The 57,671-nt window shown below is 36.7% G+C and carries 43 protein-coding genes, 1 tRNA gene and 1 pseudogene (2 of these 45 cut by a window edge); 14 read left to right on the forward strand and 31 right to left on the reverse strand.

Annotation, left to right across the window (positions count from 1 at the left end; genetic code table 11):
• Positions 1-957: the 3' portion of a TerC family protein gene (locus ACFIJS_RS03740; protein ID WP_375650084.1), read on the forward strand. Its footprint begins 612 nt before the window's first position; 957 of the gene's 1,569 nt are visible here — the last part of the coding sequence; its start codon lies beyond the left edge, outside the window; the stop codon is at positions 955-957.
• Positions 958-1,484: 527 nt separating this feature from the next.
• On the opposite strand, the gene ACFIJS_RS03745 is transcribed toward ACFIJS_RS03740, so the two are convergent.
• The 4 genes and pseudogenes from ACFIJS_RS03745 to ACFIJS_RS03760 form a co-directional block, all read right to left on the reverse strand.
• Positions 1,485-1,823 (reverse strand): DUF6990 domain-containing protein, encoded by a 339-nt coding sequence (locus ACFIJS_RS03745; protein ID WP_375650086.1) that lies wholly within the window; start codon positions 1,821-1,823, stop codon positions 1,485-1,487.
• A gap of 98 nt (positions 1,824-1,921) precedes the next feature.
• Positions 1,922-2,167, reverse strand: coding sequence for a hypothetical protein (locus ACFIJS_RS03750; protein ID WP_375650089.1), 246 nt, complete (start codon positions 2,165-2,167; stop codon positions 1,922-1,924).
• A gap of 1,899 nt (positions 2,168-4,066) precedes the next feature.
• A pseudogene (locus ACFIJS_RS03755) lies at positions 4,067-4,550 on the reverse strand (YbfB/YjiJ family MFS transporter).
• Between the two features lie 480 nt (positions 4,551-5,030).
• Positions 5,031-5,107, reverse strand: a tRNA-Arg gene (locus ACFIJS_RS03760).
• Positions 5,108-5,369: 262 nt separating this feature from the next.
• On the opposite strand from ACFIJS_RS03760, the gene ACFIJS_RS03765 reads away from it, so the two are divergent.
• Positions 5,370-6,143, forward strand: coding sequence for an NAD kinase (locus ACFIJS_RS03765; protein WP_375650091.1), 774 nt, complete (start codon positions 5,370-5,372; stop codon positions 6,141-6,143).
• 146 nt (positions 6,144-6,289) lie between these two features.
• Positions 6,290-7,693 carry a DEAD/DEAH box helicase gene (locus ACFIJS_RS03770; protein WP_375650094.1) on the forward strand — a complete coding sequence of 468 codons (1,404 nt, stop codon included), beginning with the start codon at positions 6,290-6,292 and terminating at the stop codon, positions 7,691-7,693.
• Positions 7,694-7,752: 59 nt separating this feature from the next.
• Here the strand turns inward: ACFIJS_RS03770 and gltX (ACFIJS_RS03775) are convergent, their stop codons facing one another.
• The 7 genes from gltX (ACFIJS_RS03775) to ACFIJS_RS03805 all read right to left on the reverse strand — a co-directional run bounded on the left by gltX (ACFIJS_RS03775) (position 7,753) and on the right by ACFIJS_RS03805 (position 18,093).
• Positions 7,753-9,126 (reverse strand): glutamate--tRNA ligase, encoded by a 1,374-nt coding sequence (gene gltX / locus ACFIJS_RS03775; protein WP_375650097.1) that lies wholly within the window; start codon positions 9,124-9,126, stop codon positions 7,753-7,755.
• A 10-nt stretch (positions 9,127-9,136) separates the two neighbouring features.
• On the reverse strand, positions 9,137-10,798 hold the full coding sequence (locus ACFIJS_RS03780; protein ID WP_375650099.1) for an NAD+ synthase: 1,662 nt from the start codon (positions 10,796-10,798) through the stop codon (positions 9,137-9,139).
• Positions 10,799-10,921: 123 nt separating this feature from the next.
• A complete protein-coding gene (locus ACFIJS_RS03785) occupies positions 10,922-12,301 on the reverse strand; it encodes a class II 3-deoxy-7-phosphoheptulonate synthase (RefSeq protein ID WP_375622691.1) in 1,380 nt (459 codons plus the stop codon).
• Positions 12,302-12,369: 68 nt separating this feature from the next.
• Positions 12,370-13,761, reverse strand: a complete 1,392-nt coding sequence (gene gor, locus ACFIJS_RS03790; protein WP_375650102.1) for a glutathione-disulfide reductase — start codon at positions 13,759-13,761, stop codon at positions 12,370-12,372.
• A gap of 205 nt (positions 13,762-13,966) precedes the next feature.
• A complete protein-coding gene (locus ACFIJS_RS03795) occupies positions 13,967-14,536 on the reverse strand; it encodes a DUF2059 domain-containing protein (RefSeq protein ID WP_375650104.1) in 570 nt (189 codons plus the stop codon).
• 110 nt (positions 14,537-14,646) lie between these two features.
• Positions 14,647-15,351, reverse strand: a complete 705-nt coding sequence (rpiA, locus tag ACFIJS_RS03800; RefSeq protein WP_375650107.1) for a ribose-5-phosphate isomerase RpiA — start codon at positions 15,349-15,351, stop codon at positions 14,647-14,649.
• A 477-nt stretch (positions 15,352-15,828) separates the two neighbouring features.
• The gene (locus ACFIJS_RS03805) at positions 15,829-18,093 is read right to left on the reverse strand and encodes a ComEC/Rec2 family competence protein (RefSeq protein ID WP_375650109.1); all 2,265 of its coding nucleotides are present in this window, start codon (positions 18,091-18,093) and stop codon (positions 15,829-15,831) included.
• A gap of 112 nt (positions 18,094-18,205) precedes the next feature.
• Here ACFIJS_RS03805 and gltX (ACFIJS_RS03810) point away from each other — a divergent pair, with 112 nt between their 5' ends.
• From gltX (ACFIJS_RS03810) to ACFIJS_RS03840, 7 genes are all read left to right on the forward strand, one after another.
• Positions 18,206-19,636: a glutamate--tRNA ligase gene (gene gltX, locus ACFIJS_RS03810; protein ID WP_375650111.1), complete on the forward strand. Its 1,431-nt coding sequence runs from the start codon at positions 18,206-18,208 to the stop codon at positions 19,634-19,636.
• Between the two features lie 262 nt (positions 19,637-19,898).
• The gene (gltA, locus tag ACFIJS_RS03815; protein ID WP_375650113.1) at positions 19,899-21,194 is read left to right on the forward strand and encodes a citrate synthase; all 1,296 of its coding nucleotides are present in this window, start codon (positions 19,899-19,901) and stop codon (positions 21,192-21,194) included.
• Positions 21,195-21,930: 736 nt separating this feature from the next.
• Positions 21,931-22,683, forward strand: coding sequence for a transporter substrate-binding domain-containing protein (locus ACFIJS_RS03820; protein ID WP_375650115.1), 753 nt, complete (start codon positions 21,931-21,933; stop codon positions 22,681-22,683).
• Positions 22,684-23,164: 481 nt separating this feature from the next.
• Positions 23,165-23,917 (forward strand): transporter substrate-binding domain-containing protein, encoded by a 753-nt coding sequence (locus ACFIJS_RS03825; protein WP_375650118.1) that lies wholly within the window; start codon positions 23,165-23,167, stop codon positions 23,915-23,917.
• Positions 23,918-23,996: 79 nt separating this feature from the next.
• Positions 23,997-24,719 carry an ABC transporter permease gene (locus tag ACFIJS_RS03830; RefSeq protein WP_375650120.1) on the forward strand — a complete coding sequence of 241 codons (723 nt, stop codon included), beginning with the start codon at positions 23,997-23,999 and terminating at the stop codon, positions 24,717-24,719.
• Complete coding sequence (locus tag ACFIJS_RS03835; RefSeq protein ID WP_375622711.1) at positions 24,716-25,423, forward strand: ABC transporter permease; 708 nt, start codon at positions 24,716-24,718, stop codon at positions 25,421-25,423. The genes ACFIJS_RS03830 and ACFIJS_RS03835 overlap by 4 nt, the downstream gene beginning before the upstream one ends.
• A gap of 79 nt (positions 25,424-25,502) precedes the next feature.
• Positions 25,503-26,276, forward strand: a complete 774-nt coding sequence (locus tag ACFIJS_RS03840; protein WP_375650122.1) for an amino acid ABC transporter ATP-binding protein — start codon at positions 25,503-25,505, stop codon at positions 26,274-26,276.
• Between the two features lie 20 nt (positions 26,277-26,296).
• Here ACFIJS_RS03840 and lpxB read toward each other — a convergent pair whose 3' ends face one another.
• The 13 genes from lpxB to ACFIJS_RS03905 form a co-directional block, all read right to left on the reverse strand.
• On the reverse strand, positions 26,297-27,475 hold the full coding sequence (lpxB, locus tag ACFIJS_RS03845; protein WP_375650125.1) for a lipid-A-disaccharide synthase: 1,179 nt from the start codon (positions 27,473-27,475) through the stop codon (positions 26,297-26,299).
• Entirely contained in the window at positions 27,468-28,340 is an 873-nt protein-coding gene (locus tag ACFIJS_RS03850) for an LpxI family protein (RefSeq protein WP_375650127.1), read from the reverse strand. The genes lpxB and ACFIJS_RS03850 overlap by 8 nt, the downstream gene beginning before the upstream one ends.
• A gap of 2 nt (positions 28,341-28,342) precedes the next feature.
• Positions 28,343-29,167, reverse strand: coding sequence for an acyl-ACP--UDP-N-acetylglucosamine O-acyltransferase (gene lpxA / locus ACFIJS_RS03855; RefSeq protein WP_375650129.1), 825 nt, complete (start codon positions 29,165-29,167; stop codon positions 28,343-28,345).
• A 24-nt stretch (positions 29,168-29,191) separates the two neighbouring features.
• Positions 29,192-29,659 carry a 3-hydroxyacyl-ACP dehydratase FabZ gene (fabZ, locus tag ACFIJS_RS03860; protein WP_375650132.1) on the reverse strand — a complete coding sequence of 156 codons (468 nt, stop codon included), beginning with the start codon at positions 29,657-29,659 and terminating at the stop codon, positions 29,192-29,194.
• A 1-nt stretch (position 29,660) separates the two neighbouring features.
• Positions 29,661-30,707, reverse strand: coding sequence for a UDP-3-O-(3-hydroxymyristoyl)glucosamine N-acyltransferase (gene lpxD / locus ACFIJS_RS03865; protein ID WP_375650134.1), 1,047 nt, complete (start codon positions 30,705-30,707; stop codon positions 29,661-29,663).
• A gap of 65 nt (positions 30,708-30,772) precedes the next feature.
• Positions 30,773-33,169: an outer membrane protein assembly factor BamA gene (gene bamA, locus ACFIJS_RS03870; RefSeq protein WP_375650137.1), complete on the reverse strand. Its 2,397-nt coding sequence runs from the start codon at positions 33,167-33,169 to the stop codon at positions 30,773-30,775.
• Between the two features lie 202 nt (positions 33,170-33,371).
• Entirely contained in the window at positions 33,372-34,520 is a 1,149-nt protein-coding gene (locus ACFIJS_RS03875) for an RIP metalloprotease (protein ID WP_375650139.1), read from the reverse strand.
• Positions 34,521-34,535: 15 nt separating this feature from the next.
• Positions 34,536-35,363: a phosphatidate cytidylyltransferase gene (locus tag ACFIJS_RS03880; protein ID WP_375650141.1), complete on the reverse strand. Its 828-nt coding sequence runs from the start codon at positions 35,361-35,363 to the stop codon at positions 34,536-34,538.
• Between the two features lie 746 nt (positions 35,364-36,109).
• Entirely contained in the window at positions 36,110-36,670 is a 561-nt protein-coding gene (gene frr, locus ACFIJS_RS03885; RefSeq protein ID WP_375650144.1) for a ribosome recycling factor, read from the reverse strand.
• Between the two features lie 37 nt (positions 36,671-36,707).
• Positions 36,708-37,427: a UMP kinase gene (gene pyrH, locus ACFIJS_RS03890; protein ID WP_375650146.1), complete on the reverse strand. Its 720-nt coding sequence runs from the start codon at positions 37,425-37,427 to the stop codon at positions 36,708-36,710.
• A gap of 157 nt (positions 37,428-37,584) precedes the next feature.
• Positions 37,585-38,508, reverse strand: coding sequence for a translation elongation factor Ts (gene tsf / locus ACFIJS_RS03895; protein WP_375650149.1), 924 nt, complete (start codon positions 38,506-38,508; stop codon positions 37,585-37,587).
• Positions 38,509-38,632: 124 nt separating this feature from the next.
• The gene (gene rpsB, locus ACFIJS_RS03900; RefSeq protein ID WP_375650152.1) at positions 38,633-39,412 is read right to left on the reverse strand and encodes a 30S ribosomal protein S2; all 780 of its coding nucleotides are present in this window, start codon (positions 39,410-39,412) and stop codon (positions 38,633-38,635) included.
• 163 nt (positions 39,413-39,575) lie between these two features.
• On the reverse strand, positions 39,576-40,415 hold the full coding sequence (locus ACFIJS_RS03905; protein WP_375650154.1) for a cell envelope integrity EipB family protein: 840 nt from the start codon (positions 40,413-40,415) through the stop codon (positions 39,576-39,578).
• A 145-nt stretch (positions 40,416-40,560) separates the two neighbouring features.
• Here ACFIJS_RS03905 and ACFIJS_RS03910 point away from each other — a divergent pair, with 145 nt between their 5' ends.
• Entirely contained in the window at positions 40,561-41,022 is a 462-nt protein-coding gene (locus ACFIJS_RS03910) for a RidA family protein (RefSeq protein WP_375650157.1), read from the forward strand.
• A gap of 134 nt (positions 41,023-41,156) precedes the next feature.
• Positions 41,157-41,579: an HIT family protein gene (locus ACFIJS_RS03915; RefSeq protein ID WP_375650160.1), complete on the forward strand. Its 423-nt coding sequence runs from the start codon at positions 41,157-41,159 to the stop codon at positions 41,577-41,579.
• A 7-nt stretch (positions 41,580-41,586) separates the two neighbouring features.
• Here the strand turns inward: ACFIJS_RS03915 and clpA are convergent, their stop codons facing one another.
• Both clpA and clpS read right to left on the reverse strand, forming a co-directional pair.
• A complete protein-coding gene (gene clpA, locus ACFIJS_RS03920) occupies positions 41,587-43,938 on the reverse strand; it encodes an ATP-dependent Clp protease ATP-binding subunit ClpA (RefSeq protein WP_375650162.1) in 2,352 nt (783 codons plus the stop codon).
• 6 nt (positions 43,939-43,944) lie between these two features.
• Positions 43,945-44,316 (reverse strand): ATP-dependent Clp protease adapter ClpS, encoded by a 372-nt coding sequence (gene clpS / locus ACFIJS_RS03925; protein WP_375650165.1) that lies wholly within the window; start codon positions 44,314-44,316, stop codon positions 43,945-43,947.
• Between the two features lie 231 nt (positions 44,317-44,547).
• Here clpS and ACFIJS_RS03930 point away from each other — a divergent pair, with 231 nt between their 5' ends.
• Positions 44,548-45,897 carry a D-alanyl-D-alanine carboxypeptidase gene (locus ACFIJS_RS03930; RefSeq protein WP_375650167.1) on the forward strand — a complete coding sequence of 450 codons (1,350 nt, stop codon included), beginning with the start codon at positions 44,548-44,550 and terminating at the stop codon, positions 45,895-45,897.
• Positions 45,898-45,929: 32 nt separating this feature from the next.
• Positions 45,930-46,208, forward strand: a complete 279-nt coding sequence (locus tag ACFIJS_RS03935; protein WP_375650169.1) for a hypothetical protein — start codon at positions 45,930-45,932, stop codon at positions 46,206-46,208.
• Between the two features lie 1,825 nt (positions 46,209-48,033).
• Here ACFIJS_RS03935 and ACFIJS_RS03940 read toward each other — a convergent pair.
• From ACFIJS_RS03940 to rpoB, 5 genes are all read right to left on the reverse strand, one after another.
• Positions 48,034-49,425 carry an L-serine ammonia-lyase gene (locus ACFIJS_RS03940; RefSeq protein WP_375650171.1) on the reverse strand — a complete coding sequence of 464 codons (1,392 nt, stop codon included), beginning with the start codon at positions 49,423-49,425 and terminating at the stop codon, positions 48,034-48,036.
• A 344-nt stretch (positions 49,426-49,769) separates the two neighbouring features.
• Positions 49,770-50,459: a nitroreductase gene (locus ACFIJS_RS03945; RefSeq protein ID WP_375650173.1), complete on the reverse strand. Its 690-nt coding sequence runs from the start codon at positions 50,457-50,459 to the stop codon at positions 49,770-49,772.
• Positions 50,460-50,668: 209 nt separating this feature from the next.
• Complete coding sequence (locus ACFIJS_RS03950; protein WP_012755031.1) at positions 50,669-51,055, reverse strand: MerR family DNA-binding transcriptional regulator; 387 nt, start codon at positions 51,053-51,055, stop codon at positions 50,669-50,671.
• 554 nt (positions 51,056-51,609) lie between these two features.
• Complete coding sequence (gene rpoC, locus ACFIJS_RS03955; protein ID WP_375650176.1) at positions 51,610-55,821, reverse strand: DNA-directed RNA polymerase subunit beta'; 4,212 nt, start codon at positions 55,819-55,821, stop codon at positions 51,610-51,612.
• A gap of 172 nt (positions 55,822-55,993) precedes the next feature.
• Positions 55,994-57,671: the final stretch of a DNA-directed RNA polymerase subunit beta gene (gene rpoB / locus ACFIJS_RS03960; protein WP_375622756.1), read on the reverse strand. 2,471 nt of this gene lie beyond the right edge of the window; only the last 1,678 of its 4,149 coding nucleotides appear in the window; the start codon falls outside the window, past its right edge — the gene reads right to left on this strand; the stop codon is at positions 55,994-55,996.

A 57,671-nucleotide genomic window follows, 5' to 3' on the forward strand; every position in this document is an offset into this window, starting at 1 on the left:
GTTGAAGGATTTGGTTTTCATATCCCAAAAGGGTATTTGTATGCTGCTATTGGTTTTTCTGTTCTCATCGAAGCTTTTAATCAAATTGGACGTCGTAACCGTGAAAAAATGATTAAAACGAATGATCTACGCAGTAGAACAGCTGATGCTGTTTTGAGGCTCTTAGGAGGAGGAAGCAAAGATAGTCACCTTGCTGAGACTGTAGATGTTATTGCTGAACAGGCCGCAGCCTCTGAGTTGTTTAGACCAGAAGAAAAGGAGATGATTCGTGGTGTTCTCGATTTAGCTGATCGCCCTGTTCGCTCTATCATGTCGCCCCGTAATGAGATTGAGTGGTTAGATTTAAATGCTGATGAAAATGAAATGCGTGAAGAATTACAAAAGGTTAAACATAGCCGCTTAATTCTTGCGCGTGAAAAAGTGGATGAATTTGTTGGCGTTGCGTTGACAAAAGATCTTCTTTTGAATTTGGCTGAAGGAAAAAAGATTAATTGGAAAAAAGCTATGCGAGAACCCCTCGTTGTTCATGAAAACACAAGTGTTTTACGATTGATGGAGCAATTACGCCATTCTTCGATTCAGCTTGCAATTATTGTTGATGAGCATGGATCTTTTGAAGGAATTGCAACACCAACCGATATTCTTGAAGCTATTGCAGGAGACTTTCCTGATGACGATGAAGAACTCATGATCGCAGAACAACTTGAAAATGGCAGTCTTCTTGTTGAGGGATATGCTGATATCCGCCGTTTAAGTGGTTATCTTGGGCGTAACCTTGTGGATGAAGCAGATCGTTATACGACTCTGGCAGGCTTTATGCTTTGGCAGTTTGGTCATTTACCAAATGAGGGAGAAAGTTTTGAAACTGATGGTTTACACTTTAAAGTGATTGAAATGGAACGTCGAAACATATCTAAAATCCTTATTTCTCCACTTATATTACCAGAAAAAAGCTAATTTTTTTTATAAGCAAGATGAATAAAAAGATTTTTTATGATTAAAAATTGAAAAGAACAAGAAGTTAATAACTTAATTGCATTTCATTATTTTTATATTTTTTAAGCATAAATAATGAACATGCAAAAGTTATGTTATCAACGAACTTTCCATTACAAAAAGTTTTCATTGATGATTTACGAAAAGCTGTAAAAGAGAACATGATGCAAAATTATTTGTCAATGATCATTAATCTCAAAAAATAATGAATATATACAACATATTGATTTATAATAATTATTTATTGCAATATTACCTTCATACCAAGAAACCCTCTTTTAAACATCAGATTTCCGCCAATGGATAGAACTCCACCATTGTTGGGTTTACTTAACTGATGATGGCAGCATTAAACTACACTCTGGCTCCTATAATCTTTTGAGATCTTCTTGATATTTCTTAAGGAGCTATTTCTTATCTTTTGTTTCAATAAATTTAGCTGTTTTTTCCTTCCAAGAATGAGACTCCACCTCTCTGGAAAACCCTTATTAAAAACTTTGTTTTTCTTCCAGATGGCTCATATTTTTTGCTACTTTTGCAATTAAAGCGTAGCTGAACTGCTTAGATTTCACCACTTCTTTGGCTAAAGCCAATGCACGTTCAAGATGAAGCTGTTGGGTATTTTCATCAAAACCTAAATGATCCCTTGCACTGAAACTGTGACAATAAGATTGTAAGGTTGCAACATCACCCAATAAAGCCAGTGCACCAATATGAAGTAAGCTATAATCTGCATCATCTACTTTGATAACCTTTATGTGCCTCAAATTCACTATTTTGCCAAGGTGGTGCTCCATATCTGGAATAAAAGCATTTATGAAGATCAATTTTTTCCATCGCTCATTTCAAGACATAATCAAGCTTTAATTCCAACAAATCCGCATATATTTCTTCTTCACAAACTCTTACCGCTTTTTTATCAAAATCAAGTCGTAGATCTTGTAAGTGCTAAGAATTGATAGGGATTAATTACCATGCAGGCAGCAGCTAAAATACCAGTACGAATCGAAACTCCAACATCAAATTGCGGATAACCTTTGATAATTGCATCATTATATAGAATTTGTACTTCACGATCTGGTAGTTGATAACGTGCTGAATAATTGTCTACCTCTTTAATTTTCTCAACAAACCAATCAAGATTTTTGAAGAGTGCTGTTGCACTCTCCATAGTTAAAAAATTCTTTGCTCTACCTGAAAATAGTTTGTATCCATATCAAAAGTCACAAGCGAAGCAGATTTTTGCAAACAAAATCGATAACGCCGTGTAAGAGAAGCATCTTATCAATAAGATCTTTGGTGATTTCTTTTGCAACGTCTAAACGAGATGGAATCTTATCACAAAAAATACAACAAAATAAATAGGTTGTGTACAATTATTTTATATGAATCTCATTTAAAATCGAAATTTTTATACATGATTCAATTGACTATTTTTATAAACAATTGCCATGTATAAATAAACCATAAAAAATCATGATGCAAATGTTATAACGCATGTAAACATTCAAATGAAGTGACAAGCAACTATCATTCATAACAATTCATAAATTTTATAATACGTTTTTATCACGCACAAATTGCATTGTTAAAAACGTAATTGTTTGAAATTATCGATAACATAAATTACATGCGTTTAAAGAATGGTATGGGGTTTACCCTTTTTTTGAGCTAAACCTTAAAAGAAATAATCATTTGAAACTATCATACGATAGGTTTTAGTTCATTAAGGACACATAAAATGATTTAAAGACAAGTCGATTTTAAAGCACCGCTTACTAAAAGTTAGTAAATGATAGGCAGGCATTATATAAATACTATCATCATAACAGGTAATAAAATTGATAATGTTATGTCTTATGAAATCAAAAGCCTTTTAATGATATAACGCAAGCAAAAAACGTTTTAAAAGTTACAGTTTAAAAATACGAAACCAAAGGAGGTCCCCTCAAATTTGAGGGCACCTCCTTTGTAAGATAAGCAGGTAAATGTTAAAAGAATTGTAATCATATTACAAAGGCATGGGGTTTTACTCAATTTTGAGTCAAAAGCGACAAAGTTTAAAGAAAGCTCTATTCTAAAGTTAACGAGCTCGATTTTGAGCTTAATATTTTGAAACGTTTTAAAAGAAGCATTTTGATAATGTGCTTTTTTCAAATGACCACCTCAAAAATGAGGGTGTTATTCTTAATACGTTTTATAGCCATAAAAAAGTGTTTATAGGTTCTGTAATTCAAATGAGTGATTAAAGATCATACCTGTTTATTTACGTTCCTTTTGATAAGTTTTAATCAATAGAATAGAGCGATTGAAATATGATACGTTTTGTATACATGCATTATTGATTTCTTTTGTATGATCTGTAGCACCTCTATTTAAAAGCCGCGTCATATCAATTGGCACGGCTTTCTTTTATGCATTCTCTCTTTTATGATGGATTTATAGCCATAAAAAAGGCGCCCACACACACCTATCATTTATTCTGTTTATCAATCTTGAAAACGTTATCGCTTTCATAAAGCTTACAATTTATGGAAACCGAATATAAATCGCTATGTCTTTTTATTCTTGTATTGCCATATATATTACCTCTAATCACGAAATAACCAGAGATCTTGGCATTGCCATAAATATTAACAATAGCATAATGATAAACTCAAACGTTTGAGCATTGTCATAAACATGAGCACCAAAATACATGCAGGTTTTATCACATATAAGGGCATTGCCATACATATAGCCACCAATGGGAGCATTGCCATAGCCCCTTGCATTTTCATAAACACGACCAGATTTTACAACACAGGCATTATGAGCAACTCAGCAATTACCATCATGAGAAAGGTTGCTTTCATTTTCAATAGAACCACCTAGATCGCCTTTTTTATATCACAAAAATCTTTTAAAGTACGAATGCTATACAATATATGATCAGTCACGAAATCCGTTTGATTGGTTAATTCATATTTTGGGATGATTTTTTCTTATTAACAGGGTTGGTGTCATTTGCAATGGAAGAAATAACGGGGGTGTTTTTTGATATAGTTGTCATAATTAAATCTATATGTTTTTAAAAGTTTTTAACAGACATTAAGCCGATTCCAAACCAAATGTTTGTCGCATCAAGCGCCCTGTTCAAACTAATAATAACATATTCATTACCTAATAGAATACCAACTCCTACACCTGCATAAAGCGAAGCAATAATCCACCCATTATGGCTATGCTGCATGACCATAATAGAATCCAAAACCATCATTGCTGCACTCGCAACACCAGCAGCAAAACGGATCAAAAGGACTAACTGTTAACGCCATGGAAATAATAAGTGCAATCATTACTATAGCCGCACAAAATAGCATACGAGGAGCAAGAGATATATTCCCAATTCTGCCAAACGTAAAGACTATACTCTCAACTAAATAACCACAATAATTAGCGCTAGCTATATAAGAAAGTTGATTAAAGGTAAACAATCCCTCATCCAACATAACTGGCAATATTGGTGTATAGAGAAATCGCCCGATACTCATTCTCAAAACCACAATAACCATACCGAATACAGCGTTTTTAAACAATTCAAATTTTGACGATTATTTTTTCCCCATTATTATTCCTTTAACTGGTGATATTCCTCATCCACGTTCCATCTCACCATAACAGCCTTTAGCTCCAAAAATAGAATAAAAGCAAATTTAGCGATCTATTTTAATGCTCCGAACAATATATTTAGCGATTTAGTGTCAACATCGCCAGATCAATTATACAATAACATATTGAATTATATGTATTTTTATGTTATAAATATTTATAATGAAATTGAAAGCATATTTAGATAATCTTGCTTTTTTATCTCGATATACAAAATAACTAACCGAAAAATTATATAAGCAAATGATTTTACTTCTCTTAAAATCATTTCCTTATTCGCTACAAAACTTAATAAACAACTCAAATGACCATTTTCATAAAAGAAGAAAGTGGCTTCTTTTTAGGTAATATTGTTATTTAGGATGATATAAAGTTGAAGAATTTGGTGCACCCGACAGAATTCGAATCTGTGACCTCTGCCTTCGGAGGGCAGCGCTCTATCCAGCTGAGCTACGGGTGCTTCAAACTGATCATTACAATCAGTTATGGTCTTTTAACTAATCATACTCTTAGCTTCAATGCTAAATTATCATTCTAATAAAAAATTACTTGTTTGTAACTTATCTAATGACACGCTCTTCTTACTTTTCAATAATACTTTACCTTGAAATAACTTCTCTTTATTCAATGCTCTTTTTATTATAAAAAGAGCTTTTATTACAACTTCAAAACTCTCAAAAATAAGTTACAACATAAATTATAAGTATCAGGATAATTTTTAAATGACTACATTACCAAGTCGCTTTCATTTTATTTCCGCAGAAACTGAGGACGCTATCAAAGCTACCCATAAATTAATTTCCGTTTATGGTCATTCTTCTCTGGAAGAAACTGATATTGTTGTTGCAATCGGTGGTGATGGGACAATGTTACAAACCGTACGAGACGTCATGAACACAGGCAAGCCTATTTATGGCATGAATCAAGGTTCTGTAGGATTTCTTATGAATGAATTTCATGAAAAAAAATTACCCAATCGTATTGCTATCGCACATAAAAAAGAAATCCATCCCCTGCGCATGATTGCAAAATCTGAATGTCAAGATTCTATCGAAGCGCTTGCAATTAATGAAGTATCCCTCTTTCGGCAATCTTATCAAGCCGCAAAAATTCGCATCACCATTGATAACAATGTACGCATGGAACAATTAAGTTGTGATGGTGTCCTCGTCGCTACACCAGCTGGATCGACTGCCTATAATTTATCAGCACAAGGACCTATCTTACCTCTTATGGCCCCCCTTATGGCCCTCACTCCCGTTAGCCCTTTTCGCCCTCGGCGTTGGCATGGAGCTTTGCTGCCCAATACAGTAACAGTGCGTTTTGATATGCTTGAACCTGACAAACGCCCTGTCAACGCTGCAGCAGATAATATTGAAGTTAAATCTGTCCATTCAGTTACTATTTCAATGGCAACAGAAGTAACAGCTTCAATCCTTTTTGACTCAAATCATTCATGGGATGAGCGCATTTTATCAGAACAATTTCGCTATTAATGATTGTATTATGCGTTTTATGTGTATATGATTGTTATAGTTAGTTTTTTTGTGAAAACATCTTAACACTTTTTAAGAGTCTAGAATATTGGTTATAATCATCATTTAGATAGCGCAGTTAAAATCACAGAGCAATTGATAAAAAAATGATACCATCTTTAAACAGTTTTGATGATTTAGGTCTTTCCGCAAAAGTTATTAATGCGGTGAAATCAGCGGGATATACAACTCCAACGCCTATTCAAAGTGAAACAATTCCGCATGTCCTTCAAAGAAAAGACGTGTTAGGAATCGCCCAAACGGGAACAGGTAAAACCGCCTCTTTCGTATTGCCTATGCTCACTCTCCTTGAAAAAGGTCGTGCAAGAGCACGAATGCCCCGTACGCTCATCTTAGAACCAACACGGGAAATTGCAGCTCAAGTTGAAGAAAATTTCGATAAATACGGAATAAATCATCGTTTAAATGTCGCTCTTTTGATTGGTGGAGTTTCTTTTGAACTCCAAGATCGCAAACTTGAACGGGGAGCTGATGTTCTTATAGCGACTCCAGGGCGCCTTCTTGATCATTGCGAGCGCGGTAAACTGCTCCTAATGGGCGTTGAAATCCTTGTGATTGATGAAGCTGATCGCATGTTGGATATGGGCTTTATTCCTGATATTGAACGTATCTGTAAGCTAACCCCTTTTACGCGTCAAACTTTATTCTTTTCTGCAACAATGGCGCCAGAAATTACAAAACTAACGAAACAATTTTTACATTCCCCCGTATCTGTTGAAGTTACAAAAGCTTCCTCAACAGCTACCACAATTACACAACGGCTTGTCAAATCTAGAAATAAATCATGGGATAAAAGAGCAGTTTTACGAGAGCTGATCCAAAATGAAGGTGCAGAACTTCAAAATGCAATCATTTTCTGTAATCGAAAGAGAGATATCTCTGAACTTTTTAGATCGCTCATCAAACATAACTTTAATGTAGGAGCACTTCATGGAGATATGGACCAATATTCGCGCATGAACACCCTAGCTGATTTTAAAAATAATAAACTTACACTTCTTGTTGCTTCTGATGTTGCTGCCCGTGGACTCGATATTCCAGCTGTAAGTCATGTATTTAACTATGATGTTCCTACACATGCTGAAGACTATATCCATCGAATTGGTCGTACAGGGCGTGCAAATCGTAGCGGAAAAGCTTTCACAATTGTCACAAAAGCTGATCAAAAATATATCAATGCCATTGAGGAAATGAGTAATGAAAAAATTGAATGGCTCAACGGGGATCTCTCGACTTTAATAGCCGATGATCAAACAGAAGATATTGTTGTAAAGAAAAAATCTTCAAAATCATCAAAAAAAACTGCTCCCAAAAAACCTGTTGCTCACACTAAAAAATCTGTAGAAGAGAATAAAACAGAATATATCAAAAATGCAAATAATAAAGAGAAGCCATCTGAACAACAACGCCCACGAAAAAATAAGAATTACACGCCCCTTGGATTTGGTGATGATATTCCTGCTTTCATGCTTATAAAAACGTGTAAATAAACCCGTTCTTTACTCTCTTTAAGAGTGAAATGAGCGAAATGCTTTTTGAAAAGCCGCTCTCATTTCTTAGAGAGTCTTTCTTCTACCTTTTCACGCCCTAAAAGCTGCAAAATTTTCCCCATTTCAGGTCCATGATCCATGCCTGTAAGTGCCTGACGTAATGGCATAAATAAAGCTTTTCCTTTTCGACCTGTTTTTTCCTTTAATGCTGTCGTCCAAATTTTCCAACTTTCCTCATTCAAAGCACCTTCAGGTAAGAAATCGAGTGATTGACGCACGAAAGCACGATCCTCAAGCGCTACTGTATCAAAGCTCTGTTTATCATGAATAATTTTCCACCACAAAACAGCATCATTTACTTTATCAATATTGCTTCTTATTGCGTTCCAAAAACACCCCGCCTTTTCTCCATCAATAGAAAGACTTTTAAGTCGTATTTGAACTTCTTCATAAGATAACTCATGGACTAGATAACTATTCAAAGCAAGAAGATCAGCAATATCAAATTTTGCAACAGATCTTGACGTATCTTGGAGATCAAAATGCTCTAAAAGCGCTGCTTGATTTGGATAGGGATGCACATTTTGCGATGTCCCAATCAAAACGGCAAGGCATTGAACAGCTATAGATTCAAATCCTTCTTCTCGTAGAGAGCGAATAGAAAGATCATTATTACGTTTTGAAAATCCTTTTCCTAAAACTGTCGCCAATAAATTGATATGACCAAAAACCGGTAATTCTGCATTAAGAGCTTTAAAAAGAGCAAGTTGAGCACCTGTATTTGTAATATGATCATCCCCACGAATAATATGCGTAATAGCCATATCTACATCATCAACAACAGACGGCAATGTATAAAGATAGCTTCCATCTTCACGAATAAGAACAGGATCTGAAAGAGAAGCCAAATCAATCGTCTGCTTTCCCTTTACTGCATCATTCCAGCAAACTTCTGTTCGCTTTGTTTGTAGAGGATCATTTTTAAAATTAGGAAGAAGAAAACGCCAATGGGGTTTACGACCTTGTGATTCAAAGTTTTTTTTCTCTTCTGCTGTCAATTTTAATGCTGCACGGTTATAAATAGGAGGCAATTTGCGTGAAAGCTGGATTTTACGACGCCGCTCTAATTCCTCTGCAGTTTCATAACAGGGATAAAGAAACCCGCGTTGTTTAAGAATTTCCGCAACTTCATCATATCGATTAAACCGCTTAGATTGGTAATAAATTGCATCTGGTTGAATACCAAGCCATTCAAGGTCAACAGCAATAGCATCGATATATTCTTGTTTAGAACGTTCAACATCTGTATCATCATAGCGTAAAATAAATTCTCCCTTATACGCTTGCGCATAAAGCCAATTGAAAAGCGCAATACGGATATTGCCAATATGAATATAACCTGTCGGAGAGGGAGCAAAACGAACTTTAACCATAAAATAATACTCAATTTTTATCGCGAAAATGATTGACTATGGGATAGCGACGATCGCGTCCGAAATTCTTGTAACTAATTTTTACACCGGGTGCAGATTGTCGTCTTTTATATTCGGCACCATAAAGAAGCTGTTCAACTTTCTCAACAGTTTCCCGTGAATACCCACGTTTAATAATATCACAAATACTCATGTCATTTTCTACAAGAGACTGCAAGATATCATCTAGAATAGGATAAGGTAGAAGAGAATCTTCATCTTTTTGATTTTCCCGCAGCTCTGCAGAAGGTGCTTTTTCTATAATATTGGATGGAATGACAATTCCTTTTGGTCCTCTCAAATTGTGCAAGTGATTTTTATTACGCCACTCAGCTAATGCATAAATCTGCATTTTATAAATATCTTTAAGAGGATTAAACCCGCCATTCATATCACCATACAGTGTCGCATATCCCACAGCCATTTCTGATTTATTGCCTGTCGTTACCACCATTGAACCGAATTTATTTGAAAGAGCCATTAAAAGTGTACCGCGTATACGACTTTGAAGATTTTCTTCTGTTATATCAGAGGGTAACCCTAAAAAAATAGGTGCCATTGTCTTTAAAAAAACTTTAACAGCTTGCTCAATCGATATGATTTCATAACGACATCCTAGAAGTTGTGCACATTTTTTAGCATCTTTTAATGATTCTTGCGAAGTATAATGATAGGGCATCATAATGGTGCGAACCCTCTCAGCACCAAGAGCATCCACCGCCATTGCCGTACACAGGGCTGAATCAATTCCTCCTGAAAGACCAAGAATAACATCCTTAAAGCGATTTTTATTGACGTAATCTCTCAAACCTAAAACACAAGCTTGATAATCGGCCGCTAATCCATTGAGAAGACTTTCATTAGGACCTGAAATACAGTGCCATCCCATCGTTGTTTTTTGCCAATGGCTTAAAGCAATATGGCTATCAAAGTGTTTCATTTGAAATATCCTTTTCCCTTGTCCATTCAAGGCAAAAGACCCACCATCAAAAACGAGTTCATCTTGACCACCAACTTGATTAGCATAAATAATTGGTATCCCAGATCGTAAAGCTTGCGTATGAACAACGTCTATACGTTTTAAAGTTTTATTCCGATAGTAGGGAGATCCGTTAAGGACAAGAATAATTTCCGCTCCTTTATCTTTAAGCTCTGTACTAAGAGAGAAATCATTCCAAAGATCCTCACAAATGACTATTCCTAATTTGATCTCATGATAAACAATAGGCTCAGGACGTGGACCTGAAGAAAATAAACGCTTTTCATCAAATTCAGCATAATTAGGTAAATCAAACTTCAAACTTTCAGCAATGACTCTCCCTTCATCAAGAAGCATGACACCGTTATAAATATTGCCATTGCGTCTTAATGGAAGACCAATGACAATTCCTGGTCCGCCTACGGTTATCTTTGCTAATTTCTCAACAGTCTCTTCACATGTTTTTGTAAAAGCAGGTTTTAGAACAAGATCTTCCGGCGGATAAGCGCTTATAAAAAGTTCTGTGAATAAAACAAGATCAGCGCCCTCTTCTTTTGCCTTTTGATGTGCCATGACAGCTAAAGAAAAATTTCCCTCAATATCACCGACAATAGGATTTAATTGGGCAATTGATATCCGAAAATCATTTTTCATAAGCCTTTGTATCATTTCATCCGTTTAACAACCACAACTTTATTCTTCATCATCGGAAATATCACTTTTTTAAAAATTCTCTTCTACCATGATGACCTAAAAATATATTAGGCAAATGTTTGCCTACCCACCAGCAGCAACTGCTAACGAGTCAGTCACACGATTTTTTTTAAGGAGTTCAGCAACAAGAAAAGCCAATTCTAACGCTTGATCTGCATTTAACCGTGGATCACATTGCGTATGATAACGATCAGATAAATCGTCTACAGAAATGGCATGCGCCCCTCCTGTACATTCAGTAACATCACGACCTGTCATCTCAATATGAATGCCTCCCGGATAAGTTCCCTCTCCACGATGCACTGCAAAAAAATTCTCTACTTCTTTTAAAACATAATCAAAGGGACGCGTCTTATAACCATTGGCAGTAATTGTATTGCCATGCATTGGATCACATGACCATATAACCGCACGCTTCTCGCGTTCAACGGCACGGATGAGTTTAGGCAGATAACTTTCAACTTTATCATAACCAAAGCGCGTAATGAGAGTAAGTCGCCCCAGCTCGTTTTCAGGATTTAAAATATCAATTAATTTTAAAAGCTCATCAGATGCAATGGAAGGACCACATTTTAATCCTATAGGATTTTTAATGCCGCGACAATATTCAACGTGAGCATGATCAATCTGACGTGTACGATCACCAATCCATAACATATGACCGGATGTTGCATACCAATTTCCTGAAGTTGAATCAATCCGAGTCAAAGCCTCTTCATAACCAAGCAAAAGTGCTTCATGACTGGTATAAAAAGATGTTTCACGCAATGAAGAATGTGTTTTGGATGTAATCCCTATAGAACGCATAAAATCAATTGCTTCAGAAATACGCTCTGCCAATAATTCATAACGTTCCCCCTGCGGACTGTTAGAAACAAAACTCAACATCCATGTGTGTACATTTTCTAAATTAGCATAGCCACCTTGTGAAAAAGCACGCAATAGATTAAGTGTTGCGGCAGATTGGCGATAAGCCATAGACATCCGTTGCGGATCTGGAATACGAGAATCAGCTTCAAACTCAATGCCATTAATAATATCTCCCCGATAAGCAGGAAATTCAACTCCCTCTTTGCTTTCGATATCAGAAGAGCGGGGCTTAGCAAATTGACCAGCAATACGACCAATTTTAACAACCGGTTTAGAACTACCAAAGGTTAAAACAATCGCCATTTGCAAAAATACACGAAAAAAATCACGGATATTATCAGCTTCATGTTCTGCAAAACTTTCGGCACAATCACCACCTTGCAATAAAAAAGCCTGTCCCTGTGCAACGGCTGCTAATTCATTTTTTAAATCACGTGCTTCACCGGCAAAAACTAAAGGAGGATAGCTTCTCAGTTTTCGTTCAACATCTTCTAACATAGACTTATCCGGATAAGTCGGAACTTGTTTAATTGGCCTTGTTCTCCAAGAGTCAGGCGCCCATTCTTTTATCATTACACTCTCTCTAAAGATTAATCTTACAGATTGGTATATCAAAAATTTTTTACCACAACATATGCTGTTTAACTTTCTATTTTCTTCCCATTTTCATATATATAACTTGGTTTATACATCGTTACCAATTCTTCTGCCATCGTTGGATGCACTGCCATCGTTTCATCAAAGATATCCTTCGTCAGCTTACCCTTGAGAGATATCCCTATAAGCTGTGCCATCTCACCAGCGTTTTCTCCTAAAATATGAGCGCCCACAACAATACGGCTTTCAGCATCAACAATGAGTTTCATAAGCATTTTTTCTGAACTACCAGAAAGAACATTACGCATCGGACGAAAAACTGTACGATAAATTTCAAGACGCTTATAACGGCGTACCGCATCTTCTTCTGAAAGACCAACTGTTCCAATCTCTGGTTGAGAAAAAACTGCCGTCGTAATTAAATCATAATCAGGTGTCGTGGGAATATTTTCAAACGCAGTCTTAACGAAACACATTGCATCATGAATCGCAACAGGTGTTAATTGAATATGACCTGTTACATCACCAACAGCCCAAATATGGGGTATGTTTGTTGTCATTCTTTCATCAACAACAACTGCACCAAATTCATCCACTTGAACACCTGCCCGCTCAAGGCTTAAACCCGTTGTATTTGGTACACGCCCCGTAGCCAACATAATCTGATCGGCACTGATCATTTTCCCATTTGATAAAACAACTTTATAACAATTTTCTGCAACCTGCACTTTAGAAATTGTTACGCCATAGAGAATAGAAATCCCTTTTTCAATCATTGCATCGCTGAGCAATTGCCGCAAATCATGATCAAAATCACGAAGAATTAAATCACCTCGATGGAGTAGTGTTGTTTTTACACCCAACTCATGAAAAATATTAGCAAATTCAACACCAATATACCCTCCACCAACAATAACTATTGATTTTGGGAGTTGATCAAGGTCAAAAATCTCATTAGAAGTAAGGCAAAATCCACCGCCTTCTATGGAAGTATTTGGTGCAAATTTTGCCCCTGTCGCAATCAAAATTTTTTCTGCACTTACCCGCTCACCGGTAGCAGAAAGCTCTAATGTGTGATCATCTATAAAAGTAGCACGACTTTCATAAATATGCACATTGTTATTTTCTAATCCCTTACGATACAACCCTTCTAACCTTGATATTTCTTTATTTTTAGCTGCAACCAACTGTTCCCAGCTAAAAATTGGATCCGCATATTTCCACCCAAAACCAGCACTTTTCTTAAATTCTTTTACATATTGTGATGCATAAACATAAAGTTTTTTGGGAACGCAACCACGAATAACACAAGTGCCCCCTATACGATATTCCTCTGCTATAGCGACTCGCTTGCCAAGACCCCCAGCAAGCCGTGCTGCACGCACTCCACCAGAACCACTTCCAATAACAAATAAATCAAAGTCAAAAGAGCCCACAAATTATTCCTTCTTATATATCTGCAAGAATAGGCTAAGATCATTTATTATCAAATGAAAGTCTTTTTTTCTTTTGAAGAAGCATTTTTTTATAAAGCCGTATTCCAGAAAGACCTACTCTCATTAAAATATTAAAAACGGCGGGAAAACCGCCGCTATTTAAAAAATCAGAAATTGCCCATTGGTTGTCATGATATCAATCAAGCTATTTTTTATTTTCTGAAGATTCTGATTTTATAGGCATATTTGTAGGCATAGTAGAATTATTCAAATTAAGTGTTTCAGACATCTCTTTTTTCACATTTTCTACAAGATCCTGCGTAAAAGTAGTACGCCACATATCAAATGCTGAATAAGAATCACGTGCGATATTGGGGACTTCTGTCAAAAACTTTTTACCTGTATCAGAATTATAAAATGTTGTTATTGCATCAAGCTCTTTTTGAGTAAAATATTTTGCATATACATGAGCAATCTCTTTTTCTAGATCAGAGCGCCTTTTAATTAAAGCAAGCGCCTGCTTATCAACAATATCAGAAATAGCCGCTGCCAAATTCGGATCATCCCTCATCAGTGCAGTTTTAAGATCATCTACCGCATTTGGTAAAAAACTATCGAACTGATCCGTTGCATGAATAGCTCTGATTGCCTTCCGCGCTGAATCTAAATGTTGATCACTCACACCTTGTGCATAAACCATTCCAACATTCACAAAAAAAATAGCAATTACACCAAAATATACGACAACACGCTGAAAAGAAAATATTATTCTCATTTAATGATTACCCCGATAATTAATTATAATTCAAATGCGTTATTTATCAAAATTTCAATATTCTTTGATTTATTGTATTGTGCTAACATATCGTTATAAAACTCTCTTCTCTAAAAATCAAAAGATTCTAAAACTTTTATTTGACCATCAGCCATAGCGACAATTGCACGTGAAGCCAACCCCAAAAAAAGTCCATGCTCAACAACACCAGGAATGGCAAGAAGTGCATCCGATAATGGTTTTGGTTGCAAAATGCAGCCCCAAAACGCATCAAGAATAAAATGGCCTCCATCTGTTTCAAAAGGATTTTTTCCATTCATTCGCAATGCAATTTTTCCAGAAAGCCCTAAATCATCAGCGACTTTTTCGATGGCTCTACATGTTGTATGGATACCAAATGAATTAACTTCAATTGGTAGTGCAAAAGCACCAAGTCTTTTTACCACCTTTGTTTCATCAGCAATGACAAGCATTGCACGAGATGCCGATGCTACAATTTTTTCATACAACAATGCTCCCCCTCCCCCTTTAATGAGTATCATCTCAGGACCAATTTCATCTGCTCCGTCAATATCAAGATCCAGTTCAGGTATTTGTTCTAAAGTGCTAACAGGCACTCCAAACTTACGACAGAGTTGTTCAGAATATCGTGAAGTAGCAACACCAGTCACACGCAAACCATCTGCAACACGCTCACCAAGAAGACGAATAAATTCATTGACTGTCGAACCAGATCCAATACCAAGCCGCATATCATCTTCAATAAATTCAAGCGCTTTAATAGCTGCCATTTTTTTTAACTGCTGAACATTCATGAATGACTTTGCCTTTTATCCGTATAAGCAGCATTTACCACCCCTATTACCACCTATAATAATGATAATAAAAGATAACCTCTTGACACAATCTATTTAAATTTACCATCATCTTTTGCTTGGAAAGATGTTACTCATTATAGAAATATATGATAAGAATAAAATAGAATAATCAACAATTATCTTTTTTGTTTCTTTAAGAAAATTTGTTAGCATCTTTCTTATTCAATAAGAATTTTTGATTTATCTTGTGCTATCAATAGGATGCACAAAGATGCACATATCAATTTTTTTTGAAAAATTTAAAATGATCAGATATAAAAAATTATCTATTTCTAGAAAACTGTAGATTATTATCTCGTTTCAATGACGTTGATAAACTTACCAATTGAAATACCGAAAAATATTATCAGAAAAGTCTTCTATTATTTTTTTTCATTATCCAGATATAAAGCAAAATATGATAGATTATATTTTTTATGAGTGCTGTCTGTGCATATTCCATGGTCTATGAAACCCTGGCGAAGACCAAATAATATCTCCACCTTTGGTCATCATAACGCTTCCGCGTGATAACAATTGTTGAGACGTAAATATTATTTTTGCCTTCTTGTGACATGTTGGATTACGCATTATAAATGTCTGAATGAGAATATCCGCCTCTACACATTGATCTGTTTCTCTCCGTAAAACAATCACTTTTAATCCATTCTCTAATAATGACGTACATACATGATAATCACAAATAAATTGTCCATACAACGAAGGACCATATTTTGTTGGTTTAATCGTTTCATTCGCACGAAATGACTTTTTCCATATGGATGTCGTGAACTTAGAAATATGGTAACGATCAATGTATAATTTTTTATCATGGATAACGCCCACGAGACGCATATTATCTGCTATAATCAGTTGTACAGGTGAATGCATTACACAAATAGAAATACCAGCCAAAATAAACAAACTAAAAAAGAGCCGGATGAGTGTTTTGCAAAAAGTCAGTCCAACCAAGCCTATACTCAATAAAACCAACGCAGATAACGGCATAAAACCAGGATTTAAATCAGGAGAAATAGTCTTGATAGCGTGCGCAATCTTTATCACAAGATCAACACCAAACCCCATAATTTGAAGGGGAAGCCATTCAAATCCTCCTAACATTGCGAGGACTGCAATTAATCCAAAAGGAATGACGAAAATTGAGATGACAGGCAAAGCAAAAGCATTACTGATAATGCTCAAAGATGCCGTATTAGAAAAATGATAAGCAGCATAAATTCCACTTGCACTCCCTGCAATAAGAGAAGACGCACATGTTGAAAGCATCGATAAGAAAGCAAAATTTATCACTCCTCCTCCAACATAAGAGGGAGTTGTTTTTCTTTTACGAAAAAATGACCTTCCACTCCACCAATCAAAAAAAGCGATCAAAGCAGCCGTCGCAGAAAAGGACATTTGAAAGCTAGGACCTAATATTTCATGGGGTGTCATCGCCAAAGTTATCAACCCTGCAATAGAAAAATTACGCATTGTTATAGCAGAGCGATTACACAATATAGCAACCAACATAACAGCAATCATCACAAAACTTCTTTGCGCTGATATTGCTAAGCCCGACAATAACAAATAAAAAGCTGTTATCATAAACGCAACGATAGCAGCAAATTTTTTACTGGAATAATAGGAAGAAAAAACTGGAAAAAATGCTAAAAAACTACGGATACTCAAAAGAACTATGCCGCTTAACAACGCCATATGTAAACCTGATATTGATAAAATATGGGCTAATCCAGCCGTACGTAATGCTTCATTTGTCTCATTTGAAATCCCAGCACGCTGCCCTGTTATGAGTGCAGCAGCAACATTCCCCTTTTCTCCTTCAAGGGCTATACGAATTCTTTGTGTCATCTTCGTGCGTAAATTTTCAATTTTCTGTAGAATGATAGCGAATATTCCATCAAGCTGCGAAACGGATATTTTTCTTGGTTTTCCTAAATAAACGCCTTGTGCCCCAATTCTTTTAAAATAATTATGAAAACTAAAATCGTAGCCTCCTGGACGCACCGGCCCAGAAAATGCACGAATCTTAACTTTCCCATATAGGCCATCACCAATCGCTAAGCCAGATGGCAAATATCTTGCCGATAAACGAATACGATGAAGACGATTGCATAATATGGGCTTTTCTGTCCTCAAAATATCCAAAACTAAACGAAATCCCCCTCTGGTGCCTGACTCAATAGAAACAATTCTTCCCGTCAATGTGGTGACAATGTCACTGCTTAACATAGGTGTTGCAATACGCCACGTTTCTATTTTTGCCGCCAAAGCACCCAATATAATACAAAACAAAAATCCCATAGGAATCCATATTTTTCGATAAAAACGTGCAACATAGAATATTCCTAGAAAAATACTGACCAACGCCCCCAATTGTCTCCAACTTGGCTCCCACTCTAAATGAAAATAAAAAATGATTCCTAGGGCAAAAAAGACTAAAATCAGCGAAAAAAGGATACCAAAAGAAACTTCTTTATTGATACAATCTTCTAACCATTTACGAAAAAGAATGATTGCTTCTTTTAAGAGTGTCAATAAAAAAAGTTTTTGTTGGTCATAACTGTCGTTCTTTGCATCATCATATCTAGAAAAAACACTCTTCCCTATTTGACATGGCTTTTTTCTTTCTGTAACAGATTTTTCGGATGAACCCTCTTTAACTTTACTTTGATAAAACATTCGTCCCCCCATTTTAACTCGCAATACGGCTATTGCACACCCCATCACCTATGCTAACATGACTTTTCTATAAAGTTCCATAAGTAATATCTTAGTTTAAAGGAAAATATTCGTGTCTGTTATTACTCGTTTTGCCCCTTCACCCACTGGCTTCCTTCATATTGGTGGCGCTCGTACTGCTCTTTTTAATTGGCTTTATGCAAAACATACCGGTGGAAAAATGCTTTTACGAATTGAAGATACAGACCGAGAGCGCTCAACAGAAACGGCTGTAAAAGCTATTATAGATGGCTTGCACTGGATGGGGCTTAGTTATGATGGCGCCCCTATTTCGCAATTTGAACGTGCTGAACGTCACCGCCAAATCGCCGAACAGTTGGTCAAAAACGGCAAAGCATATTATTGTTATGCTTCACCTGAGGAGTTAGCTGAAATGCGTAAAAAAGCCCGTGCAGAAGGGCGCCCACCACGTTATGATGGACGTTGGCGGGACCGTGATCGTTCTGAAGCTCCTAAAGGTGTTAAGCCTGTTATTCGCATCAAAGCCCCTGAAGATGGAGAAACGATTGTACATGATTGTGTCCAAGGTGATGTTCGTTTTCCTAATAAAGATCTCGATGACTTTATTATTTTGCGTTCTGATGGTTCGCCTACCTATATGCATGCTGTTGTCGTTGATGATCATGATATGGGCATAACACATATTATACGTGGTGATGATCATCTTACTAATGCAGCCCGACAAATGATCATCTTTAAAGCAATGGGATGGGACATTCCTGTTATGGCACATATTCCTCTTATCCATGGTGAAAACGGTGCAAAATTATCAAAACGACATGGTGCACTCGGTGTTGACGCCTACCGAACAATGGGATATCTTCCTGCTGCTTTGCGCAATTACCTTGTCCGTTTAGGTTGGAGTCATGGTGATGACGAACTGATGTCACTTAAAGATATGATTTCTTGGTTTGACATTGAGGATATTAACAAAGGTGCTGCTCGTTTTGATCTCAAAAAGCTCGATTCCATCAACGGACACTATATGCGCATGAGTAATGATCAAGAACTTTTTGATGCCGCTCTTAATATTCTACCAGAAACTGATAAGGGAGCACAACTTATTGAAAGACTTGATGAAAAACGCCGTGTTCAATTTTTAAAAGCAATCCCACATTTGAAAGAACGTTCAAAAACACTGTGCGAACTGATTGACAATGCCTCTTTCATTTTTACGCAACGACCTTTAAAACTTAATGAAAAAGCACAAATGCTCTTAGATAAAAATGGACGAACCATTTTAAACGATCTTTATCTTGCCCTGAAAGCTTGCCCCTCTTGGGATACAAAAAACCTAGATGAAACACTTCGCTCTTGTATACAAACACAGAATCTCAAATTTGGATCTATCGCCCAACCACTTCGCGCAGCTCTTACAGGATGTGTAACATCACCAGGTGTTTTGGATGTTCTTATTTTATTAGGACGCGATGAATCCCTTCATCGCATCAAAGACCAACTTATCACAACAATATGCTTATGATGGTGCTGAGTATATTTCCTCAAATAGGGATCTATACAGATATCTTAACCCACCCTAAAAGAGTTTTTTTATGTTATATCATTGTAATACATTTTTTATTGAGTAATAATGATCAATAAGGAAATATTTTTAGATTGCATGTACTCACTTTTAGAGGCAATCTACCCTTAATATAAGTAAAAAAAGCTTCAGTTATACATCCCCCACTCTGATGAAGCAGAGTCTTAATTTTTAGAAGTGAAGGATCTGAAAGGAATACCGAATGTCTGAGAATAACGCATATATTATTGTGAATGATAAAAAAGTAGAGCTTCCCTTGCGTAAAGGCACAAGTGGACCTGAAGTCATTGAAATTGCTTCTCTCTACAAAAAAACCGATATTTTTACTTATGATCCTGGTTTTACTTCAACAGCTTCTTGTGAATCAAAAATTACTTATATCGATGGTGATAAAGGCATATTGCTTTATCGTGGTTATCCTATTGATCAATTGGCTGAAAAAGGAGACTTTCTTGAAAGTTGTTATCTTTTACTTTACGGTGAACTCCCAACACAGCAAGAAAAAAATGAATTTGATCGATGTATTATGCAGCATACCATGGTACACGAACAGTTTGCACGCTTCTTCCATGGCTTCCGTCGTGATTCTCATCCTATGGCCGTCATGGTTGCCTGCCTTGGTGCTATGTCTGCGTTCTATCACGACTCTATTGATATTACAGATCCTCACCAGAGAATGATTGCTTCTGTTCGTCTTATCTCAAAAGTTCCAACGCTTGCTGCAATGGCCTATAAATACAGTATCGGACAAGCATTTGTTTATCCACGTAATGATCTTAGTTATGCTGAAAATTTTCTCCGTATGTGCTTTGCTGTTCCTTGTGAAGAATATAAAACAAGCCCTGTGCTTGCTCGGGCGATGGATCAAATCTTTATCCTTCATGCAGATCATGAACAAAATGCTTCTACATCTACGGTACGTCTTGCTGGATCCTCGGGTGCTAATCCGTTTGCCTGTATCGCAGCAGGCGTTGCATGCCTTTGGGGACCAGCACATGGTGGGGCCAATGAAGCATGTCTAAAAATGCTACAAGAAATAGGTTCTATTAAAAGAATTCCTGAATTTATTGCACGTGCAAAAGATAAAAATGATCCTTTCCGCCTTATGGGCTTTGGGCACCGTGTCTATAAAAATTATGATCCACGTGCAAAAATCATGCAAAAAACCTGTCATGAAGTTTTAAAAGAACTCAACATTCAAGATGACCCGCTTCTTGATATTGCAATAGAACTTGAAAAAATTGCCTTAAGTGATGAATATTTTATTGAGAAAAAGCTTTATCCCAATGTTGATTTCTATTCTGGCATTACATTAAAAGCTCTAGGTTTTCCAACTGAAATGTTTACTGTTCTTTTTGCATTGGCGCGCAGTGTCGGGTGGGTGGCACAATGGAAAGAAATGATTGAAGACCCTGCACAAAAAATTGGTCGTCCTCGACAACTCTACACAGGCTATGCTATGCGTAACTATGTTCCTATAGATGAACGTGCAAATTAAAAAAATCAATAAAGCTTCAATTTACTGAAGCTTTATTGAGAATAATCAAAAAACATCCTTTAAGAATTTTTATAAAACGTGATTTTAAAACTCTTTCTACAGAGGTAACATCATCATAAAAATTTACTAAAAAATTCTAAGTGTTAGCTCTGTAAATAAATTGAGAATACTCTTCTGCAAATTAGCCAAACATTTAGCAAAAAGAAATTGAAAATTTTATCTTATCATTCTCATTATCTTTAATGGAAGAGTATTCCCTATCGTTCCCTCATGTTTAAAAGCCTTATTACATATTAAAATCTAGCAATGTCAGAATTTTACTTTCTATCTTCTCCAGATAAAATTGCAAAAGGCTTACATTAAGTGCTTCTTTAAGATGCTAAAACCTTCTTATCCCTCTTCAAGTAGATTAGAATAAAAATACTTTACATTTTTTCCTGTTAAAAGCTGAAATTTTCCTTGTATTTAAGTTAATAGCTTTTCTATTAAAGATAACTTATTGATTTTTAAATAAAATTATTAAATAATCATCATATAATCAACAAGAGGTGTACTTCTTTCCTGTATTTTTTATTCCCATACTTGATAAGAATAAATCATTTTTTGATAATGATATCCAGCACAATGATAGCAAAATGAATACAGATAAATTTTTTACATTGCTCCAAAAGAGCTTACAGATTATAAAAATTCATGATGGTTTCATATTTGCCAGCTTATCTAATAGGAGAACATCATGAAATTATTAGCAGGAGCTCTTATAATAAGCTCGACACTGTTTACCCTATCGACCAATTCTCAAACGCTGAAAATTGCAAGCGATGCTTCTTATCCGCCATTTAGTTATATTGACTCAAATAACGAACTTCAAGGATTTGATATTGATATATCTTATGCGCTTTGTAAAAAAATGAATGTTGAATGTACTATTGTTACACAAGACTTCGAGGGGATGATTCCCGGTCTTCTTGCAAAAAAATACGATGCTATCGTTTCTTCCCTTTCTCCTACAAAAGAGCGCTTACAAAAAATTGATTTTACAGATCCTTACTACAACACTGAACTCGCTGTTATCGTTACTAAAAATTCGGGAATTAAAGAAATCTCAACACAAGACTTTAGAGGTAAAAATCTTGGAGTACAATCGAATACAACGCAAGCTGCATATGCGGAAGATCATTATGCTTCTGAAGGAGTGAATATCAAACTTTATCCTACAGCAATAGAAGTTAATCGTGATCTTTTAAGCCACCGGCTTGATATCATCATCTTTGATAAATTAAAAGCATTAAATTGGCTTGAAAATGAAGGAAAGAATTGCTGTCTCCTCCTAGGAACTCTAGAAGAAACAAATTTTCCTGTTGCAATCGCACTCCGTCAAAATAATAATGATCTTAAAAACAGTTTTAATAAAGCAATAGAAGAAATCCGCACCGATGGAACCTATAAGAAAATTATGAGAAAATATTTTACTTTTGATATTGATTAGATATCACTATGAATTAAAATTCAGTCTTTATATTTAAGGCGTATTTTTAACTCTTTATTGGACATGCAAGTGTAATCGGAAATTTAGCATTTTTATAAAAAAAATTTTAATTGTTCCTCGATATTTAAACATTTTATAGAATCTAATAACAACAATAAGGTTGTATTTTTATCGTATCAAAATCTAATTTTTTCTTTATGTTCAAATTGAATAGCCTTATTTTCAAGAAAAATCCTTATTTTTATTCATAAAATGATCCAAATCAACCATTTCATGAAAATCAAGTTATCATATAAGCAATAAGATATTTATTCTTTTTTTATCAATAAAAAAGATAATTTTTTTGATAATTTTGATAATAATGTCCAACATAATGATCTAAAATACGCATCAATAAATTTTTGAATTGCTCCAAAAAAGCTTATAGATTATAAAAACATAACGATTTCATATTTGCCTGCTTATCCAATAGGAGAACATCATGAAACTATTAGCAGGAGCTCTTATAATAAGCGCCGCACTATTCACCCAATTGACTGATGCGAAAACATTAAAAATTGCGAGTGAAGGCACCTACCCTCCCTTTAGTTATATTGACTCAAATAATAAATTGCAGGGACTTGATATTGATATATCTTATGCGCTTTGTAAAAAAATGAATGTTGAGTGTACTATTGTCACACAAGACTTCGAGGGAATGATCCCTGGACTTATTGCAAAAAAATATGATGCTATCATTGCTTCCCTCTCTCTCACAAAAGACCGCTTACAAAAAATTGACTTCACAGATCCTTACTATGATACAGCACTGGCTGTTATTGTTACCAAAGCTTCGGGAATTAAAGCAATCTCGTCCCAAGATTTTAGAGGTAAAAATCTTGGTGTACAATCAAATACAACACAAGCTTTCTATGCAGAAGATCATTATGCTTCTAAAGAGGTGAAAATCAAACTCTACCCTTCCATAATAGAAGTGAATCGTGACCTTTTAAATCATCGACTTGATGTGATTATTGTTGATAAATTACAAGCATTAAATTGGCTTAAAAATGAAGGAAAAGATTGCTGTCTCCTCCTAGGAACTCTAGAAGAAACAAATTTTCCTGTTGCAATCGCACTCCGTCAAAATAATAATGATCTTAAAAATAAGTTCAATAAGGCGCTAAAAGAAATCCGTTTGGATGGAACTTATGAGAAAATTATGAGAAAATATTTTACAAGTGATGTCTATTAAATATCAATAGGATATTTAAATGAAACCCGTTGGTTATTTCTAAAAAATATTATCTAACTCTTTCATGAGGAACACAAGAATGATTGAAAATTTAGCATTGCTATCGTTTAGCAATGGTGGGTGGGGAGCGGTTATACTTTCTAGTGCAGGAATGACATTGTCATTGGCATTATGTTGTGGACTTCTAGGACTTCCTCTAGGTCTTCTAAATGCAGTGATGATTCGATCCAATATTAAGATAGCCAAAGCTATAGCACGCCTCTTTTCAACGGTATTTCGTGGGCTACCAGAGCTTTTAACTTTGTTTTTAGTTTACTACGGGTTACAAAGCCTTATTCAAAATGTCTTTGACTATTTTAATTTTGAAATCATGTTCAGTATCAATGCTTTTGTTGCTGGTGTTCTTGCGCTTAGTATGGTTCTTGCAGCTTTTTCTTGTGAAGTTTGGCTTGGAGCATTTAATATTTTTGATAAAGGTCAATATGAAGCGGCTAAAGCTTTAGGCCTTTCACGGTCAACCACATTTTTTCGTATTGTCTTCCCTCAGCTTATCCGAAATGCCTTGCCAGGACTTTCTAATAATTGGCTTACTTTACTGAAAGATACATCCCTTGTTTCAACCATCGCACTTGTTGACCTCATGCGACAAACGAATTTAGCTGTCGCTGCTACCAATAAACCCATGCTATTTTATCTTGTAGCATGCTTACTCTATTTGTTATTTTCAGCGTTTTTCGCTGCAATCTTACGCCATTTGGAAATATACACTCAAATAGGTTATAAAAAGGTGCTACGTCAATGATTCCTGAGTGGCTTTATTTCCTTTTCAATCCTGATCTTTTAAGCCATTATGGACCAAAATTTATTAATGGCTTTATTGTTACTGTTGAGCTTGTTTCTATTTCTTGTTCTCTTGGTTTTTTTCTTGGTATGCTTATCGCTTTTGCACGTGTATCAAAAAATACATTTTTACAATATTGTGCAAATGCTTATGTCTATTTTTTCCGTGGTTCTCCTTTATTAGCTCAACTCTTCCTTTTTTATTATGGGCTTGGTTCAATGAACAGTTTTTGGCAACAGGTGGGACTATGGTGGTTTTTTCAAAACGCGTGGTATTGTTGTCTTTTTATTTTTACACTCAATTCTGCTGCCTATCAATCTGAGATCTTGAAAGGAAGTTTTCTGTCCGTAACAACTGGGCAACGTGAAGCATCAAAAGCTTTAGGTCTAAGTAACTCTGTTACATTTTTTAGAGTTATTCTTCCACAAGCAATAATTGTAGCATTACGCCCCCTAGGAAATGAGTTGATTTTAATGATTAAATCCAGTGCTATTGCCTCACTTATTACTGTTTATGATTTAATGGGGGTTGCTAAACTCACTTATTCACGGACTTTCGATTTTCAAGTTTACGTTTGGGCTGCTCTTATCTATCTCTTTATCGTTGAACTCATTCATCGTTTTATTGTTTTTATCGAACAGCGCCTCACTCGATATTTACGGTAAATAAAATGATTATAAAAAACTTTACCAAACCAAAATGTTAAATTAATCAAGTTATTCATCAATGAAAGAATAAAATAAGATGAATTTGAAAAATAATAAATCAATCTCTCCCAGTAAAAACCCTGTGATCTCTATTCAAAATCTAAATAAATGGTATGGAAACTTTCAGGTCCTACATGATATCAACTTTAATGTTCAAGCTGGTGAACATATCGTTATTTGTGGACCATCCGGATCAGGAAAATCAACGTTAATTCGTTGTATTAATCAATTAGAACAAGCCCAAAAAGGTTCAATCTGTATCCATAACGTTGATATCCATACCGCTTCTGTACAACAGCAAAAAAATGTTCTTCGTAAGATAGGAATGGTCTTTCAAAACTTTAATTTATTTCCCCACATGAGCGTTATACAAAATTGTATTTTAGCACCTATGACAGTTCAAGGGCTTTCCAAACAACAAGCACAAGAACGGGCAATTCGTTACTTAACGCATGTTGGTATTGAAAAACACTGTAAAAAATATCCTTTACAACTTTCTGGTGGGCAACAACAACGTGTTGCGATTGCCCGTGCACTTTGTATGGAACCTGAAGTCATGCTTTTTGATGAACCAACCTCTGCTCTTGATCCAGAAAGTGTGGGAGAAGTTTTGGAAGTGATGGCTCGATTGGCCGATACAGGGATCACAATGCTTTGTGTTACCCATGAAATGGGCTTCGCACGTAAAGTCTCAGAAAGAATACTCTTTCTAGAAAATGGAAAAATTGTTGAAGATACAGCCTCTGAAGAATTTTTTACTAATCCTAAAAGCCAACGTGCTTGTAATTTTCTTGCTAAAATTAAATATTAATCATTAACATATTGCTTTATTTATACAATTTTATTCCTGTTTTTTAAAAGAGTGATAATTGTTTGTGCGCCAACAACCCCCGATGGTACTTCAGTTTTCATTTTCTGTTCTACCATCTCAAAGGCATCGAGTTGTGCCTGTCGTATTAAAGGATTATACAAAAGTTGTTCTACTTGTCTTGCTAACATGCCTGAGCGTAGAAATTCGTCAAAATATTCTGGTACAATAGGCTTATCAGAAATAATATTGGGAAGAGCTGCACTCCATAACATTATTTTAGGGAAAATAAAGAATTTAGAAAAACGATCAAGTTTATAGCAAAGGACCATTGGAATTTTAGCTAATGCTAATTCAAGCGAAACCGTTCCAGATGCTGCAAGTGCAACATTTGCTTGTGCAAAAGCACGCCATTTTGCATCTTCACCAACTACAATTTCTACTTTGCTTTTCCAGCCTTGTGTAAAATCATGAATTTTATTCGCTAAACGTGGTAAGGTTGGTAAAATAATACGTAAATGAGGAATACGTTGTACAAGAATCTCTACTGTTTCTCGAAAAATAGGCATTAAGGAACGAATTTCTAAATTGCGTGATCCTGGTAAGATAACTAATGTAGGCGATGATGTTTGTTTATCACACAAGCGTTTTTTTTCTGATTGAACTCTCAAAAGGGGAGGATATGTCAAAAGACGATGTCCAACATAGGTTGTGGCAGGGCCTCCCAAATCTTGCATAACCTTTTCTTCAAAAGGAAAAATCGCTAAAACATGATCAACAAATCCAGACATAGCTTTTGCACGCTCTGGCCTCCATGCCCAAACGGTTGGTGCAATATATTTAATGATAGGAATAGAAGGCGCTAAAGCATGTACCTTTTGTGCAACACGATGCGTAAAATCAGGACTATCAATAATAATTAAACAATCAGGTTGTTCTTGTGCAATAAATTTGGATAAATTGCGAATATGTAGCAACAACAATGGTAGTTTTTTCAACACCTCCTTTAAACCTATTAAAGTAATATCATGAGAATCAAAAAAGCTTTTTAAGCCTAATGCCTTTAAATGCCTCCCCCCAACACCAATTAAATGAATACTGCTTCCTATCTGTTGTGATAAACAAGAAATTAAATCGGACGCAAGTAAATCACCAGATTCCTCACCTGAAACCACAGCAATCTTTAAGAAACAATTATTCATGACCAAACTTTTCAAATGTCTCTATAAATAGAGAATATTTGTTAGCTTTTTCTATTGTTGTTCTCACCGATAATATTAGACTTCTATTTGCCTCCACCGCAACACCAGATAAACCACTTTTTGCAATATTCATTATTGTCGCAGGCCCAATTGATGGCAAATCAACGCGATTATCCTGTTGTGGTTTTGCACATTTTACAAGAATTCCACCTTTAAGGGGAATTTGCCCTCTTTCTCGCATCTCACAAACACGCCACAACATATTATCAGTTCCCTCAGCGCCCTCCAGTGCAACTACCCTCCCTCGGACAATGACAACGGCTTGCCCGATATCTAATTGACCTAAAAGCTTTGCTGCTTCTGCTGCTAAAAAAATATCTTTTTTCTCTTTTGGAGTAGCACGCCGTACTGTTAAATTAAATTCTATGGGAGCTAAAAGATCTGGGACTATTTCGTGAGCACCGACAACACAAAAACCATGTGCTTCAATAACCCCTATAAAAGCTTTTAATAACGCATCATCCCCTCTCTTCAAAGCTCCGATTAACTTAGGAAGAGCTAAAAATGTTGTCCAGTCCAGTCGCAATTGTTTAAGAAGTGGGCGCTTTTTCACACCACCTGCCAAAACAACATTATAAACTCTAGCCTCTTTTAAGATTTTAATGAGTCGCGCTAACTCTACAATTGATAGCTCGCAATGCTCATAGCGATAAAGAACCGAATCTGCCTCACCACGCAAAAGCACAAGAAAAGGATTCTCTCCATTCTTCTCAAGAGCCTGCGCAAGAGTAATCGGTAGAACACCATTTCCTGCTATAACAGCAGTACGGCCGGAAAGAAAACTTCTGGCTCCCAAAATAGGCATTTTTAATCCTTTTGTTTTTTTATTCTATTGCCTTCAAATTTTGGCGTACAATAAAAACGCTTTCCTTCTTCTTTAATAAAATTAACAACGTCAGCAACAGACTGAGAAGAAGAATAGAAAGAAGCAACATCACTGACACGTTCTTTAAATGGTTTGCTATGATCAAAAAGCATGGCAACCGCATGACGGAGTGCATGAATATCTTGACGCTCAAGTCCTGCACGCTTCATGCCAATAATATTGAGGCCAGCAAGTTTTGCCTGCACACCAACAGCTGTTCCATAAGGTATCAGATCACCAACCAGTGCAGATACGCCGCCGATAAATGCATGATGTCCGACACGAACAAATTGATGAACAGCAGCACCACCACCAATAATTACATAATCACCAATAGTAACATGACCAGCAATCATTGCGTTATTGGCAAATGTTACATGATTGCCTACATAACAATCATGAGCGATATGCGCATAACAAAAAAATTGGCAATTATCACCAACAACTGTCATTCCCACGCTCGAATCGGAACCCCTATGCATTGTTACACCTTCACGAATCGTACAATTCTTACCAATAAAAAGAGTCGTAGCCCCTCCTTTATGTTTATTATTTTGCGGATCTGCTCCCAAAACGGCATGAGAAAATACTTTACTCTTGGCTCCTAACGTTGTCTTTCCCATTATTACAACATGACTTGTCAAACTACATTCATCACCAATAACAGCCTCTGAACTAATATGGCAAAATGGTCCAACGCGTACATTCTCACCAAGCTGCGCTCCCTTTTCCACAAGAGCAGTTGGATGGATTTTCGTACCGGACATTTTTAAATTCCCATCAAATATCGTTTATTCTTCTTCGACAATCATCGCAGCAATTTCTGCTTCAGCGACTCGGACATCTTCTACTTTTGCAACACACGAAAAACGTCTCATACCAGATCTTTTTTTCAAAAGCTGAACATGAATCTTGAGCTGATCACCAGGCATAACCGGTTTACGAAATTTCGCATTATCAACCGTCATAAGGTAAACTAAATTTGTTTGCTTGTTGCCTAAATTTAAAAGTGCTATTGCTCCTGCCGTTTGTGCCATAGCTTCTAAAATCAAAACTCCAGGCATAACAGGCTTTGCGGGAAAATGTCCCGTAAAATGCGGCTCATTAATCGTTATATTTTTAATACCAATAGCTTCTTGTTCACCATCAATATCAACTATACGATCGATTAATAAAAATGGATAACGGTGCGGTAATATTGATAATAGTTTTTCAATATCGACAGTCTCTAAGTTTTTAGTCTTTTCACTGCTGATCATATCAGCGTTTCTCCTTTTTAACTTTTCCCATACTGCGCAACGTCGCTACTTCACGAAACCATTGTTTAAATGGTCGCGCTGGACTACCTCCCCATTTTTCGCCATTCGGAATGTCATTCATAACACCACTACGAGCAGCAATCTGAACACATTTGCCTATTATGATGTGATCGGCTACTCCAACACCTCCGCCAAGCTGAGACATATCCCCTATAGATGTACTTCCCGCAATGCCACATTGAGCGGCAATAAGACAATAGCGGCCAATTTTTACATTGTGGGCAATTTGTACAAGATTATCAATCTTGCTTCCTTCACCAATAACAGTATCTTGAAATGTTCCACGATCAATTGTCGTGTTTGCACCAACTTCTACACCATCCTCAATAATAACGCGACCAAGCTGTGGAATTTTCTCGATTCCAGAAACGCCGCCAACATAACCAAAACCATCTTGCCCAATGCAAACACCAGGATAAAGCTGAACCTTATCACCTATTATAGAACACTGAACTGTTACCTTAGGAGCAATATAGCAGTCACATCCAATACGGCAATTTTCACCGATAACAGCTGTGGATGAAATAAGAGTTCCTGCACCAATCTCAACATTTCTACCAATAACAGCCCCCGCTTCAATACACACATCATGTGCTAACTTAGCCGTTGGATGAATATGCGCATGCGATGAAATCCCCTTCGGTCCCAACCAAGGCATTGGCTTGACAGAATCTGGAAACAAAATACGACCAATCTGAGCAAAGTCACGTTGTGGTGTGGATGTTACCAAAATTGCCATAGTTTCGGGAACTTTAAAAACAATCTCATTCGTACAAAAAACAGCAACAGCAGAACTATCCAGTAAAGCATCAGAAAACTTCCGATGCTCTACAAAAACAAGAGAACCTTCCACAGCACTCTCAAGTGAAGAAAGAGTATTGATAACTTTATGAGAAAACTCTGGATTAAGAAGCTTTGCACCCGTCAACTCAGCAACATTTGCAACTGTCAATCGCCGGGACGGCGTAAAAAAAAATGTATCCGCCATCAAAACACTTTCTCTCCCCGCTTAAGCTATTTTCTTCACGTTTTTCCTTCTTAAAATCGCTCAAATCAGAACTTCGTAGAAATACCAAAGTTCAATTGTTGCAAACGATCGCCTTCCTGCTTCATTATTGGCCAAGCATAATCAAAACGCAAAGGACCAAACGGAGAATCCCACATCAAACTCACACCTGCAGATGAACGCCAAGCACTTTTGGTATTGGTAACAGACGGTTCACCCTTAAAAACGGCTTTATAATTATTGCCATAAAGCGTGGCAATATCCGCAAATAAAGCACCGCGCAACCCAAACCCTTCAGGCACAACAGGGATAGGAAACTGTACTTCAGCAGTCGCATTCATATATGTCGTTCCCCCCAAGAAATAAACCTCACCCTTACTGGAAACCTGACGCGGACCTATTCCATTATATTTGAACCCTCGAATCATATCAGTATTCGCTTTAAACATATCGAAAATACGAACACCTTCTTTGCCTATTTCATGGATATAACCACCCCCAAAGGAAAGCAAACCAACGATATCCCTCTGGTCAGAAAGAGTCTTGTACATCATCGCCTTACCCGTGGTTTTCAAGAACTTTGCACTTCCACCAAGCCCTGCATATTCCTGAAGAAGATGCACGTACCACCCATCATGGGGAGATCTCATATCATCAATCGTATTATAGGTGAAACCATAACTAATTGATGAACGTTTCCAAGGGCTTTGTTTTGCAGCTTGAACAATCGCACCGGAATATTTCCCATATAATTCTATTACGTCACTCTCTTTGTCAAAATCATACTCTCCACCAAAATCATATTCTTCCTGTACATAAGAATAAGCTACATTAGCAGATAATTGATTATTAATAGGTAACGAAAACCGCAGCGATCCACCTGTCTGTCGTACATCATAGGCTTTATCAGCACGATAAGTACTACGAAAAACATCAACGCCAGCAGATAAACGATACCCTAAGAAATAAGGATCAACAAATGATAAATTATAATTACGAGATTTTTCTTGCCCCGCACCTAATCCTAAACGAACATATTGACCACGTCCCCCAAGATTACGTTCAGTAACAGAAACTTCAAGTGACATACCAGGACTTGTTCCTCCTGTTGTATACCCTCCAGAAAGGGAGAGATCTCCTGTTGAAGCTTCAACGACATCTATTACCAAAATAACTTGGTCAGATTGATCTGTGGGAACCATTGAAATATTAACGGCTTTGAAGAAACCTAAACTTTCTAGACGACGTTTTGCCCGCTGTAATAAAGTTTGATTGTAAGCATCTCCTTCGTTTAAATCAATCTCACGGCGAATGACGTAATCACGCGTTTTCTCATTGCCACGTATATCAATACGCTGAATGTAAGCACGTGTACCCTGTTCAATATTATATAAAATTGAAATTGTATGATTTGCTAAATTACGATTTCCCCGCGGTTCAACTTTAGCAAAAGCATATCCCGAATCAGCAACCTTGTTATTAATAATTGCAACAGACTGTTCAATATCTTCTGCACTATAAACATCACCTGGCTGGGTTTTAAGAACCTTTTTCATAGATTGAATGTCAATGCCATCAACATCACTTTCAACCTGAATATCACTAATTTTATAGCGCGCACCCTCATCAAGAACAAAAGAAATTTTATACGTATTGCTTGCTGCATCAAAAGTCGCTTTAGAAGAAACTACACGAAAATCTGCATAACCACGATTATAATAAAAGCGACGTAAAGCTTCTTCATCAGCAGCGAGGCGCTCTTCACTGTAAACATCACCTCCCAACAACTTCGAAAAAATTCCTGAAGTTTTTGTTGAAATCACATCACGCAAACGGCGACTTCCAAAGACACTATTTCCCTTAAAAGTGATATCACCAATCTTTGTTTTTTTCCCTTCAATAACATTAAATACCACATTAACCCGCCCTTTTCCAAGGTTAATCGTTTGAACGTTAACAGTGATATTATTACGACCAAGAGCTTTATAGGCTTCACGAATTGTATTTATATCAGCAGAAAGCTTCCCAGAATTAAAAGGCTCATTCGGTTTTAAAGAAATAAACCGCTTAAGATCTGGGTCTTTAAAAGATTTATTTCCCTGAAACAATATTTGATTGACAACCTCATATTCTTTTACGAATACAACCAATTTATCACCTACCGGATTTATTTTAACATCATAAAATAAACCCAATTCGAAAAGATTCTTTACAGCATCATCAACATCACCACTGGAAACCCCTTGTCCAGCCTTAATCCCCATATTGTCTCGAATCGCCTGAGAACTTACAAACCTATTCCCACGAACCTCAATAGAACGGACTACAGACGCTTGTATTTCTCCAACCGCAGCAATTGACATAAAAACCGTTGCTGGGGCAATCATCCCTATCTTTAACACCAATACAGATGCCGCATTTAAAAACTTTGAATTCGTAGTCATTGGCTTTTTTACCTTACTCTTGTTCCTTGGACATGATGCCTTAAAAAGCTAACTGCCATAACAACCTTTTTACAGCGAGACTTTTCTTCCTTAATTACTCATTATAATGTACGACGCCACAACATTTTGCAGACATGGTAAACAACCTTCAATTTGTTTTTGCTATTATTACTCAATTTATAAAGCGTTTTCTATAATTTAATTAGCTAAATCTACAAAAATAATCATTAAAAAAGACAAAGATCATAAAAAGAAGAAAAATAGAAAAACCTAAACGAAAAACAATTCCCTGAATCTTAGCGGATACTTTCCTCCCAGTAATGACCTCAATGACATGCAATAAAAGATGTCCACCATCAAGCGGTAGAATCGGAAAAAGGTTAATAAGCCCAACACTTATTGAAAGAAAAGCTGCCAAATTCAACAAAGAGATAAAACCTGTCTCGCTCACTTTCCAAGCAATTTTAATGGTTTTAGAAGGTCCACTTAGCCGACAACGATCCTCTTTGCCTCCTATTAAACGACTCATAAAAAGAACCGTTTGAGTGGTGATAAACACAGTACGGTCTGACGCTTCTCTTACAGCTGTTACAAAATCATAGCGAATATGTTTTATATAAGTTGGATCTAAATGTGCAGGATTATTTAAATCAACAGGAACACCTACGCCTATCATAGCACTTCGTGTTCGATTACCAAATCCATCATCTCGCTCAACGACTTTCGGGGTAATCACCGTTGTAAAGACTTGCCCCATGCGTTCTATTTTAAACTCTATGGGTTCTCTTCCGTGAAAAGTTACATAATTCATCAAATCTTCAAAACTTTCAACCCGTCGTCCATCCATTTCAACAAAACGATCACCTAATTCCAAACCGGACTGAAGAGCAGGGCTATCTTTTACCAAAGAACCAACAACCGGCTCAATGGCTACACGACCATAGATAAAGAAAAAAAATGTTAGAATAACAACAGTAAAAAGAGCATTGAAGAAAGGACCAGCAAAAACAGTTGCTGCTTTTTTCCAAGCATGCGCACTAGCAAATGAACCATCAACAATCAGAGATGATTGGGATGATACCGTATCGATTTTTTCCTCATCCCCAACAAATTTTACATAACCTCCTAAGGGAATAAGTGCTAAACGCCACTTCGTGCAATGCTTATCTGTATAACTCGCTATTTCTGGCCCAAATCCAAGCGAAAAAATTAACGCCTTAATACCACACCACCGACCAATGAGATAATGCCCAAATTCGTGCACAAAAATGATAATCATAATGATGAAAAGAATACTCAAACTTCTTAAAAGAAAATCACCCATAGTGACGATATGATTTAAAAGTCCCAAACTATCTTCTCCCAATTAGATCATACTAAAAAGATTAAAAGGCGCATCCATATCAGACATAAATGAACCAATTAAATAAAGAAGAAAAGCTGCCCCTACCAATCCATCTATACGATCCATAAAACCACCATGTCCAGGCAATAAAGAACTAGAATCTTTAACAGAAAACCGTCTTTTGAGCCATGATTGCCCTAAATCACTCAATTGTGAAACAATTGACAAAACAAGTGTAAGGAGTGGTACAAAAAAACTTACTAAATTTATATCAAAATTTATATCAAAAAATCCAAAAGCAACCCATATACCACCGAAAACTCCGAAAAATGTACCACCAAGTGCTCCTGACCATGTTTTATTAGGAGAAAATTGTGGTGCTAATTTAGGACCCCCTAATGCACGTCCTATAAAATACCCACCAATATCTGTTCCCCACACTATCGTAAATAAGAAAATAACAACTTGGAACCCCAACATTTCATGATCCCGTAGAAAACATAAAGCAACAACAGGGAAAGATGCATATAAAAAACCACAAAAAACCCAACCACCCTTTTTTATAGATATAATAGCCAACACCGCAGCCAAAACGATTAAAACACAAAAAATCAATGAAGCAGATACACTCAACACTAAAAAAAAGCCAAAAATCAAATAAAAGATACTTGTTAGTATTTTTTGTAAAATACACCATTTCTCTTTAGTAATACTCATCCACTCATAAAGAACAAAACCGCCAATACACCATACAAATAAAAAAAAGAAGATTCCTCCCAACCATGTTAGATACAACGCAATAAAGCCAAACACAAAAGCTGTCAGAACACGATAAACCAAATTAGACAAAACAACATCCAAACGATAAAAATAGAAAATACAAGCTCTAAAATTGACGCCAGAAAAACCTCCCCACGCAGTATTTTTATTTCATACTTGTATAAACTTCTCTTATAATTTACTATAAACAATCCAGTCTACCAAGATAGCGCTTATGAAACTAATAATCAATGAAAACAGCTTCAAAAATCTCCATCAAGATTAATCCTAAAATATTTTTTTAATATTTTCTCAAATATAAAATGAAAAAGCAGCTATCTATCCCCCATATAAATTAAATAATATAGGTCTCGTATAAAAACACTTCTCTATCAACTATTCGTCATTAAAAAACGAATTACACCACAACATAACATCTGCTTGATCGATTATACTCACATGTTTTATAATGGAAAATAAGAGAAAGGTTAGGCTTATTTTTTACGTTATATGCTTTACCCAACCCTCGTCTTAGAATATTGAAATAATTTCTAATAATGCTCTCATTATGCAGTTTAACAAAAACATGCCAAACTAAAAGCCCTCACCATGCTTTTAATAGTATCTTCCAGAAAAGGGCGTGATTTACCATGCAGATTAAAAAATTAAAACATCTGCCTTTTCAAATCAATCTCTACCATATCAAGATAATAAAACGATAAAACACCTTCCTGCTTCACACCTTGCTATCACAGAGCACACCACTCCATACTATTATTCATAGAAACAATTTACAGGCTGGGAGTATAACATCCTTTTCTAGCGACAAAACCGTCTTAAACGTGCATAATTTCAGATTCTTTTACGGCTAAAATTTTATCAATATCAGCAATAGTCTCATCTGTGAGTTTTTGAACTTTTTCAGACAAACTATGGGCTTCATCTTGTCCAATTTCACCATCTTTTTCTAATTTTTTCAAATCGTCCATACCATCCCGACGAACATGACGTGTAGCAACACGCGCTTGCTCTGCATAGTGATGCGCAATTTTTACAAGTTCTTTACGGCGCTCTTCATTCAACTCAGGCAAAGGAATACGTAAAGTCGTACCATCAGTTATGGGATTTAAACCAAGACCAGAATCGCGAATAGCGCGCTCTACAGCTCCGACCATCGTTTTATCCCATACAGAAACAGAAAGCATCCGAGGTTCGGGAACAGAAATATTAGCAACCTGATTTATGTGCACAACAGAACCATAAGATTCAATAGTCAACGGTTCTAATAAACTGGCCGATGCACGTCCAGTCCGCAAACCACCTAATTCATGTTTAAAAGCCGTAATAGCACCATCCATGCGACGTTTCAGATCAGCCATAATTGATGTAACATTCATATTTCTGTCTCCTTCAATTGTCCTTTGAAGCTTACCCTTATTCCGATACTATTGTAAAGCGTCCTGTTCCATTCAAGACCTTAGCCAAACCGCCTTTTTCATGAATGGAATACACAATAATCGGTACATTATTCTCACGGGCTAAAGTGACCGCCGTTGAATCCATAACAGATAATCCCCATTGCAAAACTTCAACATGTGTTAATTGATCAAAACGCTTAGCCGTAGGGTCTATCTTTGGATCTGCTGAATAAATACCATCAACTTGTGTTCCTTTAAGAAGGACATCTGCACCAATTTCTGCTGCACGTAAAGTCGCAGCAGAATCAGTGGTAAAAAATGGATTTCCTGTACCACCCGCAAAAATAACAACTTTTCCCTGATTCATATAAGCTATTGCTTTACGTTGCGAAAAACTTTCACAAATTTGTGGCATAGCAATTGCAGAGAGTACAACAGTTTCAACCCCTAATTTTGTCAAAGATGTTCGCAATGCTAAAGAGTTAATAGCAGTTGCAAGCATTCCCATATGATCACCTGTCACTCGGTCCCCACCATGCGAAGCAACAGCAACGCCACGAAAAATATTTCCCCCACCGATAACAACCGCAACTTCTATCCCCATTGTGCGCACTTCTGCAATATCAGCAGCAATACGGTCTACAACAGAAACATCAATGCCAAAACTCTGCCCCCCCATAAGAGCTTCACCAGAAACCTTCAAAAGAATACGTTTATACGGAAGTGCTAATGCCATTAATAATCTCCCCAAAAGCACATTTACTTTTTGCTTTTGACATCACGAAGGGCACCACTTTTTTCACGTGACGCCCTCTCAACAATTACATTGTTCCCCTCAGAGATTCTACAACCAACGATATGATTTTAAATCTCTGATCAAGGGTTTGCAATAACTAGCCTTTTACAGCAGCAGCAACCTCTGCAGCAAAATCAGACTCCTCTTTTTCCACACCTTCACCTAATGCAAAACGAATAAAGCCTGTAATTTTTGCTGGTGCACCAATTGATTTCTCAGCATCCTTTAAAACTTCCTTAACAGTCATATCAGGATTCATAACGAAAGCTTGAGAAAGCAAAACAACCTCTTCAAAAAACTTACGCATACGTCCTTCTACCATTTTTCCAATAATATTTTCAGGCTTTCCAGACTGACGTGCTTGATCTGAAAAAATTGCTTTTTCACGTTCAACAGCAGCAGCATCAACATCTTGTGCTGTAAGCGCTAACGGATTGGTTGCCGCAATATGCATCGCAATCTGCCGACCAAAAGCAAGAGCTGCCTCTTTATTTCCTGTTGTTTCAATCGCAACCAAAACACCAAGCTTACCAAGACCATCAGCTACACTATTGTGTATATAAGTCGCAACAACACCATTCTCAACAGACAATTTAGCGGAACGACGAAATGTCATATTTTCGCCAATTGTACCAATTGCATCTTTAATCGTAAGCTCTACAGTCTTCTCAGAACCTGGATAAAGAGAAACAGAAACAGATTTAACGTCACCCGGCGTATCTAAAGCAGCAGTTGCTACATTGCGCACGATGTCTTGGAATCCGGCATTGCGTGCAACAAAATCTGTTTCAGAATTAATCTCAACCAAAACCGCATTTAAATCTTTTGATACGACACCGATTAATCCCTCAGCCGCTGTACGACCAGCCTTTTTATCTGCTTTAGCTATTCCTTTTTTACGAAGCCAATCAACCGCAGCTTCCATATCACCACTGGTTTCAGCTAGAGCGGCTTTACAGTCCATCATACCAGCGCCAGATAGTTCTCGAAGTTCTTTTACTTGTGCAGCAGTAATGCTCATATTTGCCTCTTTATTTTGTAACAGTGAAAGCGTGTAAAATCTCTCTGCACGCCTATAACTTCTTCTTTAGACAATAAAAGTACCTTAATTAGACAATAAAAGTACCTTAATTAGGCGTTTTATATTATTCAGAAACTTCTGAAACCGCATTTTCTTCCAAGATAGGCTCCACAGGCACATCAACTTGAGCTCCTAAATCGATACCCATTGCTCCTTGCTGACGTGCAATACCATCAAGAGCGGCACGAGCAAAAAGATCGCAATAAAGAGAAATTGCACGTGAAGCATCATCATTACCTGGTATCGGATGCGTTACGTCATCAGGATCGCAATTGGTATCAATAACAGCAATCACTGGAATGCCTAAACGTTTTGCTTCTTGGAGGGCAATATTTTCTTTATTCGTATCGATAACAAATATAAGATCTGGAACAGATCCCATATCTTTAATACCACCAAGCGCACGATTAAGCTTTTCACGATCACGTTCAAGATTTAAACGTTCTTTTTTGGTAAAGCCTTGCGCCTCAGCAGCAAGAATTTTGTCAAGTTTTCGCAAACGATGTATCGAATTGGAAATCGTTTTCCAGTTCGTGAGCATGCCGCCAAGCCAACGTGCATTAACGTAATACTGGGCAGAACGATTCGCCGCATCAGCGATAATGTCAGATGCTTGCCGTTTCGTACCAACAAAGAGAATACGACCACCACGCGCAACAGTATCTGAAACAAGTTTAAGCGCTTGGTGTAAAAGCGGAACGGTCTGAGCAAGGTCAATAATATGGATATTATTACGCTGGCCATAAATATAGGAAGTCATTTTGGGATTCCAACGATGAGTCTGGTGACCAAAATGCACACCTGCTTCTAAAAGCTGGTGCATAGTAAAATCGGGTAGTGCCATAAATCTTATCCTTTCCGGTTCAACCTCCGCGGAAAAAGCAGGAAAACCTACTACCGGCGGATGCTTGCTAGAATTTTCTCACAAACCATTTGCAAACACCCAAACTCCGCGTGTGGAATAGCGCAAACATACTAATATTTGATTCTTTTTCAAGTCATTTTCTTTAATCATTTAAATTTGCATTTTTACATTGATTAAAATCTTTTCCAAGTTCCAAGAATTCGAGACTGTTCAATTTTGCACGCACTGAAAAAGTTCCATAATCTATATGAAGATCACGCATAACACCATTCTCATGTAAGAGAAAACTACTATGATAAACCGGCAAACCATCTTTATTTTCTCCATCATCAAAATAAGAAATTGTAACAGGCCAATATTCTTCTTCATCCAACTTTCTTACTTTTTCCGTTTCGCTACCAGATAAAAGCGCCTTCTTTTCCCCTATGACGATACTTTCTTTTATAACTTTATCTGCTTTATTTGTCCCATCAAATACAGTAACATTGTAAAAATGATGTCCTGCTTTTGCATGCCGGATGATATTTTTTAGTTGCATCATTGGAAATTCAGCCATTGCAAGCTTATACTCTTTTTCCTTCGGCTTTTTTAAGGTAACTGTAATACCATCTTGAGTACGCTCCGCGACCCCCTCGACACGATGCGCAACCTCTTCTCCCTCTTGATCCGTAATATTAAAACGAAATGTACGGCTGTCTCCTGTTTCATAACTCGTCGTCTGCTGATCCGTCAAACGTACCGGCATATCTTCAATGTAAACACGGCTAATAAAACGAAAACGTGTGCTATAGCCTTGGCATGCCGAACCAGTAAGCTCGTAAACCATCCGCCCTGACATCGCAGAAATTGTCATTTCATGAGAAACGCTATCGAGATGAAAATCATAAATTGCTCGATGAGGCATAATAAAAATGGGCTCTTCAGCTCTCCCAGTACATAAAAAAACAATATATAAAATTATTATAAATAATGATCTAATCATTCCCAACTTCCGAACTTTATCCCCGTTGCATAACATCATACAATAAGGCAAAAAAGGCCAATTTCTTAATTAACCACACATTTCCTTAAATCAAAAAATAGATTATGCAATGAATGTATTATAGAGCAGCTATGGAGTTTAAATTATGACCAATATGATTGAAAAAAACTTAGAGAAGTTCGGAATCACTCTTCCTGAAGTAATCTCTCCGCTTGCCAATTATATCACTACTTCACAAAGTGGCAATCAACTCTTTATTTCTGGGCAACTCCCTCTTATTAATGGAAAACCAATAGCCATCGGTAAAGTTGGTGCAACTGTGAATATCGAACAAGCCCAAAAAGCATCCGAAGCTTGTGCTCTTAATATTCTCGCTCAACTCAAGGCAACTCTGGGTGACTTAAATAAAATAAAACGTGTGGTAAAAATTACTGTTTTTGTGGCTGTAGATTCTCATTTTACCGATATTCCTTTCGTTGCCAATGGAGCTTCTAATTTATTCGTCAATATCCTTGGTGAAATTGGAAAACACGCCCGTTCTGCTATTGGTGTTGCCTCTCTTCCTATGGATGTTCCTGTAGAAGTTGAAGCCATCATAGAAATCTAAACCTTCATTAAGACAGTGCACCATCTTAAATATAACTGAAGTCAAAATACTTCTTTGTCTTAAACTCTGATAAACCTTGCATTTTTTCGTTTTTAAATTAAAATTTTAAACTTACAATAAAAGGAAATATTTGTATGAAACAAGCTTATGATCATAACAATATTTTTGCTAAATTGATTCGCAATGAAATCCCTTCTGTTCGTGTCTACGAAGATGATGATGTTATTGGATTTATGGATATCATGCCACAAGCACCAGGTCATACGCTGGTCATCCCTAAAAAAGGCTCTAGAAACTTACTTGATGCAGATACTGAAACATTATTTTCTGTTATTAAAGCAGTTCAAAAAATTGCAAATGCCGTCAAAAAAGCCTTTCAAGCAGATGGCATAACTGTCATGCAATTTAATGAAGCAGCTAGTCAACAAACCGTTTATCACCTCCATTTCCATATTATACCACGTATGGAGGGAATAGAACTTACCCCTCATAATGATATGATAACGCCTACAGAAATACTTGAAGAGAATGCAAAAAAAATCCGTGCAGCCTTATAACACACTCTTAAGTTGTTTTGCTTTTTTTTCCTACACGTTTTTTTGTAAAATTTTCCGTTTTACTTTTCTTTGAACTTACAGATATATTGGAAGATGAAATTTCTAACTGTAAGCTTTCTTTTTTGCCATTTGATTTTTGTGTCAATACGCGAACAATGCCACCGTTGCGTAACTTTCCAAATAAAATTTCATCAGCTAATGGCTTTTTAATATATTCTTGTATAACACGCCCTAATGGGCGTGCTCCCATCTGAGAATCATATCCTTTATTGGAAAGCCATAAAATTGCAGAAGGGCTTAATTCAAAACAAATTCCCCGATCAGCTAATTGTGCTTCAAGCTGAAAAATAAATTTTTGCACTATCTGGTTGATGATTAAGTTAGATAAAGGTGCAAACGGAATAATTGCATCTAACCGATTACGAAATTCTGGTGTAAATAACCGATTGATTGCTTCTATATCCTCACCATCACGATGTACTTTCCCAAATCCAATAGCTGATTTTGCCATATCTGAAGCACCAGCATTGGTTGTCATAATCAAAATAACATTACGGAAATCAATTTTCTTACCATTATGGTCTGTTAATCTACCATAATCCATTACCTGCAATAAAATATTAAATAACTCTGGATGCGCTTTCTCAATCTCATCTAGCAATAGGACTGCGTGAGGTTTCTGATCAACTGCATCTGTAAGGAGACCTCCTTGATCAAACCCTATATAACCTGGAGGAGCTCCGATTAAACGTGCTATCGTATGCCGTTCCATATATTCTGACATATCAAAACGCAATAATTCAATGCCTAAAGATAATGCAAGCTGTTTTGCAACTTCAGTTTTTCCCACACCTGTTGGCCCTGAAAATAAATAACTTCCTATTGGTTTATCCGGTTCGCGTAAACCTGCTCGCGCCAATTTTATGGATGAAACTAAGACGGAAATTGCCTGATCTTGCCCATAAACAACATGTTTGAGTTCTCTTTCAAGCTTACTCAGTATCTTCTGATCATTCCGAGAAACTGTTTTTGGTGGAATTCTTGCAATTGTAGCAACAGTCGCTTCAATTTCTTTAACACCTATACTCTTCTTGCGTTGTTTTTGTGGCAAAAGCTTTTGCGCTGCGCCACTTTCATCAATAATATCAATTGCTTTGTCAGGTAACCTACGATCAATTATATAGCGTGAAGATAATTCTACGGATGCCTTCATCGCCTGATCTGTATATTTAATCTGATGAAAATCTTCAAAGTAAGGCTTCATCCCCTGCAAAATCTTAATCGCATCTGTAATAGAAGGTTCATTAATATCAATCTTCTGAAAACGACGCTCTAAAGCACGATCTTGTTCAAAGAATTTGCGATATTCTCTGTAAGTCGTCGAACCAATACATCGCATAGTTCCAGAAGATAATACAGGTTTTAAAAGATTTGCTGCATCCATATTTCCCCCTAATGTCGCTCCTGCTCCAATTAAGGTATGAATTTCATCAATAAATAAAATAGCATCCGGATACAGCTCAAACTCTTTAATAACTTGCTTTAAGCGTTCTTCAAAATCACCGCGATAACGTGTACCAGCAACAAGTCCCCCCATATCAAGAGAAAATATTGTTGCATTTGATAAAACTTCAGGCACTTGCTCATCAATAATGCGCTTTGCCAATCCCTCAATTATAGCGGTTTTCCCCACTCCAGGATCACCAACCAAAAGCGGATTGTTTTTTGACCTTCGACATAAAATCTGAATCATGCGTGAAATTTCTATTTCACGGCCAATTAATAAATCAATTTTTCCATTACGTGCTTTACAATTGAGATCAACACAATAATTCGTTAAAATACTTGTTCCTCTTTCAACATTATCCGAAATCTGCTGGTCTAATTGCTCTTCAAGTCCTTCAAGTAACATGGATAACCCATCATCACGCGTAATACCATGTGAAATAAAACGTATAGCATCATAGCGTGTCATTCCCATCTCTTGAAGAAAATATGCTGCATGGCTTTCACGTTCAGAAAAAATTGCAACAAGAACATTTGCCCCCGATACTTCATCTTTTCCAGCTGATTGTGCATGAATCACCGCACGTTGGATAACACGCTGGAAAAAAGCTGTAGGCTTTGTATCCTCATCAGCTCTAATCTGTTCATCTAACTCTGAGCGAAGATAATTGGTTAAGCGCTCTCGCAATTCCTCCACATCTACCTGGCAAGCCTGAATAACGGAATTTGCATCGGCATCATCTAACAGCGCAAGTAGAAGATGCTCTAATGTTGCATATTCATGCCGTGCTTGAGTAGCAATTGTTAATGCACGATGCAAAACCTCTTCAAGACTAGGTGTAAAAGACGGCATAATTCCTCACTTCCATTCCATTACACATTGTAAAGGATGTTCATTTTGACGCGCACATTCTCTCACTTGTAATATTTTCATTTCAGCGACTTCATAAGTATAAGTTCCACATTCTCCTATCCCACTGTGATGAACAGTTAACATTATCCGCGTTGCCTCTTCAAAACTTTTTTTAAAAAAGTTCTTCAAAACGAAAACAACGAATTCCATAGGTGTGTAATCATCATTAAGCAAAAAAACTCGACATAATTTAGGTTTTTCGAGTTTTGTTCTAGCCTTAGGCATTATAACCGCACCATGCCTAACTTCATCCCAATTCTTGCCCTTTTCATTATGCATAATATGAGCTATAGAGTTTATTACGAGCGTCTGTCCCATTAGCGTTTTCCATGCAGCATATTTTTTATTCTAAATTCTTTTATAACTATTGCAATACCTGTATGTATTAGACAAAAATTTCTTTCTATGGTTAGACTTCAATCCCTCACTCATAAAATAATTTCTGTAAACAAATTAGTAATACCATTCGTCTAAACTGCATCAACAAATTACAGAAAAGGACACTTTATAGAAGTTTTTCAGAATAAATGGAGAAATAGGATACTGCAAGTGTATATTAATGATCAAAAAATTATGTGCTACTGTAAAAAAATAGCAATTTCTTTTGTTATGTTAGCTTTTTCTTACTGTTCGGCATCAGCCACACCTCAAGGAGCCTATCCTGATAAGTATGCGGCTATTGTTATAGATGCTACTACGGGGAAAACTCTATTTCAAGCCAATGCAACACTGAAACGTTATCCTGCTTCTTTAACAAAAATGATGACATTGTACTTACTCTTTGAAGCTATGCAGATGCGTCGTGTGACACCAAATACACCAATTCCTGTTTCACATTATGCAGCAACGCGTCCACCGACAAAAATTGGTTTTAAAGCAGGCCAAACAATTTCTGCAGAATCAGCAGCTAAAGCACTCATTACAAGATCCGCAAATGATGTTGCTGCTGCCATTGCAGAATATCTTGGAGGTAGTGAAAAGAAATTCGCTCAAATGATGACAGTAAAAGCTCGTAAACTTGGCATGAAACATACACATTTCGCAAATGCTTCAGGACTTCCGGATGTGCACAATTATTCTACAGCACGAGATATAGCGACTTTATCATTAGCTTTACGTAAACATTTTCCAAAACAATATAAATTGTTCAAAACAAAAAGTTTTAATTTCCGTGGACATAAAATTAACAGCCACAATAAACTCGTTAAAATAATGAAAGGTGTCGATGGAATTAAAACAGGATACACACAAATGTCAGGTTCTAATTTAGCAACGTCAATGCGTCTTGAGGGGCGCTCTGTTGTCGCTGTTGTTATGGGAGGTAAATCATCTACTGCACGTGACGAGCATATGGCTAGCTTATTGAATCAATATTTGCCCAAAGCAAACCAAATGAAAAGTGGTGAACGTTTAATGGCTTCTGTACGCTATCACTTACCCACTGGGGCTAATACTCCTATACCGACCATTAAAGCTGATTCAAGTAATTTTAATGATGAAATTTCGACTATGTTGACAGCATTTGCAGAACAACCTAAAAACTCCAATATCGCAATAACGGCTGTAAATAAGGTAATTATACCGATACCAAACCCTCAAAAAACTATACCGGTTGAGACTCATAAAATTGTAACAGCCTCTTTGTCCGCAAATGCCGGATGGGCTATCCAAATTGGTTCTCTTCCTAGTGAAGAACAAGCAAAAACTCTACTTTTAAAAGCAAAAAACATAGCTTTTTCTACTTTAAAGCACGCATCTTCACACATGCAACTGTTTGAAAAAAGTGGGCAGCGTTATTACCGAGCACGCTTTACGGGGTTTCAATCAAAAAAAGATGCATTTGATGCTTGCTTTATATTAAAGAAAGCAAATTTTAACTGCTATACTGTAGCCTACTAAAAATTTTTAAATTCTGTGTTAAGGATAGTATTATGACAGATAATGCTTTTGCTTCATTTCATAAAAAAGAAATTTTATTGAAGCAATCATCCCTCCTTTCATTGCGTTCTCTTCACGATGCTGCTGCAAAACTTACTGGTTTAAAATATAATTCAACTGCATTAGATACACAATCTCTTGTTAACCTTCTCATTTGCCAAACAATGCGCAACCGTCGTCTCATAATGCCTCCTGTACGCATTCATTTACGCGTTGCAAGCCAAACTGGTAGTGTACCTATTAAAATCCGTCTAGGAGCAACAAATATTTAATTCCATAGACCAGCTCTAAAAAATTATTTTATTATTAACCATTATCTACAGCCTTAGAAAACCCTTTGATAAACGTACTTTTTTCTTAAATTATGGAATTGTGCTGACAGCTTTTCCAACTATCCAATACCTCCAAGCTTTCAATAAAACCATTGTTAAAGACGTAAAAAATACCCAATATTTTTCCACTTTTGGATTTAATATAAAAAATTATCCTTGATATCTTTCTGGAAAAAATAAATAGCTTCATTGCAATGAAAGCTTATCATTTTAAGGATTATTGTAAAAGTTCAATAGAAAGTCCCTCTTAATAACGATCTCCCCTACAACATAAACGCTGTAAAATAATCTAACTCCCCTTACTTGTATTTCTTTCAACAGACAAAGCAAAATTGGAAAATACAAATACTATCGATGAAAAAACGTAAAAGAAATTATCAGATTAAATATCATGATAAGGATTTTCATAAGATTTTAATTTATAATTAAAATTTATTTTTTGCATATTCAATAAGAGATTTTCGTAAAATTCTCTTATTTTCCTTCTTATATTGAATCAGTCAAAATCGTTCGCTTACTCATCACGAGCAAGATTAGCATATAAACTATTAAAAAAAGGAATCAAAATATCTCTTATGAATCATTTCAAGTACTAAGATCTTTTGTAGTATTGAATGTTGAAAACAGGATGATAGTGCTGGTTTTCTTCCTTTATAAATAAAGATGCTAATACTTTATAGATTTTATACCATTCATGGAAAATTTACATTATATTATTCATATGCAAGATGCTGATTTATAAAGATAGTTCATTATTTTGCATGTTAGATGAGAATTTCTAATATCGTAAGATTCTCTTATTTGAAATCTGTTTATGTTGAATCAATCAAAACCGTTCTCTTGCATGTTATGAGTGAGATTAGTGTGTGGCGTGAAACTATACCAAAAAGACTCAAAATGCCTATAATGAACCGTTTCAAATACCAATGGACTTTGGTCCCCTGTACAAGGGGGAGCTAGCAAAGTGTGTAATCGTGCCAGCGTATTCTTTTTATTAAGCATAAAGAATGGGGACAGCTCAATGGATTTACCGTTATACCATTCACAGGTGCCATCACGAAATGAGTTTGGGAGCGTCGAGAGATATTTCTTAAAAACAAACTCATCAATGAATAACACGATAACGTTCTATCGTGTGCATTCTATTCTCATGAGAATTTTGATAAATATTTTTTAATGTATACGTTATTATTCATTTTAATTTTTTGACGGTACAGAATTTATAAATAAAAAAGATATTTCCAATATATCTCTTAATTATTGTAATTTAGTGTTTTTCTTCAAGGTATTTTTTATCATACTAGGTACCAAAAAATCTTCACTTTTAAAAAATTAAAATCTTTAAAACTCTCTCTCCTCATCATAATTATTCAGATTTTAAACAAATTTTCCTTGGATACTCAGGCATAATCTTCCATTACTTAAAAGATATGACTATGGAAACTTTTAAAAGCCATAAAACCCAGCTAAAAAATAATGGCAGATTGATCACTAATTTTACTTTACGCTTTTTTATTTTTTCCAAATTAGAGTTTTTTCTCATTATAGAGACAAATCAGACAGATATACAATACTGTCTCTCCAAACTTTCATGCTAAAGCTATTATTCGTTAAGAAAACACTGAACCATCTTCAAATTTATTTCAAGCTGCTGCTGCATTAAAGTGGAATTTTGATTTATAAGTAACAAAAAAATATAAGCTTTATCAGGAAATACGATCCCTCTCCAAAAAGTCCAGTTATGGATTGAAAAATGTTCCAGCTCCTAACAAGATATTGCATTGACTGCAAGACCACCTTTACTTGTCTCTTTATAGCGTTCACTCATATCATGACCAGTCTGGCGCATTGTTTCTATACAAGCATCAAGAGAAACAAAATGATCTCCATTACCATATAATGCAAGAGAAGAAGCCGTTACCGCCTTAACAGCTCCCATTGCATTACGCTCAATACAAGGAACTTGTACAAGACCTGCAACAGGATCACATGTCATCCCCAAATGATGTTCAAGCGCAATTTCTGCCGCATTTTCAATTTGAGCTGGTGTTCCACCTAACGCTGCAGTCAACCCTGCTGCGGCCATTGAAGATGCCGTTCCAACTTCACCTTGACACCCAACTTCTGCACCAGAAATAGAGGCATTATGTTTGATAACACCGCCTATAGCTGCTGCCGTTAATAGAAAATTATGTATTCCCTCTCGATCTGAATCATCATTAAATTGAAGATAATAACGCAAAACTGCTGGGACAACACCAGCTGCCCCATTTGTTGGGGCTGTAACAACACGACCACCTGCTGCATTTTCCTCATTGACTGCTATGGCATATACCGAAAGCCAATCATTTGCCCAAAGTGGATAATTACGATTTTTCTTTTGATTTTCCAAAAGCGTTTCATGCAGCTTTTTAGCACGCCTTAGAACACGCAATCCACCAGGCAACTCACCTTCTTGTGAAAGACCTCTATCAATGCAATTTGTCATCGCTGAAAAAATTTCATCAAGCCCTGTATCAAGAGAAAAACGCTCTATCTGTGTTTCTTCATTTAAGCGCTTCATTTCAGCAATTGAAAGTCCTGACTGTTCTGCCATTGATAACATTGTACAAGCAGAATCAAATGGATATGGCACCTCAAATGCTTCTGATTGTATATTATCATTCATATGGCTTAATTCATCCTCAGTCACAACAAAGCCACCACCGATAGAATAATAAATCTGCCGCAACAGAACATTCCCATCAGTATTAAGTCCTTCAAAGGCTAGTCCATTTGTATGTCCAGGGAGGATTTTCTTTCGTTCAAAAATAAGATCACTTTGCACATCAAACTGATAAGCTGGATGTCCTGCTGGTTGCACTTTTTTTTCATGTATAACTTTTTCTAACACCCCCCCCATGCTATCAGGATCAACAGTAGAAGCTTTTTCTCCTAAAAGTCCTAATATGATAGCCCTATCTGTTGCATGACCAATACCCGTGAAAGCTAAAGAACCATAAAGATAAACACGTATACGAGAAACTTGAATATCAGACGACTGAGAAAAATCTCCTATCTTTTGCAAAAACATATTAGCAGCTGTCATCGGCCCCATCGTATGTGAGCTAGAAGGACCAATCCCAATTTTAAAAAGCTCAAAAACAGATAGAAACACGTATCACCTCAAAACTATAGTACAGCTTGAGCATATATGCTTTTTCATAACGTTTGTCCCGTTTAAAATCAAATCGCGAGATAAACTAAAAAAATGACAGCAATAAACACGAATGTCGCTCGTCTTGCTACCACCCAACACTTTCTTTCTATAGTGTTTTCCATTAGCCAACCTTCAAAAAACGGACAATGCCTCTAGATTCACTGCTCTTAATGTCCCAAACGTAGTAAAATAAGTGTTAATATGCAATATTAAAATTCAATAAGAATAAGAAATTCTTCTCGGAAATATTTTTCATAATGCACCAAATTCTTCAAAACATATGCTTAATTATATAAAACATTTTATGGATATGTTTCAATGAAACGTACAAAGTTTTCTAACGATTCTCGTTCTGTTTCAAAATTGTTTTCTGGAGCACTTATATCGCGATAACCAAGTGCCATACCACAGATAATATGACGATCAGAAGGAATAGATAAAAGCGTACGAATCTGTTTATGATAATCAGCAAAAGCAGCTTGAGGACAGGTATCTAATCCAAATCCACGTGCAGCTAACATAATGGTTTGCATAAACATACCCAAATCAAGCCAACTCCCCATTTCCATGTCGTGATCCATTGTAAATAAGAGTCCTACAGGTGCATCAAAAAATAAAAAATTTCGCGCCTTTTGATGAAGTATTTTTTCTTCATCACCTTTTTGAATTCCAAGACTCTGATAAAGATCAAAACCAACTTTTCGACGCCTTGAAATATAAGGCTCACGCCACTGACGTGGATAATAACTATATTCACGCTCTCCTTTTACACCTGAAAGCACAAGTTGTGAAAGCTCTTGCCCTACTTTCTGTAATACACTTCCTGTAAGCACAATCACTTGCCATGGCTGAATATTTGTTCCAGATGGTGCACGCGCTGCAAGTTTTAAGATCTCTTTGATTGTTTCCAAACTAACTGGCTGATCAGTAAAAGCACGAATTGACTTTCGTGACAAAATAGATTGAAAAACACTCATAGGAGAAACTGCCATTGTTTTTACTTTCTTTATGAAAAAGAATTTTTTTGCTTATCAAGGACAATATACTGCGAAAATATCTTAGCAGATTTTTTCGAACACTCTATTTCTTTAAATGACTTACACATTTCACGCAGTGTTAAAGATTCCCCTTAGAGATAGTATAACCTATCTCTTTTAATAGAAAGAAAATTGTCTAAAAGCAGATAAAATAAATTTTATAATCAATGATTAACCCCCAACTCCGCTAAGCTCTCAAAAAAACTCTCCTCAATTCGTTCTAAATCCTGTAGAAGATCATCAATATCATGCTGCATCTGCTTTAAATCAGCTCGTTTTTTATGAATTCCTGCAATTAATTTCTTAAGCTTTTTCTCATCATCAGGAGGTTTTCCAACCATTGTCAACATATCAGATATTTCAGACAACGAAAATTTAACTCTTTTAGCACGCAGTATTTGTTTTAACTTATGACGATCCGTTTGTGTATAAAGCCGTGTATTTCCACGCCGAAAAGGGATAAGAAGTCCCTCTTCTTCATAATAACGCAAAGTCCGAGCTGTTATTGAAAACTCACGTGTTAATTTTCCAATTGAATAATATTCGTACATTTTATCATTCTGTCTTCATAGATCACATTGTTATAAGAAGCATGTCTATTTTTTTATAACACTTAGTGAGCACCCTAATCACTACTTTCCTGAATTCTAATTTAGAAGAAAATACATTCTTGTCATACAAGTATTGTATAGGAGAGAATCAATTATTTTTTAGATTACAGAAAAGACCATTGGTCTTTCATTATAAGTCCTTTTAAATCTTTATAGAAGATATCAATCAACAATTTTTCTAAAATTCAAAATCAATCATTAAAACAAGATTTGATTTGTAGATAATCAACTCTTTTCCTTGAATATGGCTTTTGAATTTTACATATTTTGGAAAAATTCTATATTGCTTTTAGAAATTAAGAAACTTTAAAATAAACTAACAAAAACGATAAGCATTATTACAAAACAATAAGCTACTAAAGATGTTTAAAATAACTATCGCCTTATAAGTTTTGCTATTTTTCAAGAAAATATATAACTTCTGCATTTCGAGATATAAAAACGTCTGAACTTTCTATTCAGACGTTTTTATATTATGTGATGTTGTATTTAAATTATTCAGCAATTGCTTGGGTTGTCATATTTGTCAACATAGCCTTAGCCACTTCGTTATTACTAGACTTACGCTGCTCATCTACAATCAAATCATCACGAACTGCAGCAATACGACGGATTTGAGAAATCGTACCACCCGTACCTGCTGGAATAAGACGACCGACAATAACGTTCTCTTTAAGTCCTTGCAAAGTATCAATTTTACCAGAAACTGCTGCTTCAGTAAGAACACGTGTTGTTTCCTGAAACGATGCCGCCGAAATGAAAGAAGGCGTTTGAAGAGAAGCTTTTGTAATTCCAAGAAGAATGGGATTACCAGATGCAGGTTTCTTCCCTTCTGCAATCAAATTATCATTGATTTCATCAAGTTCAATACGATCAACATTATCACCTGGAATATAACCAGAATCTCCAGATTCAGTAATTTCAACTTTTTGCAACATTTGACGAACAATCACTTCAATGTGCTTGTCATTAATAAGAACTCCCTGCAAACGATAAACCTCCTGAATCTCATTAACAAGATAAGATGCCAAAGCTTCAACCCCCTTAATCGCCAAGATATCATGAGGTGCTGGATTACCATCAAGGATATAATCTCCCTTTTCAATTTGATCACCTTCTTGGAAGTGAAACAACTTACCTTTTGGAATCAAATATTCTACTGCCTCAAGAGTTTCATCATTTGGTTCAATAATGATACGACGTTTATTTTTATAACCACGGCCGAATCGAATCGTGCCACTTACTTCAGCAATAATCGCATGATCCTTTGGACGACGGGCTTCAAAAAGCTCAGCCACACGTGGTAAACCACCCGTAATATCTTTCGTCTTAGCACTCTCCATTGGCAAACGAGCAATAACATCACCAGCCTTAACATGAGCACCAAGCTCAACAGAAAGAATAGTTTCCACTGACATCATATAACGGGCTTCACCTCCCTTATACAACTTAGCAATGGATTCACCCTCTTTATCTGCGTGGATAATAATGGCTGGTTTAAGATCCGCACCACGTGGATTAGCGTGCCAATCAATCACCAAACGCTTCGTAATACCCGTAGATTCATCAGCTGTTTCAGTGACAGATAAACCATCAATCATATCTTCAAAACCCACATAGCCTTCAACTTCTGTTAAAATCGGACGGGTGTAAGGATCCCACTCTGCTATACGTTGTCCACGTTTAACCACATCACCATCATCAACAAAAATATGAGCACCATAGCTAACACGATGTACAACGCGCTCTTTTCCTAACTCATCCTTGATAAGGATAGCCATATTACGCCCCATAACAACCAAATGGCCTTCAGAGTTACGAACCACATTACGATTACGAATCTCCACCTTACCTTCATAAGATGCCTCTAAATACGACGAATCAACAACCTGAGCAGTTCCTCCTAAGTGGAAAGTACGCATAGTAAGCTGTGTTCCCGGCTCACCAATGGATTGAGCAGCAATAACACCAACGGCTTCTCCCTGATTAACAGGTGTTCCACGTGCCAAATCACGACCATAGCATTTTGCACAAACACCAAGACGTGTTTCACATGTTAAAGCAGAACGAATTTGAACAGATTGAATCCCAGCTTCTTCAATCTTCGCGACATCAGATTCCTCAATCATTGCTCCACCTTCAAGGATAACCTCTCCAGAGACAGGATGTAGAATATCAACAAGCGCTGTACGACCAAGAATTCTTTGTCCAAGGGAAGCAACAATTTGTCCTGCATCAACAATTGGCTGCATAGTAAGCCCTTTTGCGGTACCACAATCAACTGCTGAAATAATAGCATCCTGTGCAACATCAACAAGACGCCGTGTTAAATAACCAGAGTTCGCCGTCTTTAACGCAGTATCAGCAAGTCCTTTACGTGCACCATGCGTAGAATTGAAATATTCATTAACAGTTAGACCTTCTTTAAAATTTGAAATAATAGGAGTTTCAATAATTTCGCCCGATGGTTTTGCCATTAATCCACGCATACCGGCCAATTGTCTCATCTGGTTAGCAGAACCACGTGCACCAGAATGCGACATCATATAGATCGAATTCATCGGCCGTTGACGACCTGTTTTAGGATCAAAATCAACGGCTTGAATACGTTTCATCATTTCATCTGCAACGCGATCTGTACATTTACCCCAAGCATCTACAACCTTATTGTATTTTTCACCTTGTGTAATCAAACCATCATTATATTGCTGTTCGTACTCCTTAGCCAAAGCTTCTGTCTCTGCAACTAAACGCGACTTACTATCAGGAATAACCATATCATCCTTACCGAATGAAATTCCTGCACGACAAGCATAAGAAAAGCCAAGCTGCATAATACGGTCACAAAAAATAACCGTCTCTTTTTGTCCACAGTGCCGATAAACATGATCAATCATTTTAGAAATGTTCTTTTTCGTCATTTCTTGATTAACAATATCAAATGAGATATCCGAATTTCTTGGCAAAAGCTCACCGATAATCAAACGACCAGGTGTCGTATCATAAAGTTTAGAAACTTCTTTTCCATCCTTACCGATATTCTTAACACGGCCTTTAATCTTCGTATGAAGCGTTACAACCTTATTTTCCAAGGCATAATGAAGCTCACCTATATCAGAAAAAGCCATTCCTTCACCCGGTTCTTTTTCAGAAACAATTGAAAGATAGTAAAGACCAAGAACCATATCCTGTGAGGGAACAATAATGGGGGCACCATTGGCCGGATGAAGAATATTATTGGTCGACATCATCAAAACACGGGCTTCAAGCTGTGCTTCAAGAGAAAGTGGAACGTGAACCGCCATCTGATCTCCATCAAAATCCGCATTAAAAGCGGTACACACCAGTGGATGAAGTTGAATAGCTTTGCCTTCAATTAAGATAGGTTCAAAAGCCTGAATCCCCAAACGGTGCAATGTCGGCGCACGGTTGAGTAAAACAGGGTGTTCACGAATAACCTCATCCAAGATATCCCAAACTTCTGGATGTTCTTTTTCAACAAGCTTCTTTGCCTGCTTTACCGTTGATGAATAGCCTTTTGCATCAAGCCGCGCATAAATAAAAGGCTTAAATAATTCAAGAGCCATTTTTTTGGGAAGACCACATTGATGCAATTTTAATTCAGGACCCGTCACGATAACAGAACGCCCTGAGTAATCAACACGCTTCCCAAGTAAGTTCTGACGAAACCGCCCTTGCTTGCCCTTCAACATATCTGATAGAGACTTGAGAGGACGTTTATTGGCTCCAGTAATCACACGCCCACGCCGTCCATTATCAAACAATGCATCAACAGCTTCTTGTACCATACGCTTTTCATTGCGCACGATAATTCCAGGAGCACGCAATTCAATCAGCCGTTTCAAGCGGTTATTACGATTAATAACACGCCGATAAAGATCATTCAGATCTGATGTTGCAAAACGCCCACCATCAAGTGGAACCAATGGACGCAAATCCGGTGGAATAACCGGAATTGTTTTCATAATCATCCACTCTGGCTTATTTCCAGATTCAAGAAAATTTTCAACGATTTTAAGTCGTTTAATCAATTTTTTCTGCTTTAACTCTGAAGTTGTTTCAGCTAATTCGAGACGCAAATCATTGGCGATTTTATTTAACTCCATACCAGCTAAAAGCTCGTAAATAGCTTCAGCGCCAATCATAGCTGTAAACTGATCTTCTCCAAACTCATCAATAGCAAGCATATATTCTTCTTCAGAAAGAAGCTGATGGAGCTTAAGAGATGTCAATCCCGGTTCGGTTACAATATAATTCTCAAAATAAAGAACCCGCTCAATATCTTTTAAAGTTAAATCTAAAAGTGTAGAAATACGACCTGGTAATGATTTAAGAAACCATATATGCGCAACAGGAGCTGCAAGCTCAATATGCCCCATACGCTCACGACGCACACGCGAAAGAGTAACCTCTACACCACATTTTTCACAAATAATGCCCTTATACTTCATGCGTTTATATTTGCCACATAGACATTCATAGTCTTTAATAGGGCCAAATATACGCGCACAAAAAAGACCATCACGCTCTGGTTTAAAAGTCCTATAATTAATAGTCTCAGGCTTCTTAATCTCACCATACGACCAGGACAAAATTTTCTCAGGACTCGCAATAGAAATACGAATAGAGTCAAATGTCTGCGCTGGCGCTTGAGGATTGAAAAGATTCATGACCTCGTGGTTCATGCTGTTCTCCTTCAAAGATTCTTAGAACCTGTTGTAATATCTCATTTATTTTATAACAGATCTTCTTTAAAACACATTTACTTTTAAAAACGACCTGTATAACCTTAATAAGGTTATTGAGCCTCTTAAAGTAATCAGAGCGCAGCCTTTTTCTAGTACGCTCCTTGAATTATTATTCTGCTATATCAGACAATGCTCGCTGTGCAATAAGCTCACGCGCATCATCAAGCTCCACATTAAGAGCAAGGGAGCGCATTTCTTTTACCAACACATTAAAGCTTTCGGGTATACCCGCCTCAAATGTATCATCACCACGCACAATCGCCTCATAGACTTTCGTTCGACCAGCCACATCATCTGATTTTACTGTTAGCATCTCCTGCAAAGTGTATGCAGCACCATAAGCTTCAAGTGCCCAAACCTCCATTTCACCAAAACGCTGACCACCAAATTGTGCCTTACCTCCTAATGGCTGCTGCGTAACAAGTGAATAGGGACCTATAGAACGTGCATGAATCTTATCATCAACAAGGTGATGCAATTTCAACATGTAAATATATCCCACCGTTACAGGACGATCAAAAGGCTCCCCAGTACGACCATCATAAAGTGTAACCTGCCCTGAACTATCTAAGCCTGCGTCTTCCAGCATCATGTTAATATCAGACTCATGTGCTCCATCAAAAACAGGCGTTGCAATTGAAACCCCTTTCTTCATTTGTAATGCCAATTTGTAAAGGCTTTCATTATCATACTGACGAACTGGTTCATTATGATTATCATCAGGCATAAGATTTTCAATACGCTGACGCAACGGTAATATATCCCCAGTCTCTTGATACAACTCTAACAAATCACCAATCTTCTTGCCCATCCCCGCACATGCCCAACCAAGATGCGTCTCAAGAATTTGTCCAACATTCATACGACTAGGCACACCAAGCGGATTCAAGACGATATCAGCATGGGTCCCATCTTCAAGAAATGGCATATCTTCTACGGGAAGAATACGTGAAACAACTCCCTTATTCCCATGACGTCCCGCCATCTTATCACCTGGTTGGATTTTGCGCTTCACAGCCACAAAAACCTTCACCATTTTCATGACACCAGGAGGCATTTCATCACCTCTTTGGACCTTTTCAACTTTATCCATAAAGCGACGTTGTAATGCTTCTTTTGATTCATCGTATTGCTTGCGCAAGGCTTCAATTTCATTTTGAAGCTTTTCATCCTCAACAGCAAATTGCCACCACTGGGATCGTGGATAATGCCCCATTACTGTACTATCAAGCTTTTTGCTGCCCGAAAATCCTTTCGGACCTTCTACAGCAATTTTACCTGTCAACATATCAGTAAGGCGCGCATAAACATTGCGATCAAGAATAGACTGTTCATCATCACGGTCTTTTGCTAAACGCTCAATCTCTTCTCGCTCAATTGCCATCGCACGTTCATCTTTTTCCACGCCATGGCGATTAAAAACGCGGACTTCAACAACAGTACCAAAAGTTCCAGGAGGCATACGCATAGAAGTATCACGCACATCGGATGCCTTTTCCCCAAAAATTGCACGCAGAAGCTTTTCTTCCGGCGTCATGGGACTTTCACCTTTTGGGGTAATCTTTCCAACTAAAATATCACCTGGTTGAACTTCAGCACCAATATAAATAATGCCAGCTTCATCAAGATTTCTTAACGCTTCTTCTGCAACATTAGGAATGTCACGCGTAATTTCCTCAGGCCCAAGTTTTGTATCGCGTGCTGCAACTTCAAATTCTTCAATATGAATTGAAGTAAACACATCATCAGCAACAATGCGCTCGGATAACAAAATAGAATCTTCATAA

This window comes from Bartonella sp. OT172YNZD, assembly GCF_042193725.1.
Taxonomy (GTDB): Bacteria; Pseudomonadota; Alphaproteobacteria; order Rhizobiales; family Rhizobiaceae; genus Bartonella; species Bartonella grahamii_A.

Bases quoted from the DNA above. Each gene is read 5' to 3' on its own strand.
- gltX (WP_375650097.1), bottom strand. From the start codon at position 9,126: ATGGTTAAAGTTCGTTTTGCTCCCTCTCCGACAGGTTATATTCATATT.
- ACFIJS_RS03780 (WP_375650099.1), bottom strand. From the start codon at position 10,798: ATGAAAAATGATTTTCGGATATCAATTGCCCAATTAAATCCTATTGTC.
- pyrH (WP_375650146.1), bottom strand. From the start codon at position 37,427: ATGGCATTAGCACTTCCGTATAAACGTATTCTTTTGAAGGTTTCTGGT.
- ACFIJS_RS03950 (WP_012755031.1), bottom strand. From the start codon at position 51,055: ATGTACGAATATTATTCAATTGGAAAATTAACACGTGAGTTTTCAATA.
- ACFIJS_RS03785 (WP_375622691.1), bottom strand. From the start codon at position 12,301: ATGATAAAAGAATGGGCGCCTGACTCTTGGAGAACAAGGCCAATTAAA.
- ACFIJS_RS03750 (WP_375650089.1), bottom strand. From the start codon at position 2,167: ATGGAGAGTGCAACAGCACTCTTCAAAAATCTTGATTGGTTTGTTGAG.
- ACFIJS_RS03765 (WP_375650091.1), top strand. From the start codon at position 5,370: ATGACTACATTACCAAGTCGCTTTCATTTTATTTCCGCAGAAACTGAG.
- ACFIJS_RS03795 (WP_375650104.1), bottom strand. From the start codon at position 14,536: ATGAGAATAATATTTTCTTTTCAGCGTGTTGTCGTATATTTTGGTGTA.
- rpsB (WP_375650152.1), bottom strand. From the start codon at position 39,412: ATGGCACTACCCGATTTTACTATGCACCAGCTTTTAGAAGCAGGTGTG.
- ACFIJS_RS03910 (WP_375650157.1), top strand. From the start codon at position 40,561: ATGACCAATATGATTGAAAAAAACTTAGAGAAGTTCGGAATCACTCTT.
- ACFIJS_RS03935 (WP_375650169.1), top strand. From the start codon at position 45,930: ATGACAGATAATGCTTTTGCTTCATTTCATAAAAAAGAAATTTTATTG.
- ACFIJS_RS03830 (WP_375650120.1), top strand. From the start codon at position 23,997: ATGATTGAAAATTTAGCATTGCTATCGTTTAGCAATGGTGGGTGGGGA.
- fabZ (WP_375650132.1), bottom strand. From the start codon at position 29,659: ATGATCAGCAGTGAAAAGACTAAAAACTTAGAGACTGTCGATATTGAA.
- clpS (WP_375650165.1), bottom strand. From the start codon at position 44,316: ATGGGACAGACGCTCGTAATAAACTCTATAGCTCATATTATGCATAAT.
- rpiA (WP_375650107.1), bottom strand. From the start codon at position 15,351: ATGAATGTTCAGCAGTTAAAAAAAATGGCAGCTATTAAAGCGCTTGAA.
- ACFIJS_RS03850 (WP_375650127.1), bottom strand. From the start codon at position 28,340: ATGCCTATTTTGGGAGCCAGAAGTTTTCTTTCCGGCCGTACTGCTGTT.
- bamA (WP_375650137.1), bottom strand. From the start codon at position 33,169: ATGACTACGAATTCAAAGTTTTTAAATGCGGCATCTGTATTGGTGTTA.
- ACFIJS_RS03825 (WP_375650118.1), top strand. From the start codon at position 23,165: ATGAAACTATTAGCAGGAGCTCTTATAATAAGCGCCGCACTATTCACC.
- ACFIJS_RS03770 (WP_375650094.1), top strand. From the start codon at position 6,290: ATGATACCATCTTTAAACAGTTTTGATGATTTAGGTCTTTCCGCAAAA.
- frr (WP_375650144.1), bottom strand. From the start codon at position 36,670: ATGAATGTTACATCAATTATGGCTGATCTGAAACGTCGCATGGATGGT.
- ACFIJS_RS03915 (WP_375650160.1), top strand. From the start codon at position 41,157: ATGAAACAAGCTTATGATCATAACAATATTTTTGCTAAATTGATTCGC.
- ACFIJS_RS03835 (WP_375622711.1), top strand. From the start codon at position 24,716: ATGATTCCTGAGTGGCTTTATTTCCTTTTCAATCCTGATCTTTTAAGC.
- ACFIJS_RS03945 (WP_375650173.1), bottom strand. From the start codon at position 50,459: ATGGCAGTTTCTCCTATGAGTGTTTTTCAATCTATTTTGTCACGAAAG.
- tsf (WP_375650149.1), bottom strand. From the start codon at position 38,508: ATGAGCATTACTGCTGCACAAGTAAAAGAACTTCGAGAACTATCTGGC.
- ACFIJS_RS03805 (WP_375650109.1), bottom strand. From the start codon at position 18,093: ATGTTTTATCAAAGTAAAGTTAAAGAGGGTTCATCCGAAAAATCTGTT.
- ACFIJS_RS03820 (WP_375650115.1), top strand. From the start codon at position 21,931: ATGAAATTATTAGCAGGAGCTCTTATAATAAGCTCGACACTGTTTACC.
- gltA (WP_375650113.1), top strand. From the start codon at position 19,899: ATGTCTGAGAATAACGCATATATTATTGTGAATGATAAAAAAGTAGAG.
- rpoC (WP_375650176.1), bottom strand. From the start codon at position 55,821: ATGAACCACGAGGTCATGAATCTTTTCAATCCTCAAGCGCCAGCGCAG.
- lpxA (WP_375650129.1), bottom strand. From the start codon at position 29,167: ATGTCCGGTACGAAAATCCATCCAACTGCTCTTGTGGAAAAGGGAGCG.
- lpxD (WP_375650134.1), bottom strand. From the start codon at position 30,707: ATGGCGGATACATTTTTTTTTACGCCGTCCCGGCGATTGACAGTTGCA.
- ACFIJS_RS03905 (WP_375650154.1), bottom strand. From the start codon at position 40,415: ATGATTAGATCATTATTTATAATAATTTTATATATTGTTTTTTTATGT.
- ACFIJS_RS03840 (WP_375650122.1), top strand. From the start codon at position 25,503: ATGAATTTGAAAAATAATAAATCAATCTCTCCCAGTAAAAACCCTGTG.
- lpxB (WP_375650125.1), bottom strand. From the start codon at position 27,475: ATGAATAATTGTTTCTTAAAGATTGCTGTGGTTTCAGGTGAGGAATCT.
- clpA (WP_375650162.1), bottom strand. From the start codon at position 43,938: ATGCCGTCTTTTACACCTAGTCTTGAAGAGGTTTTGCATCGTGCATTA.